This window comes from Enterococcus rivorum, assembly GCF_001742285.1.
Lineage (GTDB): Bacteria > Bacillota > Bacilli > Lactobacillales > Enterococcaceae > Enterococcus_L > Enterococcus_L rivorum.
In genome coordinates this window covers 1-43,906 of the sequence record NZ_MIEK01000028.1, presented here as the reverse complement: position 1 = coordinate 43,906, position 43,906 = coordinate 1, and the positions used below count along the sequence as shown (strand labels likewise).

At 35.2% G+C, this 43,906-nt stretch carries 38 protein-coding genes, 1 CRISPR repeat array and 1 other annotated feature; of the genes, 35 read left to right on the top strand and 3 right to left on the bottom strand.

What is annotated here, in order from left to right:
* From BCR26_RS18770 to BCR26_RS10330, 17 genes are all read left to right on the top strand, one after another.
* Positions 1-295 (top strand): hypothetical protein (locus tag BCR26_RS18770; protein ID WP_211272301.1); only part of this gene is annotated, 295 nt, incomplete at its 5' end.
* A 53-nt stretch (positions 296-348) separates the two neighbouring features.
* The gene (locus BCR26_RS10405) at positions 349-2,562 is read left to right on the top strand and encodes a RelA/SpoT family protein (protein WP_069698924.1); all 2,214 of its coding nucleotides are present in this window, start codon (positions 349-351) and stop codon (positions 2,560-2,562) included.
* Between the two features lie 15 nt (positions 2,563-2,577).
* Entirely contained in the window at positions 2,578-3,024 is a 447-nt protein-coding gene (gene dtd / locus BCR26_RS10400; protein ID WP_069698923.1) for a D-aminoacyl-tRNA deacylase, read from the top strand.
* Between the two features lie 265 nt (positions 3,025-3,289).
* A complete protein-coding gene (locus tag BCR26_RS10395; protein WP_069698922.1) occupies positions 3,290-3,997 on the top strand; it encodes a ZinT/AdcA family metal-binding protein in 708 nt (235 codons plus the stop codon).
* A gap of 101 nt (positions 3,998-4,098) precedes the next feature.
* Positions 4,099-4,306: a binding site (T-box leader), on the top strand.
* 131 nt (positions 4,307-4,437) lie between these two features.
* Positions 4,438-5,736, top strand: coding sequence for a histidine--tRNA ligase (hisS, locus tag BCR26_RS10390; RefSeq protein WP_069698921.1), 1,299 nt, complete (start codon positions 4,438-4,440; stop codon positions 5,734-5,736).
* Between the two features lie 37 nt (positions 5,737-5,773).
* A complete protein-coding gene (aspS, locus tag BCR26_RS10385) occupies positions 5,774-7,543 on the top strand; it encodes an aspartate--tRNA ligase (protein ID WP_069698920.1) in 1,770 nt (589 codons plus the stop codon).
* Between the two features lie 183 nt (positions 7,544-7,726).
* Positions 7,727-8,602 carry a YitT family protein gene (locus tag BCR26_RS10380; protein ID WP_069698919.1) on the top strand — a complete coding sequence of 292 codons (876 nt, stop codon included), beginning with the start codon at positions 7,727-7,729 and terminating at the stop codon, positions 8,600-8,602.
* A 440-nt stretch (positions 8,603-9,042) separates the two neighbouring features.
* Entirely contained in the window at positions 9,043-10,080 is a 1,038-nt protein-coding gene (locus BCR26_RS10375) for a sugar-binding transcriptional regulator (RefSeq protein WP_069698918.1), read from the top strand.
* Between the two features lie 39 nt (positions 10,081-10,119).
* On the top strand, positions 10,120-11,121 hold the full coding sequence (gap, locus tag BCR26_RS10370) for a type I glyceraldehyde-3-phosphate dehydrogenase (RefSeq protein WP_069698917.1): 1,002 nt from the start codon (positions 10,120-10,122) through the stop codon (positions 11,119-11,121).
* Positions 11,122-11,253: 132 nt separating this feature from the next.
* The gene (locus tag BCR26_RS10365) at positions 11,254-12,447 is read left to right on the top strand and encodes a phosphoglycerate kinase (protein WP_069698916.1); all 1,194 of its coding nucleotides are present in this window, start codon (positions 11,254-11,256) and stop codon (positions 12,445-12,447) included.
* A 156-nt stretch (positions 12,448-12,603) separates the two neighbouring features.
* Positions 12,604-13,359, top strand: a complete 756-nt coding sequence (gene tpiA / locus BCR26_RS10360) for a triose-phosphate isomerase (protein WP_069698915.1) — start codon at positions 12,604-12,606, stop codon at positions 13,357-13,359.
* 204 nt (positions 13,360-13,563) lie between these two features.
* Entirely contained in the window at positions 13,564-14,862 is a 1,299-nt protein-coding gene (gene eno, locus BCR26_RS10355) for a phosphopyruvate hydratase (RefSeq protein WP_069698914.1), read from the top strand.
* A 199-nt stretch (positions 14,863-15,061) separates the two neighbouring features.
* Positions 15,062-15,412 (top strand): hypothetical protein, encoded by a 351-nt coding sequence (locus tag BCR26_RS10350; RefSeq protein WP_069698913.1) that lies wholly within the window; start codon positions 15,062-15,064, stop codon positions 15,410-15,412.
* A gap of 57 nt (positions 15,413-15,469) precedes the next feature.
* On the top strand, positions 15,470-16,870 hold the full coding sequence (locus BCR26_RS10345; RefSeq protein WP_069698912.1) for a restriction endonuclease subunit S domain-containing protein: 1,401 nt from the start codon (positions 15,470-15,472) through the stop codon (positions 16,868-16,870).
* Positions 16,871-16,934: 64 nt separating this feature from the next.
* Positions 16,935-18,404, top strand: a complete 1,470-nt coding sequence (locus tag BCR26_RS10340; protein WP_069698911.1) for a type I restriction-modification system subunit M — start codon at positions 16,935-16,937, stop codon at positions 18,402-18,404.
* Positions 18,404-19,576, top strand: a complete 1,173-nt coding sequence (locus BCR26_RS10335) for a restriction endonuclease subunit S (protein ID WP_069698910.1) — start codon at positions 18,404-18,406, stop codon at positions 19,574-19,576. The genes BCR26_RS10340 and BCR26_RS10335 overlap by 1 nt, the downstream gene beginning before the upstream one ends.
* Positions 19,577-19,606: 30 nt before the next feature.
* Positions 19,607-22,963, top strand: a complete 3,357-nt coding sequence (locus tag BCR26_RS10330) for a DEAD/DEAH box helicase family protein (RefSeq protein WP_069698909.1) — start codon at positions 19,607-19,609, stop codon at positions 22,961-22,963.
* Positions 22,964-23,014: 51 nt separating this feature from the next.
* Here the strand turns inward: BCR26_RS10330 and BCR26_RS10325 are convergent, their stop codons facing one another.
* Together BCR26_RS10325 and BCR26_RS18545 are read right to left on the bottom strand one after the other, a co-directional pair.
* Positions 23,015-23,308 (bottom strand): hypothetical protein, encoded by a 294-nt coding sequence (locus BCR26_RS10325; RefSeq protein WP_069698908.1) that lies wholly within the window; start codon positions 23,306-23,308, stop codon positions 23,015-23,017.
* 335 nt (positions 23,309-23,643) lie between these two features.
* Positions 23,644-23,781: a hypothetical protein gene (locus tag BCR26_RS18545; protein WP_169818885.1), complete on the bottom strand. Its 138-nt coding sequence runs from the start codon at positions 23,779-23,781 to the stop codon at positions 23,644-23,646.
* 895 nt (positions 23,782-24,676) lie between these two features.
* Here BCR26_RS18545 and BCR26_RS10320 point away from each other — a divergent pair.
* The 18 genes from BCR26_RS10320 to BCR26_RS10235 all read left to right on the top strand — a co-directional run bounded on the left by BCR26_RS10320 (position 24,677) and on the right by BCR26_RS10235 (position 42,820).
* Positions 24,677-26,023, top strand: a complete 1,347-nt coding sequence (locus BCR26_RS10320) for an energy-coupling factor transporter transmembrane component T family protein (protein WP_139124929.1) — start codon at positions 24,677-24,679, stop codon at positions 26,021-26,023.
* A 415-nt stretch (positions 26,024-26,438) separates the two neighbouring features.
* The gene (locus tag BCR26_RS10315) at positions 26,439-26,837 is read left to right on the top strand and encodes a hypothetical protein (protein ID WP_069698906.1); all 399 of its coding nucleotides are present in this window, start codon (positions 26,439-26,441) and stop codon (positions 26,835-26,837) included.
* An 80-nt stretch (positions 26,838-26,917) separates the two neighbouring features.
* Complete coding sequence (locus tag BCR26_RS10310) at positions 26,918-28,075, top strand: alpha/beta hydrolase family protein (RefSeq protein ID WP_245341946.1); 1,158 nt, start codon at positions 26,918-26,920, stop codon at positions 28,073-28,075.
* A 14-nt stretch (positions 28,076-28,089) separates the two neighbouring features.
* Positions 28,090-28,404 carry a hypothetical protein gene (locus BCR26_RS10305; protein ID WP_084387113.1) on the top strand — a complete coding sequence of 105 codons (315 nt, stop codon included), beginning with the start codon at positions 28,090-28,092 and terminating at the stop codon, positions 28,402-28,404.
* 16 nt (positions 28,405-28,420) lie between these two features.
* Entirely contained in the window at positions 28,421-28,684 is a 264-nt protein-coding gene (locus tag BCR26_RS10300; RefSeq protein ID WP_069698905.1) for a hypothetical protein, read from the top strand.
* Positions 28,685-28,737: 53 nt separating this feature from the next.
* Positions 28,738-29,007, top strand: a complete 270-nt coding sequence (locus BCR26_RS10295) for a hypothetical protein (protein ID WP_069698904.1) — start codon at positions 28,738-28,740, stop codon at positions 29,005-29,007.
* A gap of 357 nt (positions 29,008-29,364) precedes the next feature.
* The gene (dgt, locus tag BCR26_RS10290) at positions 29,365-30,690 is read left to right on the top strand and encodes a dGTP triphosphohydrolase (RefSeq protein WP_069698903.1); all 1,326 of its coding nucleotides are present in this window, start codon (positions 29,365-29,367) and stop codon (positions 30,688-30,690) included.
* Positions 30,691-30,707: 17 nt separating this feature from the next.
* The gene (locus BCR26_RS10285) at positions 30,708-31,862 is read left to right on the top strand and encodes a hypothetical protein (protein WP_069698902.1); all 1,155 of its coding nucleotides are present in this window, start codon (positions 30,708-30,710) and stop codon (positions 31,860-31,862) included.
* A gap of 248 nt (positions 31,863-32,110) precedes the next feature.
* Positions 32,111-33,365: direct repeats of the CRISPR family, unit length 33 nt; unit sequence GTCTAGCTCTGTTTAGAGCTAGGGGATTGAAAT.
* 597 nt (positions 33,366-33,962) lie between these two features.
* The gene (locus BCR26_RS10280; RefSeq protein WP_069697204.1) at positions 33,963-34,256 is read left to right on the top strand and encodes a WXG100 family type VII secretion target; all 294 of its coding nucleotides are present in this window, start codon (positions 33,963-33,965) and stop codon (positions 34,254-34,256) included.
* Between the two features lie 198 nt (positions 34,257-34,454).
* Complete coding sequence (locus BCR26_RS10275; protein ID WP_069698901.1) at positions 34,455-34,706, top strand: hypothetical protein; 252 nt, start codon at positions 34,455-34,457, stop codon at positions 34,704-34,706.
* 11 nt (positions 34,707-34,717) lie between these two features.
* The gene (locus BCR26_RS10270; RefSeq protein WP_069698900.1) at positions 34,718-35,080 is read left to right on the top strand and encodes a hypothetical protein; all 363 of its coding nucleotides are present in this window, start codon (positions 34,718-34,720) and stop codon (positions 35,078-35,080) included.
* Positions 35,071-36,537, top strand: coding sequence for a T7SS effector LXG polymorphic toxin (locus BCR26_RS10265; protein ID WP_069698899.1), 1,467 nt, complete (start codon positions 35,071-35,073; stop codon positions 36,535-36,537). Before BCR26_RS10270 ends, BCR26_RS10265 begins: the two co-directional genes overlap by 10 nt.
* Positions 36,538-36,539: 2 nt before the next feature.
* On the top strand, positions 36,540-37,013 hold the full coding sequence (locus tag BCR26_RS10260) for a DUF2247 family protein (protein WP_084387112.1): 474 nt from the start codon (positions 36,540-36,542) through the stop codon (positions 37,011-37,013).
* Positions 37,014-37,430: 417 nt separating this feature from the next.
* Complete coding sequence (locus tag BCR26_RS10255; RefSeq protein ID WP_069698898.1) at positions 37,431-37,733, top strand: hypothetical protein; 303 nt, start codon at positions 37,431-37,433, stop codon at positions 37,731-37,733.
* A 255-nt stretch (positions 37,734-37,988) separates the two neighbouring features.
* Complete coding sequence (locus tag BCR26_RS10250) at positions 37,989-38,327, top strand: nucleotide pyrophosphohydrolase (protein WP_069698897.1); 339 nt, start codon at positions 37,989-37,991, stop codon at positions 38,325-38,327.
* A gap of 289 nt (positions 38,328-38,616) precedes the next feature.
* Positions 38,617-39,120: an NADH-quinone oxidoreductase subunit NuoE family protein gene (locus BCR26_RS10245; RefSeq protein ID WP_069698896.1), complete on the top strand. Its 504-nt coding sequence runs from the start codon at positions 38,617-38,619 to the stop codon at positions 39,118-39,120.
* Positions 39,121-39,188: 68 nt separating this feature from the next.
* Positions 39,189-41,066, top strand: a complete 1,878-nt coding sequence (locus BCR26_RS10240; protein WP_069698895.1) for an NADH-quinone oxidoreductase subunit NuoF — start codon at positions 39,189-39,191, stop codon at positions 41,064-41,066.
* An 11-nt stretch (positions 41,067-41,077) separates the two neighbouring features.
* The gene (locus BCR26_RS10235; protein ID WP_069698894.1) at positions 41,078-42,820 is read left to right on the top strand and encodes an NADH-dependent [FeFe] hydrogenase, group A6; all 1,743 of its coding nucleotides are present in this window, start codon (positions 41,078-41,080) and stop codon (positions 42,818-42,820) included.
* A gap of 249 nt (positions 42,821-43,069) precedes the next feature.
* Here BCR26_RS10235 and BCR26_RS10230 read toward each other — a convergent pair whose 3' ends face one another.
* Entirely contained in the window at positions 43,070-43,606 is a 537-nt protein-coding gene (locus tag BCR26_RS10230) for an ECF transporter S component (protein WP_069698893.1), read from the bottom strand.
* Positions 43,607-43,906: the final 300 nt, after the last annotated feature.

Sequence of the window (43,906 nt, the reverse complement as noted above, 5' to 3'; positions counted from 1 at the left end):
AAGAAAAAGGAGAGCCACTATTCTAGGAAGCAAAGCTGACGTAGAGATAGCGGACATCGGACCACTAAGAAAAAGGAGAGCCACTATTCTAGGAAGCAAAGCTGACGTAGAGATAGCGGACATCGGACCACTAAGAAAAAGGAGAGCCACTATTCTAGGAAGCAAAGCTGACGTAGAGATAAAGGACATCGGACCACCAAGGAGAAGGAGAGCCACTATCCTTCGAGCGAAGCGAGTTAGGAATAGCGGACATCGGACCACCAAGAAAAAGGAGTGCCATTATTCTAGGAAGTAAAGCTGACGTAGAGATAATGGACATCGGACCACCAAGAAAAAGGAGTGACACATATGCCAAAGGAAGAAATAATGACAGGCCCAGGAGTAATAAAAATTGTCTCAACATATATGGCTCCTCCACATGTTACTTTTGTTCAAAAAGCTTATAAATATGCGGAAGAAGCACATGAGGGGCAAGTCAGAAAATCAGGGGAACCCTATATTATTCATCCCATTCAAGTAGCAGGTATTCTAGCCGAGCTACATATGGATCCTCATACGGTAGCAACAGGTTTTTTACATGATGTAGTAGAAGATACAGATGTTACATTAGAGGATTTGAAAAAAGAATTTGGTGCAGACGTTGCGATGCTTGTGGATGGTGTAACCAAGTTAGGGAAGATTAAATATAAATCCCATGAGGAACAATTGGCAGAAAATCACCGTAAAATGCTTTTAGCTATGGCACAGGATTTACGTGTCATTATGGTTAAATTGGCTGACCGATTACACAACATGAGAACGTTGAAGCACTTACGTGATGATAAACAAAGAAGAATTGCGCAAGAAACCTTGGAAATTTATGCACCACTTGCTCATCGTTTAGGGATTAGTCGGATTAAGTGGGAGCTAGAAGATACCGCTTTAAGATATATCAATCCTAATCAATATTACCGTATAGTTAATTTGATGCAAAGTAAACGCGAAGAACGTGAAGATTACGTTGAACAAGCAGTGGAAGATATTCGTTTAGCTACAGAAGATTTAGAGATTTATGCAGAAATTTATGGAAGACCAAAGCATATTTATTCTATTTATAGAAAAATGAAAGATCAGAAAAAGCAGTTCAATGAAATCTATGATTTGTTAGCGATTCGTGTAATTGTTGATTCAATCAAAGACTGCTATGCTGTTTTAGGTGCGATCCATACTAAGTGGACACCAATGCCAGGTCGGTTTAAAGATTATATTGCCATGCCAAAAGCAAATATGTATCAGTCCATCCATACAACTGTGATTGGTCCTAAAGGAAATCCAGTTGAAGTTCAAATTAGAACGCATGAAATGCACCAGATTGCTGAATTTGGGGTAGCGGCTCATTGGGCTTATAAAGAAGGTAAGACGGATAAAGTAGAAGAAGATACAGATGGTAAACAATTAAGTTGGTTCCGTGAAATTTTAGAATTGCAAGATGAGAGCTATGATGCTTCTGATTTTATGGAAAGTGTTAAAGGAGATATTTTTAGCGATAAAGTCTACGTATTCACCCCAAATGGAGACGTAACAGAGTTGCCTAAAGGTTCAGGTCCCCTTGATTTTGCTTACAGTGTGCATACTGAAATAGGGAATAAAACCACCGGTGCAAAAGTAAATGGAAAAATGGTGCAATTAGATTATACCTTAAAAAATGGAGATATTATTGAAGTTCTGACTTCTCCAAATTCATTTGGACCAAGCCGAGATTGGTTGAAAATGGTTGCTACTAGTAAGGCGAGAAATAAAATTAAACGATTCTTTAAAACACAAGATCGCGAAGTGAATATCATCAAAGGACGCGATATTCTTAGCAAATACCTTTTAGAGCATGGTTTCACACCGAAAGATTTTTTGAATAAACATAAAATGGCAGAAGCATTGGATCGCTTTAATTTTCAAACGGACGATGATTTATATGCAGCTGTTGGTTATGGTGAAATTAGTGCTCAAGTAGTCACAAATCGTTTAACTGAAAAGGAACGAAAAGTGCAAGAACAAGAGCGACAAAAACAAGAAGCCGAAGAGCTAATGAATCAACCGGTGAAAAAAGAACCTGAGAAAATGAAGGTACGTCATGAAGGCGGTATTGTGATTCAAGGTGTTGAGAATTTATTGATTCGTATTAGTCGTTGTTGTAACCCAGTTCCTGGAGATGAAATTGTTGGCTATATAACAAAAGGGCGCGGAATCTCGATTCATCGGGCAGACTGTCCTAATGTTCAACACCAAGAAGAATTAGCTGAACGCTTGATTGAAGTAGAGTGGGAAGATTCTAACAATCTTAAAAAAGAATACGCTGCGGATTTAGAAATATACGGCTACAATCGTAGTGGCTTGCTTAATGATGTATTACAAGTCATTAGCGCTATGACCAAAAACTTAGTCAGTGTAGAAGCGAAACCAACGAAAAATAAAATGGCCATGATTCATGTGACCTTAAAAATACAGAATTTAGCCCATTTAAAAACAATTGTCGATAAAATTAAGAGCGTTCCAGACATTTATAATGTTCGTCGAACCAACGGCTAAGGAGGCAAGTGAAACATGAAGGCAGTTATCCAACGAGTGAGTCAAGCAAAAGTGACAATTGATCAAACAACTGTCGGAGAAATTACACATGGATTTATGATTCTTTTAGGTATTCATCAAGAAGATAATGAATCAGATGTGGAGTATTTAGTTCGTAAAATTAGTAAGCTACGAGTGTTTGAAGATCATGAAGGAAAAATGAATCAAAGCATTCAAGAAGTGGCAGGGAGTATTTTAAGTATATCTCAGTTCACCCTCTATGCTGAGACTAAAAAAGGGAATCGTCCAAGTTTTATTGAAGCTGCCAGACCAGAAGTTGCGATTCCGTTATATGAATTGTTTAATGAAAAGCTGAAGTCTGAAAACATCCCTGTAGAAACTGGAGAATTTGGAGCAGACATGCAAGTAGCATTAACCAATGACGGTCCAGTAACAATTATTATTGATACACGTCAAAGGTAAAAAAGAGAAGCTGAAAGAGGTATTTCTTTTCAATAGAGTTGTCTCTGTAGCTGCTATTTATTAATATTTTAAGAGATTAGAACAAAACTCATCGAAGTTTTTTGTTCTAATCTTTTTTTGCTATTGCTTTTTTTAATTCAATAATATAGAATGAAGCGATTAAATCGTAATCGTTACGTTTTGTATCGAGTAAAACTGAAAGGAGTCGTCTATTTTTTGTTTAGTATAGCAGTAAAAAAATGATTGAATGGGAGAGGGATTTTAAGTGAAAAAGCTCAGAAAGAGAAGAATTTCAAAAATTTTATTGGTAGGTACTTTGGTTATTCTATTGATTAGTGGTTGTAAAGGAACAGAAAATTCAGAAGTAAAGGAGTCTTCTTATAAAGATTCATCAAATAAAACAGAAGAATCAATAGATAAACACCAGCATAAGCATAATCATGAGGAAGGATTTACAGATGATGAAGTGAAAGATCGTAGCTTAGCAGATTGGGAAGGTCAGTGGCAATCCGCTTATCCCTATGTTCTTGATGGCACATTAGATGAAGTTTTTAAAAACAAAGAAAAAGAAAATAATGAGAAAACTTTTTCGGAATATAAAGAATACTATGCAAAAGGATTTCAAACAGAAGTAGAGAAGATAGACATAAAAGAAAATACAGTTGCTTTTCATCAAAAAGACAAATCACATGTAGGCGAGTATAAATACGAAGGTTATGAAATTCTAACCTATGAATCAGGAAAAAGAGGCGTCCGCTATTTATTTAGTAAAGAAGCTGGGGATGAAGAAGCACCAAAAAGTATTCAATTTAGCGATCATGAAATAGAACCAACGAAAGTAAGCCATTTTCATTTATATTTTGGAAACGAGAGTCACGAAACTCTTTTAAAAGAATTAGGAAATTGGCCAACTTATTATCCAGAACAAATGACAGGTGCGGATATTGCGCACGAAATGATGCACAAGCATTAAAACATTGCAAATAGAACCTAAGATGAAAGGTAGCAAAAAAATAGAATTCTCCATTTTCTCTTGACTTCTAGCATATTTTTTAGTAGTTTATATATAATACTGGAAAATCGATGAAAGAACGAGTAAATTTCTATAAGCAAGAAAAGAGAAAGTTATCTAGGCTGAAAGTAACTTCACAAAAGAAATTGAAAGACATTCTGGAGATGAATGGAAGAAAAGCCATTCCGTTACGAGCGTTAATCGTTAGAGGAAAGAGAAATCTTTCAAATTTTAGGTGGTACCGTGTATGACTATTCATGCGCCCTTGTATTGTAACAATACGAGGGCGTATTTTCTTTTTTTAACATAGCGTGTATAACAAATGAATCTGTTTATCCATCTTAAATTTGTAGAAAATACTATTTTTTTACCGAATAAAAACTATCCAAGGAGAGGTTAAAATGAGTTACCAAAGACCAAAAGGAACGAATGACTTATTACCAGGGGTGTCAGAAAAATGGCAGTTTGTTGAAGAAACTGCTCGGTTGATTTTCCGTGACTATCAATACCAAGAAATTCGTACGCCCATTTTTGAACATTATGAAGTGATTTCACGTAGTGTTGGAGATACAACGGATATCGTGTCAAAAGAAATGTATGATTTTTATGATAAAGGAGATCGACATGTCACGCTACGTCCAGAGGGAACAGCACCGATTGTCCGTTCTTTTGTGGAAAACAAACTGTTTGGACCAGAATTTTCGAAACCTTATAAAACATACTATATGGGACCGATGTTCCGTTATGAACGTCCTCAAGCAGGCCGCTTACGTCAGTTTCACCAAATTGGTGCAGAAGCATTTGGCAGTGAAAACCCAGCCGTTGACGTGGAGAGCATGGCAATGGCGTTAGACTTTTTCAATCAATTAGGAATTAAACAAATCAAATTAGTGATTAATTCTTTAGGAGACAAAGAAACGCGTGCTACTTATCGCCAAGCGTTAATTGATTATTTAGAACCAAAAATGGCAGAATTAAGTGATGATTCTAAACGACGCTTACATGAAAATCCATTACGTGTTTTAGATAGTAAAGATAAAAAAGATAAAGCAATTGTAACAGAAGCACCGTCTATTTTGGATTACTTAAGTGACGCATCGAAGGAACACTTTGAAACAGTTAAGACGATGTTAACGGACTTGAATATTCCTTATGAAATTGATAGCAACATGGTTCGTGGTTTAGATTACTACACAAATACGATTTTCGAAATTATGAGCGAAGCACCAGGAATGGGTGCTCAATCAACTATTTGTGCCGGTGGACGCTATGATGGGTTAGTGGAAGAGCTTGGCGGACCATCGACTCCAGGTTTTGGGTTTGCTCTAGGGATTGAAAGAGTTCTGATTACAATGGATGCTGAGAATGTTGAAGTTCCAGTTATTAACGAAATTGACGCGTATATTGTCGGACTTGGAACAGAAACAAATATTGAATCATTAAAATTAGTTCAAGCCATCCGAAATTTTGGTTTTTCAGCAGATCGCGATTTTATGAATCGTAAAGCGAAAGCTCAATTTAAAACAGCTGGAAAATTAAATGCAAAATTAGTTTTAACTTTAGGCGAAAATGAGTTAAGTGAAGGCATTGTTAATGTGAAATCGATGGAAAATAGAAATGAAAAAGCTTTTCCATTAACAGATATTTATGAAAAATTTGATGAAGTTTATGATGAGATGACGGCAAATACGCCAGTATAACAGGCTCATCAATTGGAAAATAGGAGGAATAGATGAAATGGCTGAAAGAACAGTATACTGTGGAAAAGTTTCTGCAGATTTAGTTGGAAAAGAAATTGTCTTAAAAGGATGGGTACAGAAACGTCGTGATTTAGGTGGTGTTATCTTTATCGATTTAAGAGACCGTGAAGGAATTGCTCAAGTTGTTTTTAATCCTGAACATTCAAAAGAAGCTTGGGAAATTGCCGATAAATGCCGTAGTGAATACGTGATTGAAATTAAAGGAGAGCTAGTTTATCGCGATAAAGAAGCGATTAACCCTAAAATGGTTACGGGAGAATTTGAAGTGATGGCAACCGAGATTACGATTTTAAACGTAGCTAAAACTCCTCCATTCTTAATTGAAGATGAAAATAATGTTGGTGATGATATTCGTATGAAGTATCGTTACCTTGACTTAAGAAGACCAGAAATGACAGCTAATCTGAAACTACGTCATGAAGTGACAAAAACAATTCGTCACTATTTAGATGATACTGACTTTATGGATATTGAAACACCATACTTAGGAAAATCAACACCAGAAGGCGCGCGGGACTACTTGGTTCCCTCTCGTGTACATGCAGGACATTTCTATGCATTGCCACAATCACCGCAAATTTTTAAACAGTTGCTAATGGGCGCTGGCTTTGATCGTTACTATCAAATCGTTCGTTGCTTCCGTGATGAAGATTTACGTGGAGACCGTCAACCAGAATTTACCCAAGTGGATATTGAGACAACCTTCTTAACTCCAGAAGAGATTCAAACGATGACAGAAGAAATGTTGGCAAAAGTTATGCGTGAGACGAAAGGAATTGAAGTAACCTTACCGTTTCCTCGTATTAGCTATGATGATGCAATGGCTCGTTATGGAAGTGACAAACCAGATACACGTTTTGACATGGAATTAATTGATATTGTAGACGTTGTAAAAGATGTTGATTTCAAAGTTTTCCAAATGGCTTTAGAAAATGGCGGACAAGTAAAAGCATTAAATGCTAAAGGTGCTGCTGATAAGTATTCAAGAAAAGATATGGACAACTTAGGTCAATACGTTAGCCAATTCGGAGCCAAAGGGTTGGCTTGGTTAAAAGTAGAAGCAGACGGTTTGAAAGGACCGATTGCCAAATTCTTGACTGAAGTTTCAGATGAATTGATTCAAGCGACAAATGCTGAGGTTGGGGACATTTTAATGTTTGCTGCAGATAAACCTTCAGTTGTTGCAGCATCATTAGGCGCTATTCGCTCTCGCTTAGGAAAAGAGTTAGGCCTAATTGATGAGTCTAAATTTAATTTCTTGTGGGTCATTGATTGGCCACTATTTGAATATGATGAAGAAGCAAGACGTTACGTGTCAGCACATCATCCATTTACGAAACCAAAAGATGAAGATATCGAATTACTTGCTACAGAGCCTTCAAAAGTTTATGCAGATGCTTATGATATCGTCTTAAACGGCTATGAATTAGGCGGTGGTTCGACCCGTATTCATACACGTGAATTACAAGAAAAAATGTTTGAAACACTTGGCTTTACTAAAGAGACTGCTCAAGAGCAATTTGGTTTCTTGTTAGATGCATTAACTTATGGATTCCCGCCACACGGTGGTATTGCTTTAGGCTTGGATCGTTTAGTGATGTTATTAGCGGGAGAAGAAAATATTCGTGAAGTGATTGCCTTCCCTAAAAACGGAAAAGCAGCAGATCCAATGACAAGTGCACCAAGTACAGTTGCGCCATTACAACTATTTGAGTTGAATATTGATGTAACAGCAATGGACGAGTAATAAATAAAGATGGGACTGACTTTTAAACAAAGAGTCCCATCTTTTTTTCATTTGAATGTAAGTTTCTATTCTTTAGACTTTTATTAATTATCGTCGATTATTAGGAAATACCCCTTTTTTTATCATAGTGAAAACCGTATAATGGAATCAGTACGTAAATTAAAAAAGTGAGGCTATTTTCCAATGAAGAAATTGTTTGAAAGTTTGCCGATAACAGACTATACAACAAAGCTTTCAGTTTCAATTGTTTATGCTATTTTGGCATCCGTTGCGATGAATTTTTTTTATCAACCGGGAAATATTTACTCTAGCGGAATTACTGGTTTGGCACAAATTTTGACGACTCTTTCTACTAAAGTGGTTGGATTTAATATTCCAGTGTCAATTACCTTATATGGGCTAAATATCCCATTGTTTTTCATTGCATGGCACAAAATAGGGAAGAAATTTACAATATTCACTATTATCACAGTAACGTTGACCTCTATTTTTATGCAAATTGTCCCGACAACCACTCTTTCCAATGATCCAATCATTTGTGCGATTTTTGGTGGAGGTGTCATGGGAGCTGGCATAGGATTTGCCTTGAAAAATGGGTTGTCTTCTGGTGGTTTAGATATTTTTAGTATTACGATTCGGAAAAAAACAGGACGCTCAGTGGGGTCTATTTCCATTTATTTTAATGCGCTGATTATTTTTGTTGCAGGTTACTTATTTGGTTGGCAATACATGTTTTATAGTGCCTTGTCGATTTTTGTAAGTGGGAAAGTTACGGACGCTGTCTTTACCAAGCAGAAGAAGATGCAGGTCATGATTATTACTGCCCATCCAGAAGAAGTGATTGCTGAAATCCAAAATAAAATGCGTCGAGGAATTACCATTATTAACGAAGCTGAGGGCGCATATAAGCACGATAAGCAAAAAATATTAATTACTGTCGTGACAAGATTTGAATTGCCAGCTTTGGAAGATGCCATGAAAGAATCTGATCCATCGGCTTTTGTTAGTATCTCAGATAACGTAAAAATATTAGGCCGCTTTTATGAGGAAGATTTGTAAGAACCTTCAATTATAAATTTCAAAATAGCTTCTTGGTTGTTTTTCTAAGAGGCTATTTTTTTGTTTTTTTATTGATCGTTGTTTCGTCCTATAATTTAATCTGAGTTTAGTATAGAAGGAATATGTGAGTGAATTGACGAAAGTAAGAAGAAAGTCAAAAAATAGATATTTTGAAGATGGTAAAGTAGGCGACTGATTGCCAGATCTTAAAAAACAGTAGAAAATCATTCAGTAAATTATTTAATATAGAAAAAATGAGACATTTTTATTGATAAACAGTAGAAAAACTGTTACACTTATTTTGTTGGATTGAGGGGCACTTTTGAAGCTGTTAATAAGTATTAACATATGGAGAAAGAGAACATCAATTTATTTTTTTAAAGTTCATAGGTCGTTTTAAGTCTTACTTGGACATATTAAGGCCAACGGAGGAGCAAATCATGCTGGATGAATTGAAAATGATTGAGGCAGTGGCTCCAGATATGCTTGACGTAATACAAGAAAGATTCCATATCTTACGAAATATTTACTGGATGCAGCCTATTGGACGAAGAAGCCTATCTGATAGTATGGGGATTACTGAAAGAGTTTTGAGAACAGAAACAGACTTTTTAAAAAATCTTCAACTAATTGATACGTCAAAAAGCGGGATGACCTTAACTGAAAAAGGGCTGACCGTTTACCAAGGATTAGAGACTGTGATGAATCAATTACTTGGTATGCATCAAATAGAAAAGAAAATATCACAGTACTTTAATATCAAACGATGTATTGTTGTCGCGGGCAACAGCGATGTACAAAAAAAAGTACTTTATGAGTTTGGGGATATCTTAACGGATTCGTTAGATTTGCTTTTACCGGATGGAAATAATATCATTGCAGTAATGGGTGGTACCACGATGGCGATGGCAGCTGAACACATGACTACCTTGGAAAGTGAACAAAGACATAACTTGTTTGTTCCCGCAAGAGGTGGGATTGGTGAAGCAGTTACTGTTCAAGCCAATACGGTTAGTGCTGTTATGTCAAACAAAGCAGGTGGACACCACCGTGCCTTATATGTTCCAGAGCAGCTAAGCAAGGAAACCTATGATTCTTTATTACTAGAACCATCCATTCAAGAAGTCTTGAATTTGATTGGCCAATCTAATTGTGTTATTCACAGTATTGGACGAGCGCTGCACATGGCTGCCAGACGTAAAATGTCCGATGATGAATTGGTGATGCTAAAACAGCAAAATGCTGTAGCAGAATCCTTTGGTTACTTCTTTAATGAAGAAGGGAAAGTCGTGTACAAAATACCTCGGATTGGTCTTCAATTGAGGGACGTACAAAAAATCCCATATGTCGTAGCAATTGCTGGCGGAAAGTCAAAAGCAAAAGCGATTAAGGCATATATGAAAAATGCACCACAACAAACGTGGCTCATCACAGATGAAGCTGCTGCAAACGAGATTTTAAAAGGGGAATCCCTTTAAAATAAAAAATTTTTGATTTTCATAAGGAGGAAATCTTTAATGACAGTTAAAGTAGGTATTAATGGATTTGGACGTATCGGACGCTTAGCATTCCGTCGTATCCAAGATGTAGCAGGAATCGAAGTAGTTGCTATCAATGATTTAACAGATGCTAAAATGTTAGCACACTTGTTAAAATATGATACAACACAAGGACGTTTCAATGGTACAGTAGAAGTTCACGAAGGATCATTCAATGTAAACGGTAAAGAAGTAAAAGTTCTTGCTAACCGCAACCCAGAAGAATTACCATGGGGCGAATTAGGCGTAGACATCGTTTTAGAATGTACTGGCTTCTTCACTTCAAAAGAAAAAGCTGAATTACACTTGAAAGCTGGCGCGAAACGTGTTGTTATTTCTGCTCCTGGTGGAAATGACGTTCCAACAATCGTTTATAACACAAACCACGATATCTTAACTGGTAAAGAAACAGTTATCTCTGGTGCTTCATGTACAACTAACTGTTTAGCTCCTATGGCTAAAGCTTTACAAGATAACTTTGGCGTAGTTGAAGGACTAATGACAACTATCCATGCTTACACAGGTGACCAAATGACTCTTGATGGACCTCACCCAGGTGGAGACTTCCGTCGTGCTCGTGCGGCTGCTGAAAACATCGTTCCTAACACAACAGGTGCTGCTAAAGCAATCGGTTTAGTTATCCCAGAATTGAACGGTAAATTAGATGGAGCTGCTCAACGTGTTCCTGTAGCAACTGGTTCATTAACTGAATTAGTAACTGTTCTTGACAAACAAGTAACTGTTGAAGAAGTAAACGAAGTAATGGCAAAAGCAGCGAACGAATCTTACGGATATAATACTGACGAAATCGTTTCTTCTGATATCGTTGGCATGACTTTCGGTTCATTATTCGATGCGACTCAAACAAAAGTAATGACAGTTGGCGACAAACAATTAGTGAAAACTGTTGCTTGGTATGACAATGAAATGTCATATACTGCACAATTAGTTCGTACTTTAGAGTACTTCGCTAACCTATAAGCCTAAAAAGACTTATTAGCGAAATTTGAACAGCTGTGAAATAATAAGCGGGGAAGCAACGCGCTTCTCCGCTATTCTTATTTTTATGTCGAAATAATAAATGACTTTAAATTTAGATAGGGGTACTTCTTAATGGCTAAAAAAACAATCAAAGATGTAGACTTAAAAGATAAAAAAGTTCTTGTCCGTGTTGACTTTAACGTTCCTTTGAAAGAAGGCGTTATTACAAATGACAACCGTATTGTTGCAGCATTGCCAACAATTAATTATGTCATTGAAAATGGTGGAAAAGCGATTCTTTTCTCTCATTTAGGTCGTGTGAAAACGGAAGAAGACAAAGCGGGTAAATCATTAAAACCTGTTGCAGAACGTTTATCTGAATTGCTAGGTAAACCAGTGACATTTGTTCCTGAAACTCGTGGAGCAGCATTAGAAACAGCTGTTAACAATATGAAAGATGGCGACGTGTTAGTTTTTGAAAACACTCGTTTTGAAGATGTTGATGGCAAAAAAGAAAGTGGTAACGACGCTGAATTAGGTAAATACTGGGCTTCTTTAGGAGACGTATTTGTTAATGATGCATTCGGAACGGCTCATCGTGCTCATGCTTCTAACGTTGGCATTGCATCAACAGGTATTCCTACTGTGGCTGGTTTCTTGATGGACAAAGAAATTCAATTTATTGGTGAAGCTGTAGAGTCGCCAAAACGTCCTTTTGTTGCTATCTTAGGTGGCGCAAAAGTATCTGACAAAATTGGTGTTATCGAAAACTTAATCTCCAAAGCAGATAAAATTCTAATCGGTGGCGGAATGACTTATACATTCTACAAAGCGCAAGGACATGAAATTGGTAATTCTTTAGTAGAAGAAGATAAAGTTGCTTTGGCTAAAGAATTAATTGAAAAAGCTGGAGATAAACTTATTTTACCGATTGATTCTGTTTGTTCAAAAGAGTTCAGTAATGATGCTGAAACTCTAATTACAGACGGTGCAGCTGTTCCAGAAGGCTACATGGGCTTAGATATCGGACCAAAATCTATTGAATTATTTACAAATGAATTAGCTGGTGCAAAAACAGTTGTTTGGAATGGTCCAATGGGTGTGTTTGAAATGAGTAATTTTGCAAAAGGAACAATCGGCGTTTGTGAAGCGATTGCGAACTTAAACGATGCAACAACAATCATCGGTGGTGGTGATTCTGCTGCAGCAGCAATTCAATTAGGATTTGCTGATAAATTTACACATATTTCAACAGGTGGCGGCGCAAGCTTAGAATTATTAGAAGGTAAAACATTACCTGGCTTGGCAGCAATCAACGATAAATAAATAGGTTGTGAAAAAAACGTTTAAACGTGAGTAATGGGGCTGAACTTGTTGGACTTCAAGCATTGACGTTCAGCAGGTGAAGGAAATTACCGCTAAAATGTCTTTTGACAACCGTTTAACCAATCCTACCATACTAAGAAAAGGAAGTGTCTTCCCATGCGTAAACCAATCATCGCTGGTAACTGGAAAATGAATAAAACTGCTTCAGAAGCAAAAGCTTTTGCAGAAGCAGTAAAAACTAAAATTCCTGCAAACGATAAAGTGGATTCAGTTATTGGATCTCCTGCTTTATTCTTACAAGAATTAATGAATTCTGCTGAAGGAACTGAATTGAAAATTTCAGCTCAAAACTGCTACTGGGAAAATTCAGGAGCTTTCACTGGCGAAACTTCACCAGCGGCTTTGGCTGATTTAGGAGTTCAATATGTGATTATTGGTCACTCTGAACGTCGTGAATATTTCCATGAAACAGATGCAGACATAAACAAAAAAGCAAAAGCTATTTTTGCTAACAACATGACACCAATCTTCTGTTGTGGTGAATCTTTAGAAACTTATGAAGCTGGCAAAACAGCTGAGTGGATCGAAGGACAAATCACTGCTGGATTAGTTGATCTATCAAATGAACAAGTGTCTTCTATGGTTATCGCTTATGAGCCAATCTGGGCAATTGGAACAGGTAAATCTGCTGATGCAAACATTGCAGATGAAATCTGTGGTGTTGTTCGTGGAACAGTTGAAAAATTATACGGCAAAGAAGTATCAGAAAGCGTTCGTATTCAATACGGCGGTTCTGTAAAACCTGAAAACATTGCTGAATACATGGCAAAAGAAAACGTTGATGGTGCTTTAGTCGGTGGCGCAAGCTTAGAAGCTGATTCATTCCTAGCACTATTAGACGCTGTAAAATAAGTAAGAGCAATAAAAGCTGTTGCTTTTCACTAGTAATTAGTCAATTTTAGTGTGGTTATAATAAAACTACGCAAATTCATTTCAATCCAACGAATTCTTTTTGCCAATTTGTAAAAAATATTTGCATACTGACTGAGAATTCACTACAATCATAATTAAGGGAATCCCCTTAGTATAAAAACAAACTCAAAGGAGAGACAAAACATGTCAATTATTACTGATATTTATGCTCGCGAAGTCCTTGACTCACGCGGTAACCCAACAATCGAAGTGGAAGTTTACACTGAAAGTGGTGCTTTTGGCCGCGGAATGGTTCCTTCTGGTGCTTCAACTGGTGAATATGAAGCAGTTGAATTACGTGATGGCGATAAAACTCGTTACTTAGGTAAAGGGGTTTCTAAAGCAGTTGACAACGTAAATAACGTTATTGCTGAAGCGTTAATCGGTTATGATGTACGCGACCAAATGGCTCTTGATAAAGCAATGATCGAATTAGATGGAACTCCTAACAAAGGTAAATTAGGTGCCAACGCTATTCTTGGTGTTTCTATCGCTGCTGCTCGTGCTGCTGCTGATTACCTAGAAGTGCCTTTATATCATTACTTAGGCGGATTCAATACAAAAGTTTTACCAACTCCAATGATGAACATCATCAACGGTGGATCTCATGCTGACAACAGTATCGACTTCCAAGAATTTATGATTATGCCTGTAGGAGCTCCTACATTTAAAGAAGCTTTACGTATGGGTGCTGAAATTTTCCACGCTTTAGCATCAATCTTAAAAGCAAAAGGTTTAGCAACTTCAGTAGGTGACGAAGGTGGTTTCGCTCCTAACTTAGGTTCTAACGAAGAAGGTTTCGAAGTAATTATCGAAGCAATCGAAAAAGCTGGCTATGTACCTGGTAAAGACGTTGTTCTTGCGATGGATGCTGCTGCTTCAGAATTCTACGATAAAGAAAAAGGCGTTTACGTATTAGCTGATTCAGGCGAAGGCGAAAAAACAACTGACGAAATGATTGCTTTCTACGAAGCATTATGTGCGAAATACCCAATCATCTCTATCGAAGATGGATTAGACGAAAACGACTGGGATGGCTTCAAAAAATTAACTGTTGCTTTAGGCGACAAAGTACAATTAGTTGGTGACGATTTATTCGTAACAAACACAACTAAATTAGCTGAAGGAATTGAAAAAGGCATCGCTAACTCAATCCTAATCAAAGTAAACCAAATCGGTACTTTAACTGAAACATTTGAAGCAATCGAAATGGCGAAAGAAGCTGGCTACACTGCAGTAGTATCTCACCGTTCTGGTGAAACAGAAGATTCAACAATCTCTGATATCGCTGTAGCAACTAACGCTGGTCAAATCAAAACTGGTTCATTAAGCCGTACTGACCGTATCGCTAAATACAACCAATTATTAAGAATTGAAGACCAATTAGGCGAATGTGCTGAATACAAAGGAATCAAATCTTTCTACAACTTAAAAAATAAATAATTTACTGAAATAAATGTTTTACCTATACCCGGACGTAAGACCTTCTCTATACTTTATGGAGAGGGTCTTTTTTTGTATAAAATAATTGCCTTGAGGTTCCATGAAACGAATAAATTATGGTAAGATATAAGTACAAAAAAGAAAAAAATATAATTTTAAGCAGGAATAACAACCGAAGTCAAAAGGGGTGAGTGGAAAAATGAACAATCGTGAACATCAAAAGAAATTTGCAGATCAATCCAATATCAGGAATAGTGAGTTTGATCGGATAAATACCAATGCAACGAGATATAGTAACCCTCTAATGAGAGGGAAAAATCCACTTCCACCAGACACAGAAAGACGAGAAAAGGTTTATCTAAAAGAACAGCTTTTAAAAATCGTCAGTGCAGGAATGGGTGTGTTATTTTTTATTTTCATCGTACCACTTGCACGTTTTTTTGTGAGTGAAGCTTTTTATAGTGGAATAATATTCTTGTTTGGGGCGTTAATGGTTACCGTTTTAGTAGCAGTCGGGAGTTATTATTTAGGGAAGAAACTATTTAATTAGTATATTTACCACTATCCTTAAACAGGGGATTAATTTTCTTATAAAGGAGTTTTTTCATTGATAGATATTATTAGTCTGATTAGAGATAGAGAAAATGCTGGAGTAGTAAAAAAGGAATCTGATCCTTTGCTAAAGAAGATTATAGATAATTCCCCAGAGGAGTTTCCCATTGTCTTTTTTCAAAATCAATTATCTGAAAAAAAAAATAAGGAATTAATATCTGATTATTACATTACAGGAATGTTTGATTTAAGTACTTGTCTGGTTAGTACGGGAGCTGTCCTGACATTATTTTTATGCTCAAAGAAAAAAAGTCAAAAAGTGAAAGTTAGTGTATTTCTGGATAGTAAATCATATAAAAAAGAGCCTATTTGTTTAGTTAATAAAAATGAAGAAGCATACTCAAATTATAGTGATGATTACTTAATGTATTTGAGGGCTATTGAAAAATGGATCAAAACAAAGCAAATTCCCAAATGTTGTAGTGATAAGTTCGAGCTTAAAGAAGTAGCATCAAATGATTTTGATGAAGAATATATGCATTCTGATTTTTATTTAGATCGTTATATGAAAGTACGTAAGCTATTAAAACAGGAAGAAATAACAATATTAGGAGAAGTTGCTGAAATCTATACTACAAGGCCTAATAATCACATAGAAATTCAGGAAGGAGATATTATCATTCCTTCTGCTGGTCTAAAGGATATACAGCTTGTAAGAAAAGAAACTCGTGATAAAATGCAGGTAAATTCATTTAACTATATAGTAAGGCCTAAAAAAATATCTCCTAATTATCTTTTTTTCTATTTTAAAACTCAGACAGGAAAGATTATCATGGAGATGAGTTATTCAGGAACAATTGTTGCTAGACTCACACGAATCAACTTAAATAAATTACCAATATTAATACAAAAAAACAGCAATAATTATTATCATACAATAATAAATCAGTTTTTTGATAATGAGAAATTCATGAGAGAATATGACTACTTTGAAGACTTGAAAAAAATAGGCTATATTTATAATGGTGCAACAGAAATTTTAGAGGAAGAGATAGTTGAAAAAAATATACTTTACTATAAGAATTTAAAAAAAGAAGTTTTAGATATCGATTTAGCCGAGATAAAATCTTGTTATTCAATAGGGGCCTATAAAGCAAGTACTATTCTAGTAGGTTCTGTGGTAGAAGCTTTTCTTCTAGACTGGCTATCTGAAATAGATCAAGTCAATTATTTAGATCAGAATATAAAGGATGTTCAATTTTGTGCTTGTATCAATAAACTAGAGCGAAAAATAGGAGTATCTTGGAAAGATATGGCGAAAAAAGCTCATATCATTAGAAAAGCAAGAAATTTAGTGCATCCAAAACTATTTTTGAATAGAAATGAAATAAATAGACAGACAACACAGGAATTGGTGAATAATTTAGAAGAAATTGTTGCTAGTAGAGGAAACTAAATCTTTGGTCACCTCTTGTTATAATGTATAATAAAGAAAGAGACATTTAGATTGGAGAAAAATAATGATTACAGGTGAAATAAAGAGTAAAATTGATAATATTTGGACAATACTTTGGACGGAGGGAAGCACGAATCCTTTAACCAACATTGAACAATTAACTTATCTTTTATTTATGAAAGATTTAGATAAAGCAGAATTAATGAAAGAAAAAGATGCTATTGCACTTGGGCTACCTTACGAAAGCTTATTTCCAGAGGATAAACAAAACTATCGCTGGAATCAATTGAAACAACTTGGAAGTGCCGATGAAATGTTTACTTTGGTACAACAAGAAGTTTTTCCTTTTATCATAAATTTAAAAGGAAACGATGAAGAAACAGCCTTTTCTCGTTACATGAAAGATGCAAACTTCCTAATCAATAAACCGTCAACGTTGCAAAGAGTCATTGATATTATTGATGAACTACCAACAGATGATAAAGATATGCAAGGGGATATTTATGAGTATTTATTATCAAAATTACAACAAGCTGGCACTAACGGTCAATTTAGAACCCCTCGTCATATTATCAAAATGATTGTTGCTTTGATGCAACCAACGCCAGAAGATTCAATCATTGATCCTGCTATGGGATCAGCAGGTTTTTTAGTATCTGCTAGTGAATATATGAGAGCCAATCATAATGAGCTATTCCTCGATGAAAAGCTAGCTGAGCATTACCATACAGAAATGTTTCATGGCAATGATATGGACAGTACCATGTTACGAATTGGTGCCATGAATATGATGTTGCATGGAGTAGATAATCCTAAAATTGCCTATCGTGATTCATTATCACAAGACAATTTAGAGACCGATAAATATTCACTAGTTTTAGCAAATCCACCTTTTAAAGGCTCTTTAGATTATGATTCGGTAGCGAATGATTTATTGACGACCGTTAGGACGAAAAAGACAGAGTTGCTCTTTTTAGCTTTGTTTTTACGAATTTTAAAACCAGGAGGTCGTGCAGCCGTTATTGTCCCTGATGGCGTGTTATTCGGTTCTTCTAAAGCTCATAAGGAGCTTCGTAAAAAGTTATTGGAAGAGAACCAATTAAATGCGGTGGTCTCAATGCCAAGTGGTGTATTTAAACCCTATGCAGGGGTTTCAACGGCCATCTTGATTTTTACAAAAACCAGTTCCGCTAGTAAGACTGAAAAAGTATGGTTTTATGATATGCAGGCAGATGGCTATAGTTTAGACGATAAAAGAACAGTGGTTGAGGACAATGATCTTCCTGATATTATCCAACGCTTTACTCATTTGGAAGAGGAAACAGAGAGGAAGCGGACTGATAAATCCTTCTTTGTTCCTTTAGCAGAAATTCAAGAAAATGATTATGACTTGAGTATTAATAAATACAAAGAGATTGAGTATGAAGAAGTAGAGTATGAGAAGCCAGAAGTAATTTTAGAAAAAATATCCATATTAGAAGATGAAATATTAAAAAATATAGCTGACTTGAATTTAAAGATAGGTGAGAAATAATGAGAAAAGCTTATTTGTATGAGCTAGGTTCAGTTATTACTGGAAATACTCCTCCAAAGAAGAAAAAAGAGTATTATATGAATTCTGATATTTCGTTTGTAAAACCAGATGATCTACCTTATCGACAATCAATAAATTTTTTGAATAATTCAAAATGTTATATTTCATTTTGTGCTAAAGATAAAGCTAGGATAGCTCCCAAAAAAAGCATTTTAGTAACTTGTATAGGAATAATTGGAAAGATAGCAATTGTAAATAAGAATGAGGTCGCATTTAATCAACAAATAAATGCAATTATTCCTAATGAAAAAGTTATTGATCATAGATATTTAGCTTATTTGTTACTTTTCAATAGAAAAAAGTTGAATTTTATAGCAAATGCTCCAATAGTACCAATTATAAATAAATCAGATTTTTCAAATTTTAAAGTAAAAATCCATGATGATATAATGTCGCAACAAAAAATAGCAGACTCACTCGATTTAGCCAGTTCATTAATCGAAAAGCGAAAAGAGCAACTGGAAGCCATGGATCAGTTGATTCAAAGTGTTTTTTATGAAATGTTTGGAGATCCTGTGGTTAATGATAAAAATTGGGAGATGTTTAATCTGTCAAATTTAGGGGAGTTGGGTAGGGGTGTTTCAAAGCATCGTCCAAGGAATGATGAAAAATTACTTGGAGGCGAATATCCACTTATTCAAACAGGAGATATTGCTAATTCGTATATTTATATATATGATTATAAATCAACATATTCAAAATTGGGATTAGAACAAAGTAAGTTATGGAGAAAAGGAACATTATGTATTACAATAGCTGCTAATATTGCTAAAACAGGGATATTAACTTTTAATTCTTGTTTCCCTGATAGCGTAGTGGGATTTATAGCTAATGAAAAAACAAATTCAATCTTTATAAATGTATGGTTTTCATTTTTTCAGGAAATTATAGAAAATTCTGCTCCTGAATCAGCTCAAAAAAATATTAATTTAAAGATTTTATCTAATTTATCTGTTATAGCTCCGCCAATCGATCTTCAAAATAAATTCGCTTCAATTGTGGAAGAAATTGAAGCTCAAAAGAAAGTGATGGAGGAAAGTTTACAAGAAATGGAGAATAATTTTAATGCTTTGATGCAGAAAGCTTTTAAAGGAGAATTATTTCCAGAATAGGATCTTAAAACGAAAAGTGGAGGGTTGGGAATGTCAAATTTTAGTTTTTTGAAAAAAGACAAAGATTTTGCGGACTTCGCTGATGCATGTATAGAAGCAGAAGAATTGATTGGAACTAATACAGTTTTTTGTGCAGTCGGGGCACGAAGAGCTTTAGAATTAGCTGTCAGGTGGGTTTACCAGTTTGATAATGACATGGTTATTCCATTTAAAGATGACTTATACCATCTAATAGCTGCTCCAAACTTTAGAAAAATTATGACACCAGGATTATATCCTTTGATCAATTTCATTCGAAAATTGGGGAATACTTCTATTCACAGCAGCAAACCTGTAAAACGGGATGAAGCAGTAGTTGTTTTACGAAATTTGTTTGAATTTGTCAATTGGATTGATTATACCTATGGTGACTTTTATCAAAAGCGAACATTTAACGAAGCTTTGTTGTCTAGTAACCAGAAAATAAAAACAAAAGAAAACGCTAAAACAGTAGAACGCTATCAAGAAGAATTAACATTAAATGACTTACCGTTAAAAGAATTAAGGTTACAATCCCAAGAAAAACGCAAAGAGATAACAGAAAAAAGATTGGTAGGTCAGCGATTCGAAGAAATTTATGAAGTAGGCAAGCTCTCGGAAGCAGAGACTAGAAAATACTACATTGATCTGGAATTAAAGCGAGCTGGTTGGAAACTTGGTGAAAATGTTCAAGAAGAACGTTCTGTCTCTCATTTAGAAACAACTAAGTCACACACAGGTAAAATAGACTATGTATTATTGGGAGAAAATGGTAAACCTCTAGCGATCATTGAGGCAAAGAAAACAGCGATAGATAATGAAGCAGGACGTAAACAAGCGATGGACTATGCACAGGGGCTAGAGAAAGAAACAGGCGTCTACCCGATTATTTTTTGTAGCAATGGCTTCGAGCTAACGATGATTGAAAAGCCATATCCTGCAAGAATCGTCTCGAGTTTTTACACACAAGATCAGTTGGAATTGATGGTTGGTCGTAGAAATAACAAGAAGCAGTTTCATTCTGAAATGATTAATGATGATATAACTAACCGACCGTATCAAAAACAAGCGATTGCCAACACTTGTTCTGATTTTGAAGATAATCGGCGGAAAGCATTGTTAGTAATGGCGACAGGTTCAGGAAAAACTAGAACTGCTATTTCTTTAGTAGATATCCTAACAAAAAATAATTGGGTCAAAAATTGTCTATTTCTTGCAGATCGGACAGCTTTAGTGAATCAAGCTTACAGTAACTTCAAAAAATTACTACCTTCTTTAACCATTTGTAAATTAACAGAAACAACTCAACCAGCAATCTTAGAAAGTAGTCGCATGGTTTTTTCAACCTATCCATCTATAGTTAATGCCATAAATAAGTATGCCTTAAAAGAAGAAAAGCCACTTTTTAATACAGGCTATTTCGATTTAATTATTCTTGACGAGTCTCATCGCAGTATTTATAAAAAATATGGGGATTTATTTGTTCATTTTGATGCGTTACTTATTGGCTTAACGGCAACACCTAGAAGTGATTTTGATAAAAATACGTATGAATTTTTTGATCTAATTGATGGTGTTCCAACGTTTGCCTATGAACTAGATGAGGCAATTGAGGACGGTTATTTAGTTCCGTATCGTACCATCGAAACAGTCCTAAAGATTCCCGAACGTGGGGTTCATTACGATGAGTTGCCAGAGGAAGAAAGAAATCATTTTGAGGAAGTTTTTGAAGATGAAGCAGAGGAGTTAAAAGATATTGATGGTAGTGCAGTGAACAATTGGTTATTTAATCGCCATACGATTGATATCGTGTTAGATGAGTTGATGAACAAAGGGATTAGGGATTCTAGTGGAGATGAGATAGGGAAAACGATTATTTTTGCTACTAATCATAAACACGCTGAAGAAATAAGAAGTCGATTCCGTTTATTGTTCCCTAGCAAAGGTGAGGAATATGTTGAAGTGATTGATAATTACCAAACCAAATCACAATCCTTAATTGACTCATTTTCAATAAAAAACAAGTATCCTCAAATTGCAATTTCAGTTGATATGCTGGATACTGGAATTGATGTTCCTGAGATTGTTAATCTAGTATTCTTTAAAAAGGTTCGTTCTAAAGTGAAGTTTCATCAAATGATTGGTAGAGGAACCAGACTTTGCCCAGATTTATTTGGACCCTATCAAGACAAGTCTGAGTTTCTAATTTTTGACTATGGCGGTAATTTTGATTTCTTCCGATTAGATAAGCAAGTGTCTGAGACTGGAAATACTTTTTCCATAACAGAGAGAATCTGGAGAGTAAAAGCAGAAATAATTCGTGAATTGGAACATTTAAATTACCAGACTGAAGAGTTGATTAGTTATCGAAATCAGTTGGTCGAAGAATTTCACAAAGAGATAAGTACTTTAGACGATCATAATTTTCAAGTAAAACTAAGATTAAGATATGTTCACAAATTTAGAAATATGAAACTATGGAAATCTTTAACGGCTATCTCAATTGAAGAATTGAAAGAAAATGTTATACCACTTATTCCTGCTGAAGAAGGCAATGAATTAGCAAAACGCTTTGATTATTCTATTTTAATGATTGAATGTGGTTCTTTAGCAGATAAGCATCCAACTAGAATGGTTGATACAGTTCGAGAAACAATGAAAAATTTAGCGAAAAAAGGAACAATTGATGCGGTTTGTGAGAAAGAAGAATTAATTAAAAAGGCACAAGAAAAAGAATTTTGGCAGGAAGCTACGATGGCAGAAATGGAAGAAATTCGTGTAGAGTTACGAGAGTTAATTCAATTTATTGATAAAGAAACTCAGAAAAATTATTTTAGTAATTTTACGGATGAAGTTATTGATGTGAAAGAAGATGCCTCCCTTTTACTAAGTGCCAATCAACTAGATGATTATCGAGAAAGAGTAAATCATTTTCTAAAGGAAGCTAACATTATGGCTATTCAAAAATTACGATTTAATCGCCCTTTAACCACACAAGATGTTGCTGTGTTAGAAAAAGTTTTTTGGGAAGATCTTGGTAGTAGGGAGCAATATGAAAAAGAATTTGGCAATCAACCTTTAACTATCTTCATAAGAAGAATGGTAGGATTAGAAAGACAGGAAGTCATCTTTCTATTTTCGGAGTTCTTATCTAATAAACAATTGAATGCAAAACAAATTCAATTTATCAATAAAATTATCGAATATGTAACTAAAAATGGTTATCTTGAGAAAGAAAAATTCACGCAAGAACCATTTAAAACAGTAGGAAGCATTACTGAGTTGTTTGATGACAGTTACAAAGAAATTCGTGAAAAGTTACTTGCAACTGTCCATCAAATTAATTACAATGCTGAAAATATTATTTAATTAAAGCTAAACAGGTCTGTTACTAAGAACTTCTTGGTAACAGGCTTATTTCTACTTCCTAATCAATCTTGGATCTACTTTCCGTCCTTGCCAGATCTTCTCCATCGTCTTTTCCTCACACTCCATCAAGCGATTAAACTCCATATAAAAAGCATGAAACAAATGAGCAGAGGCGTAATATTCCTTCACAATCTGTTTTTTATTAATATTCCCTGTTCGGTACATAAAGAAATTGTCTAGAACGGCCAAAGGTTGTTGCCAGGAGTGCAGGCGCTCCACACTGTTTTGTAAATCTAAAAGATCTTGATAGGGAATGGCTTTTAAATGCTGTGAGACTTTTTCCATTAATTTGACTCCTTTTCTTTTTTATTCATGTGTACAAAGTAATAAATGTTACGGGTAAAACCACTAATACCGCTGACAAATTCCTAGTAAGAGGAGCGTAACTGCTATTAAAGCCAATTTCACCTATAAAAAATGATCATTCCTCTAGAAATTTATAGGAAAATTGAGTACAATAAAGAAGCTAGTGCTCTTGTACTAGTATTTGGCAACTTGTTTGGATAGTTGATGCTGTCTGTGCAAGGCTTCGTCGTTTGGTTGGTGCCAAGCGATGAAGTGCCTTTTTTTTATTTTCATTTGATAGTCAGGAATTTTTACCTCCTTCCAATAAGTAAAAGTTATAAAACAGGATAGAAAAAAACGGTATCAGGAAAGCTCCCAATACCGTTAACAATAGCACCATGCTCTTTTTCGTTGAAATCGAAAAGAGAGCAGAACTCACCTTCATTTTTAACCTCTTTATCTCCGTTTTTCATTCCTTTTGTTTCAGAATAAATAAAACGCTACAAAGAACGATTTCCAAGAAAAACAAGCCTCAACTACAAAAATCTTCTAAGAACACAACTAAAAATAAAATCCAAAGAAGAGTGTACCTAGTAAGAAATTCAATGAATCGAAGTGCAACAAAGAAGCTAGCTTGTCTGAACTAGCGCTATTGGCAACTTGTTGGGCAGTTGATGCTGTCTCGACAAGCCTTCAAACAATCGGTTGGTGCCAATTGTTGAAGTGCCAATAATTTATATTCAATTTTATCGTTAAAGAATTTGCCGTTTTTATTTCTCTATCCTATTTGTCTAGTATAAACGATGAGGAAGGGAACAGGCAATAGCCTTTTGACCGTCATTTTCATTAAATAACACAGAAAACTATTCCCTTATATATAAGGAAAAATAACAGAAAAATGTTTGTTGCTGAAAAGAAATAAGGAGAGTTGATTGGACTTAAAAAAATGATTGTGACATACTAACATCATTGATATAATTAATTAAGAATTATTTTTAGGTAATATTTATTGTAATCTATTCTTAGATGAATGTAATGAGAAATGAAACATAATGGATTATGGAGGGAAAGTATATAAGGTAAGCGCGAGGAAAAAAGACAACAAAATTTAATTGTAGTAGAGAAATAATTAGTTAAGGGATTGAGTAAATTTTTGTAGATAGTTTAAAAATGGAATTTGAAAAGTCTGGTCGTAATAATAAAACTGGTTCCTATACTCTGCTTGTAAATATGATAAATCTGGAAGGAAAGTTACTAAGTTATTCCTTTAGTTTTTTGGGAAGAAGCAAATAGATTAGAAGAAAGAATAAATTAGACTTATAAATGGACACAAATAGTGAATAAAATACTTTAAAAGGATGTTTTATGGTGAAAATAATTAGAAAAGCGTACTTTAACCCACTTATTGTTTTTCTTTTGACATTAGGTTATGGATTACTTGAAATAGATTTTGGAGATACGGAAGGTCGAACAGCGTATGGCTGGCTATATATATTAATCATAATGTGGATTTTTGTGCTTTTATATCTTATTGCGTATATCCGTTTGGTTCGTTACATAGTAAGAATTGTAAAAAACAATCAAAGTCCGCTAGTTTATTTGATTAAGCCGCTGGTAATATTTTCGTTTGCTAGTGCTATTTCATTTTTTTCTGCTCCTTTTGAAATAATGTTTAGTTTATATGGTATAACGACATATAGTGGTGTCATTTTCGCTATTTCTGTTGTTGGGATAGCAATAACCGGGTATTTATTAGACAATGAAAAAGATATTTTTCACTTCAAAAATGATAAAAGCGTGACTAAATTTCTCCCAAGCTTAATAGCATTAGGAATAATCACAGCTCCTGTCTTAACGTGGTGGTCAATTAATGAAATAAATGAAACAAGGCAAGAAAAAGATTATCAACAAATTTTAGAAAAGGGTTATCAAGCTAAAGGAAAAAATTATGCTATTGAGATGATAAGTCAGTATAAACTTGGAAATGGAGACATACGTGTTGAGTATAAATTAAAGGACGGTGATTATGAAATTCCTGCTGGTGCAGAACTAAGAGTAAATCAGCAAGATTCATTTGACATAATTCAGAGTACTTTTGTTAGCCTTGAAATGGATTATACAAAACTTATGACTATTCAAGCTAATGATCAAGCTGGCCAAAATCTATTAAAAGCTTATGTTACCGAGATTGAAGCTGGTCTGAAGAAATTAGGAATCAGTAATGAATTTCAAGTTGAGAATAATTCAAACTCTATTTTTGAACATCCACATTTTTCTGCTATTTATTTAAATTGGGAGGAAGAAGCTTCTGCTGAATTAAAGCAATCTGTAGCTAAAGCAAAAAAATCTCATCAAATGAATCAACATGAATTTGGCGGTTGGGTCAGTTTAACAGCAGAGGACTTAATGCGATCAGGAATGTTAATACCAGAAATTACCGTTAAATATAATTGGGAATTAAACTCAGATTCTGAGGATTTAAGCTGGAGTGAAAGAGATACCTTACTTGAAAAAGTAGATACAAAGTTGATTTCTACAATTAATTATACAAATTTGAAGGATGGCAGTTACTTGTTGTCAGGATCAGAAGTGTATTTATTAATAGTTAAGGAAGGCAAGTTAGAAGGTGTGGGAGAAATACCTTCAAGGATTACTATTAGAGATAGTAAAGATACTAATTTTTCATCTTCCAGTGATTATACTAAATGGGAATAAGAAAAAAATTTTACAAAATATCTTAAATGGATAGTTATTTAATGACGACCGAATAAAGAAAAAAACTGTTCTTTTAGCTTTATAGAAAAAATTAAAGTAATGGATTCTAATGGCAAAGGGGAAAAGACACTGATTTTGCATACGAAACCAAAGAAAACCCATCCACAGATGTTTTTCAATCCATGGCAGTCGCTCCCATAGACCAAGAAGGAAATGACGATACATCAAAATACCTCTTCTCATCCTTTATAAAAGCTATTCATAAAACCATTGAATCATTGTTATAATTAAATTTCCTGTGGTTGAAAGTATCTAACTGCTTCTTTCATATATTTTACAAGGAAACAAGTACATAAAACAAATGATTGCATAGACAATAGAAATAGTAGGAATAAAAAAAACAGGTGGTGATCTATTGAAAAAGAAAAAATGGTGGTTAATAGAAGTTGCTGTGATTATTTTAAGCTTAGGGATTGGAGGGAAGTTTTATATGGATAAACGAGAAGAAGAAAAAAAGAAGGAGCAAATTAAGGTAGAACGTATGGCTTCTTTAGCACTAAAAAACACTTTTGAAAATGTGGAAAAAATAGAATTTGATGAAAATCAAGGGAAAAATAGCATGACAGGATCATATCGCTTTATCTTAACCATAACAAATATGCAAAAAGAAACATGTAGCTTCGATATTATTTATGTTGCAGGAGAGAAAAAATTAGAAAATTATGGTGTTGAAGATAGAAATGTTCAAAAAAAAGGTAGTACTCTTGAGTCAGTAAATGTAATTTATTCAAATGGCGAGGAAGATGTCTTATGATTATTAACGATAAAGATTTTAATAAACTTAGTGATGCTGCTTACTGGGTTGACCCAAACCATAAAGAATACTAAATAAATTTGGAAGAAGGTGCCGTTCGAGAGATTGGAGAAAAAGAATACAAAATCCTAAAAATCCTAAAAATCCAAGAAAACTCATCCACAGATGGTCTCCAAGCCATGGCGGTTGCTCCAATAAACAAACAAGGAACGGTTGATACTTCCAATATAATCATCGCCTACGCAGGCACCAATTCTTCTGATTTCAATGATTTAGAAACCGATCTCCGCACAGTTGGCGGCTTTTTTGATAAAACAGTTAGTCCGGGATTTTCTGTAGATTGCAGTCCTCAATGTATAGCGGGACAAGCAGAATCGGCTCTGGCCTTTGCAACTGAAATTCAAGGAACATATGATAACGCAACCATCACTACCACAGGACATTCTTTAGGTGAATATCTGGCTTTGCTAGTGGCGGCGGAAAATAAATTGCGCAATGTTGGTTTCAATGGGCCTGATCCTTACGATATTTTAAGTGTTGAAGCGAAAGATTGGTTAAAACGCAACCCAGGCATGTTGACGAATTATCGGAACCGTGGAGATGCTATCGGAAATTTAATGGGCAATGGCACAGGAGCCGAAATTAAAATTAGTTTGAGTTTAGGTTTGAATCCATTTCAAGGTGCGTTCCACAGCTTAGCTACTTGGAAATTTGATGCAAATGGAAAGCTTCTGATTCCCCAAAATGACTATAATCAACAAGCAGAGCTTTATATTTTGACAACTTTTGCGGCTAGTATGTCTGCGTTAGAAACGATAAAAGCAAAGTTCAAGGCAAGTGGTGGTGGCATTTCAGGAAATGAACAGATTTACTTAGATGATAGTCAAGCACGAATGGTTGTGAACACGGCTTCTCAAGCTATGAATGTGGTGCTGACAACTGTTCTTAAAATTTACAATGATGGCATGACAGAAGCGGAAGAATTGTGGCAAATGTGTTTAAGCCTAGCTAGAGGCTCTTCGTCAGACTTAAGTGATGGAGAAATGCGTAAAGCGTTGGATAGTGTAAGCTGTACTCAAAATCGAACAGTTCGTGAACCGACAGAAAAGTACCAACAAAAAATAATGAAAGCCCGCAAGTTAGCTGATAAATTTGAAAAACTAGCTAAAGAAATCAGCAATAAAATAGATGAATTAGTTCAAAGAGACCGAGAGTTAGCAAGACAATTATCGTTTTAAAGGAGAGAATCCATTTGTCTACAAGTGAAGAACAACTGATGGCTGATTACCGCCGAACCAGACAAGAACTGGAAGAACAAGAAGAAACTATTCAAAGTTTTAAAAGAAAAGGACGTCACTATATTGAAGAAAGCCAACAAAATCTGTGGCACCTTTTACAAAGAATAGCATTAGATAACGAATCTCTGAATGAGGCGCAAAGAGAATATCATTATTTAGAAGAATCTTATCTTGAAGTTTTAGACAAAGAAAGACGAAAAATTACACAAAAACAAGACGACGCAGAACAGGCTTACCGAAAAGCGTTGCGGAATCTAGACGAAAAATAATTATAGGAGAAAAAATATGTTTGACACCTTGGATAAACTTTGGAAAGAACTTCAAAAGAATGTACAAAAAGCAAATGTTCGAGCAATCGGGCGAGCAATCAATCAAAATACAGTTGCCAACAAAAATAAAGTCGAGAAAGCTGTGGGAGAAGCACTTAAAATAGCTAATGGCTCTCTTAAAAACACCCGTGTTAGTTTACAGCAATCTGTAAAAGGCCAGTTTGGCAAAAAAGTCACAGAAGTTTTTGAGCAACAGCAACAAACCTTGGATGATTTTTAGAGAATATTTTTCTAAATGTGGAGACGTTAACTTGTTACAGTAAGGAGAGTTATATGGAGCAAGATGAATTGGAACGAGCAAAAGAAAGACAAATAGAGCAAATCCGACAGTTAGCGCAAGAGACTGTTGCTAAAACTAAACAAAATAAAGAAAATGTAGAGAACGAATCAACTAAAATACTAAATAGAATGGAAGAGACATTATTAGACATGCAAAAATTAGTTCAGCAGTGGGATAGACAACAGTATCAACCCTCTGATAAAGAACAGCAACCTAATTTGCGATTAGCTCCAGATGAAAGAAAGCAAATTAAAAAAGAATAAACTTAGATACGATGGAGTTAAAAGGAACAACGACTAATAAAGTTTTTGAAATCGTATTAGGAAAATAATCTGTTTGAGAAATGAACTGACCTAAAACGGTATCAGCTAGCAATGGCTGATATCGCTATTTAGTTTGTCAAGATGAGGAAGTAGCAATGTTTTTATGTATAAAGATATTGTTTCAAAATAGAATTATTGATATAATTCATTTGTAAATGTTAAAAATAATATATAATTTCCTTATTAATCGGTATTAGAAAAGAGTTGTAGTGCTCCAAAATAATAAGGTGAACTCATTATGAGAATCAGAGCATTGGTATCAGTTTTAGAAGTAGTTATTTAACCCAAAAAGAGGAGATGAGAAGAAGTATGGAGTGGAATCAGTTGGTCAGTAATACTAGGGTACCTTCTTTTGGTACTAGTAAAGAAACGCTAGAAAATGTTTTTTCCAGTGATTATCGTCGAGTGGTTAAAAGTGATTCTTTTCGACGTTTGCAGGACAAGACACAAGTATTTCCTTTAGAAAGAAATGATTTTGTTCGAACGCGTTTAACCCATAGTTTGGAAGTTGCGATGCATGCGAGAGATTTATTGTCGGCAGTCATTAAAGGGTTGGGAAGAAAAGGGATCAAAATTAGCGAGCTAGACGAAAGTTTTCGACTTTTAGAAACAGCTGCACTCATTCACGATATTGGAAACCCACCGTTCGGTCATTTTGGAGAAGAAGCGATTCGGATTTGGTTTATTCAGAATGGTTCAGCCTTGCCTTGTTGGTCGGTGTTAACACCGCAACAACAAGCAGATTTTATTCATTTTGAAGGAAATGCTCAAACGATCAGGCTATTGACCAAAATACATGACGATAATGGTGCCTCTAGGCATGGGATGAAACTGGCGGCTTCAACAATGGATGCGGTTATCAAGTACACGGCTAATTCTATTGAGTTGGATAAAACGAACTTATTAACTAAAAAAGTTGGTTATTTTTATTCAGAGACAAAGGAATATAAACTTATTAAAGAAGCGACAGGAAGTATCGGAAAGAGACATCCACTTGTTTACATATTAGAAGCAGCAGATGACTTAGCTTACACCTTTTCAGATATCGAAGATGCCTATAATTATGGGTTTTATAGCTACAACGAGTTGGTTGCGTTTGTTAAAAAGACTGCTGAAATTGACCATTTGATAAAAGAAACGGAAACAGAAGCTGCTGAAATTCAACATTTTTTAAGAGAAGCTCAAAAGAAAGTTTACCAAAGTGCCAGTGCTATTTTTGTTGAAAACTACGCTGAAATTATGCAAGGGAATTTTGACAAAGAGCTGATTATTGAGAATTGTGAAGAAGTAAAATTATTTGAAGCGTTGAAAGCCTTTGCAATTGATAATATTTTTTCTGCAAAAGAGATTTTAGACCAAGAAGTACTAGGATTTAATATTATGAGTCGTTTACTGGATGAACTGGTACCTGTTGTGTTGAAATATGAAAAAGAAGAAATGAATCAATATGAAAAACGTTTGTTTAATAATATCCCTGAAAGTGCTGAAAAATTATTCAGTAAAGAGACACGTTTTTGTAGTGAAGACAAAAAAGACTACTATCGTTTAAAAATGGCTGTGGATTTTGTTTGTAACATGACGGATGGTTATGCGAAGAAATTACATGATCGTTTGTTTAGTTAGAGAGGAGTTGAAAAAACGTGACAGAAATTCTGATATATGTGATACCGGTATTGACAGTACTTATCAGCATGGCAGGGACTGTGTTCATTAATCATCGTAATATTCAAAACTCCAATATTTCAAATAGTCGCATTGAATGGTTGGCGGGATTGAAAGGTGAATTTGCTAGTTATAATGAAGTACTTTCTGAAATAAGAGAATGGATGAATGAAGGAAATGAGCAGAATATAGAGTCGATAAAAGAGTACCGGAAAAGATTGGAAAAATGTCGAATTAATATTTTGATGCGTTTCAAAGCGAGTGATTTTGAAGCGTATGCAATGGATCAAAAAGTAGCCGAATGCTTGAATCAATTTTATACAAAGCAATCTGTTTTGAAGAACGCTGATGATTGTGAAGCTTATCTATTTATCTTTATGAATGCGGTCAATCGCTATATTATTTCTGAAGTGAATAAGAATCAAAAAAAGCTATTAGAGCCGTCCAAACAAGAACAGGAAAATTTCATTATCAATGAAGTTACGATTAATATCTTAGCTGAAATCGTTGAGCAGTTTCAATTGTGCCTTGCTAAGTTAGAATGGATCAAAATAAAAAATGAATCACACTCTTTTTCATGGAGAAAAGAAAAATTTTCAAGTCAAGAAACACTGACTATTTTAAATAAAAATATCTATGAGCTAATTCAAGCCTACAAGAAAGAGCAAGAGCCAGAGAAGGAAGAAGAGGTTGAACTAGAAAAGAAAGAAGACGACGAAAATGAAGAGCTGTTGGAGAAGGCGAAAGAAATATTGGCGCAACATTCAACTGTTCCTAGTAAATTAACTCATATTTTAGCATTTTTAGATGAGCATTTTGAATTACCTACAAGTTTATTAACTTCCACAGAGAAAAGATACATTTATTCCATGGTTGAACCTGTCCACCCAAGTGGGAAGCCATTTTTTAACAAAAGTGAAGTAGATTTACAGAATGCAAAGAAAAAAGTTTATTTAGAAACTAATTTTAGTCAAGATTATGGCGATCGCATTGCTATGAGAATGGTCAAAAAGACAGAAGAGTTAGGAAAAAGAAGAGAATCTAGCCGAATTAAGCAGGAGATTAGCCAGTTAGGGAAGGAACAAATGGGCGCGAAACCGATTGCTAAATCATTGGAAACCATGATAAAATGAAATAGAAAGAGCTTTTCAGATTGAAGATTTGTTGAAAAAGGGTCAAGAGATTTTTAAGTATGAAATAAGTAGAATGAATCTAGAAAAATAAGTGCGAACCCCAAGTGCCCATAAAATCCCCAGGAGATTCGCACCAAAAATTCAAGAGAAACGATGGGAAAACAGTCTGTTTTCTCATTAAAATCTAATTTATTGATAATCAAAATGATAAAAAAGGAAAAAGGTTAAGGAAATAGACCTTTTTCACTGTCTAGCTCTGTTTAGAGCTAGGGGATTGAAATCCACAAGTCGCCTCTGGGGCTATCTGCGTCTAGGGTCTAGCTCTGTTTAGAGCTAGGGGATTGAAATCCATTTCTCGGGAGCATGTTCAGGGAGGTTTCTTGTCTAGCTCTGTTTAGAGCTAGGGGATTGAAATTATAACAGCTTTGTGTTTGTCCACGAATAATTTTAGTCTAGCTCTGTTTAGAGCTAGGGGATTGAAATATTTCTAGTTCGGGTTTCATTTTTCCCCTCCTTAATGTCTAGCTCTGTTTAGAGCTAGGGGATTGAAATCCCTCACACGTATATATGACGTGTACAGGCAGGCGTCTAGCTCTGTTTAGAGCTAGGGGATTGAAATATTCCAAGTGTCTGAAGGTTTTTTTAATACTTTGTCTAGCTCTGTTTAGAGCTAGGGGATTGAAATGTCAGCTCTAGCTTCGTCTACTAGAGCTGGGCTAGGGGTCTAGCTCTGTTTAGAGCTAGGGGATTGAAATTCACTAGCTTTTATGATTTGTTCTTTCATCCACTCTGTCTAGCTCTGTTTAGAGCTAGGGGATTGAAATTGCTTCGATAACGTCAGTTGAGCCGTCATTATGTTGTCTAGCTCTGTTTAGAGCTAGGGGATTGAAATACCTACAACAAGCTCTACGATTTAATGTATCAATGTCTAGCTCTGTTTAGAGCTAGGGGATTGAAATATACTCTGGCGGTGCTGTGTCGTCTCTGACAGTGGTCTAGCTCTGTTTAGAGCTAGGGGATTGAAATAGATTGTGAGCGTCTTAAATAAGTAAATTGTTCTTGTCTAGCTCTGTTTAGAGCTAGGGGATTGAAATTCAACGTATTCCTGTATTGTGTTGTAAAAAATAGTCTAGCTCTGTTTAGAGCTAGTGGATTGAAATTATCAACAAGCAATTGTTTTTTGACTATAATCGTGTCTAGCTCTGTTTAGAGCTAGGGGATTGAAATTAAATGGGATACTCTTTTTTCTAGTTCTGCGTATGTCTAGCTCTGTTTAGAGCTAGGGGATTGAAATATCTATGCGTTACTATTTAAATATACTTAATTCACCATGTCTAGCTCTGTTTAGAGCTAGGGGATTGAAATTTGGCATGAGTCTACAAGCAAATACGAATGCAAACAAAGTCTAGCTCTGTTTAGAGCTAGTGGATTGAAATTACTATTTGAAAATCTGTAGAATAAAAATCTAGGGTCTAGCTCTGTTTAGAGCTAGTGGATTGAAATTTATTATACGGTGGAAAGTCAAAAAATTCTTTGAGTCTAGTTCTGTTTAGAGCTAGTAAATTACTTTCTATATTTCCAATACCTATTGAATATAGCTAGTACTTAGAATACAGAAAAAATGTTTAAAAATGATTGGAGATTGAATTCTTCATCTCTAGATTAAAAAAAATTTATTAGATATATCTATTGATTTTGAAGAATAATGATAGGATAAAGGTGTTTAAAAAAATCAATGAAATGTTAAGAGGAAAATCAAATAATAAATGACGAAGGGATAGTATTAGCGAAAAAGCTTGATGCTGTTCTGTTTTTTTAGTTACCCAAGACAGATGCGTTGCTATATTTATAAAAAATAAAATGTTATTAATGTAAAAAATTCAGAAAAGATGTTGTTTAAAAAAGGCCGATTGGCTTTAGTCTAGGTACTCTTAATTTAAAGTGATTTTTTACAAATTTTAAATAAATATTATTTTAAGTAAAAAAAGAAAATAAATAATTTTATAATTAACGTTGTGCATCTATGTAATTATTGATATGATTAAATCAGAATCATTTTCAATGTTACATAGTTTTTATTTTATTATTGGAGGAAAAAGAATGGCACAAATTAAATTATCACCAGAAGAATTAGAAACATCTGCTACAAAATACACGCAAGGGTCAGAAGAAATTTTAACAGTATTATCTAACCTTGAGAGAGAACAAGAGGCTATCCGTTCCAACTGGGAAGGAAGCGGGTTTGAAAGCTTTGATAACCAATTTGTAGAATTACAACCTAAGATTCGTGAGTTTGGTGAATTATTAGAACAAATCAACCAACAGTTACGTTCTGTGGCGCAAATTATGCGTGATACGGATAACGATATTTCACAAGCGATTAATAATCGTTAATTCTTTGTGAAGATTGTAGGCGAAGAAAAAGCAACGTTCTTCGCCTTTTTCGCTTATTTCTACAGGGGATAACTTAAAAGTAGGTTAGAAATACATAGAATATAGAATTAGTAGAGTGATGAAGTGGAGTAAATGATTGGAATAACTAGTTGTTTTGATTAGCACCAAAAAAGGAATGGTAAGGAGTGAAAACACTGTATGGGAACTATTGCTTCAGATATAGGAACTGCTACAGCAGCAGTTGGCGGCCTTCAATCTGTTTCAGTGAACAAAGGGCAACAAGTAACGTTAGGAACAAGTACTGTCGCGAGTATGAAAGCAGGGGCTGAATTAAGTAATCAACTATTATCCAACCTGTCTGATTTAGTGGAATGTGTAAAAGAGCAAAGTCAAAGTTTTCCTAAAATTGCTGAAATGATTGCGATTGAAGATAGTAAAATCAATTTCTAAGGAGTATTGTCATGGGTAAGAATAGTAATGATTTGGAAAGGGCTAAATATGACCGCTTAATACTGGAAAAAGAGACGGTGGCAGATGACTTAAAAGATGAGAGCCGAAAAATGCAAGAATGTCTATCTGATTTGAGGGAAGACCTGCAAAGGGGATACAGGGAATTACGCATGTTACTTGAAGAGGAGAGCTATGAAGGAGATCGTGAAAGTCTTCGGCTACAAAGAGAAAATGACGCGCAAGAGCAACTGTTTCGGCATCGTTTAGAAGAAATGGACGAGCAAATCTCAGAAGAATATCAGTCAGAAGCCAGAAAAATAGAGAATGAAAAAGAAGAATTATACAGAAAAAGGGGTGATATTCCTTGGGATTGATCTATTCGAGTTCCGATTCCAGTAGCCTAATCAATGGGCTAAAAGCAAATCTGAACAGCGGGAAAGAGGTAACGGAACAATTAAAGTCAGGCAGTCAAAAAGTGATTGCTGCTGTCGATGGAAAAACGTTATCAGGAGCAGCTTATACGGCTGGAAAAGGATTATTTAGTGAATTAATTCTTCCTACTATCAGTAAGGTGACTACAGCAATTGATAATGTAGAGCAAGAATTACAGCAGTATACAACTGCTAACGGTAAGATAGCTGGCGAAGGAAATTTAGATGAAGATAAGCTAAACCAACAAATAACAATCAAAAAATCAATGAAAGCTTCTGTGGAAGCATCAGCAGTAGTCGCAAGAGCGTTGTCACGAATGAATCCAGTGGCTAACATTCTAGATTCATTGTTAAACATTCAGAAAAATTTGAATCAGATGGCGGAGAGTTTAGAAGAGGACATTCGAGAATTAGAGGATAAGCTAGAAAAGTTAAGAGAATTTTCAGCAGAAACAAGTGGTCTATTTACGAATAGCTTAAGTGATATGAAGTTAGCAATGCAAGGCATTCTTGTCTTGAATAACACAATCGTAAATAAAGATGGAACGTATCAATTACCAGTGGGTACAGATATTCATTGGTTTAAACAATTAAAAAAACAGAGTGAGCTTGATCGAATCATTGGTAAGGAGAGACCGCCGAATGTGGGGAATCGAGAATACAAACTAATTGATTTAGGATATGGTAAAATATGGTGTTGGGTTGAAAAAGGGAAAAATGTTGCGACAGCAGAAGATGTTAGAGTGACACTAGCTTATAATGAATGGCTAAGCCGAATGGTGGATAAATATGGATTGAGTTTCATTCAAGGTGAACGTCCAAAAGGCATAGATGAATTATTCTATGAACAAAACGCTACCTTAATAAAGGAGTTAGCAACAGGGATTGATAGTGTAACCGGAAAGAAATTAAGCACTGTCGAAAAACTTGAGAAAGCATCCTTATTAGCAAATGGAATGATTACAATCGGCGTAATGGTAAAAGGTGTTCTCAATGTAGGAAAAACACAAAATCCTAAGTCTGTTAAACCCAATAAGAAAGCCAGTGGGGCTGATACAACTGCTAAAGACTTGTCTCAATTTGAAAAGCTAAAAGGAGAATATGCTTCTAAAGAAATACCTAATGCTGATAGAATTGGTAGTGGGTTAAAGGATGACCCAAGCCATAGAGCTGCAAGTTTTATAACAGAAGAACAACTTGCAAAAGGAAGAGTTACAAGTTTTACTGGTAGTGATAATAAATCTTACTCTATGCTTCAAACAAAAGGAAATCTTAATGGACTAGATGGCATATATGAGTATATTTTAGATTCAACTGGAAAAATAACTCATCAAAGATTTATTGAAGGTGGCAGAATCACAGGTTTTCCAAATCAAAAAGTTCCTAAAGGAGGATATTAAATATGAGCAACAATTATGATTTTTTTAGTTTTTCTCAAACAAAAACTAGCTGGAGCTGGCAAGAAATACTATATGGAATGGAGAACAAAATAATTACTCGAAGTGAGGTTATAAATTTTGCTACACATATTCTTGATGAAGGCATATTAGGGTTTGATTGGGTACTAAAAATAGCGATAGCTGATGAATATGAAGATATTTTACCGTATATCCATGAATTGATTAATTTAGAAGATAGTGAAGATAATAGCATGATACAAGACAAATGGAGATACGTTATTTTGAAAGAATTATATTCTAAGAAATCTACTTACGAAGATTTTAACGAAAAAGTTGAAGAAGTCTATGCTGATTTTGATTATCCAGAAGACATGGCTGGATTTATTGGATATATGCCTTCGGTAGCTGGAAAAAGTATGGAAGAATCTTGGCAAGAATATTTAACTAGTTCTGAGGAAAAATTTGAAAATAAATAGAAAAAGGCACTCTACTTCTCAATTGGTGTTGAGAAAGCAGAGCCTTGAATAGTAAGTCCAATCTCACCAATCAGGTTGCCAATAGCTAACAAAAAGCTAACTGTATTTATTGTACAAAAATTTAAAGAACTTCTCTTTTTCCGTATGTATATTCAGTATGCAGTAATTTTAGTTAAAAAATGCAAAACTATAGAAATGGTATAAGTGAATAAGCAATCACCTATGATGAACATTTATCTATCAATCTTCTTTCAGGAACTAGTGGCAGCTCAAGAGATATTCAATATTAAACTGGCGGTGAGTCGGATTGGAGATTTACCATACCATATTATAGATTGTCTTCTTCAAGATGTGTAAATTGAAAGAAGTGTTGAGTGAATTTAGTAAATATTTTATCTAATTAATAGGAGTTGAATGATGGATCATCTGACAATAGAAACACTTTATTTGGAATTAAAAGAAAGAAAACCAGACTACGTTATTACTGGTAAGATTGTTACTAGAATTTCTGAACTAATCAAGTATTGTCCTTCCAACCAAGAAACGTTTATTTGGTTTTTAGGAGGGCCTATATTTTGGCTGATTAGCTGGAATGTGAACAGAAAATTATATAAAGCAAACAATATATCAACACTTGAAAAGAGAATAATAGCGATTTTAGCTAATTATGAAGTAACATTTAAAAACGGTTATTGTGTCATGATAAAAAAAGAAATATAAACAAGTAAATGAAGTTTGCTTCAAAAAAGTAAAATTTGACGAATAAATAGTGTTAGTGACGGAGCAACTACAAAAATATAGGGCTATCTTGCCAGACTCAAAGAAGTGAAGCGGAAATTTCCTAGACGCAAATAAAACAGCAATTGATTTTATGTAGAGAAAGACCACTTTTTCGAAAAAAGTGATAAAATAAAAGTACATTGTGTTTTGGGTTAAATAGTCAGTAACATGTAACAAATAAAGGGAGTGACGAAAATGAGCAATTCAAGTAGCAGTATGGAGAAAGTAAATCAATTTCGAGACGATCGTGAGTGGCGGCAGTTTCACAATGAAAAAGATTTAGCCATTTCTATTTCTCTTGAAGCGTCTGAATTATTGGAATTATTTCAATGGAAAAATCCAGAGGAGGTAACAGCTACCAAACTTGAACGAATTAAGGAAGAGCTTGCGGACGTCCTAATTTATTCATATATGTTAGCAGACAATCTGAATCTTAATATTGATGAGATAATTGAAGCTAAATTAGTTAAAAATAATGAGAAATATCCAGTTAGTAAAAGTAAAGGAAACAATGAAAAGTATACAGAATATTAAAGAATTTAAATCGTAAAACTAGGTGCATGAGATAGGTGTGCTTAGTTTTTTCGTTATTGATTTTATCTTATAAAAAAGTTGGCTCGATTCTAACAAAAATTATTTTGTGAAAAAGATTTTTTTTGTTATCCGAATTTCAACTAAAAGAAGTTATTTTTGTTATAATTTGAATTAGAAAGAATGTAAGCGGTATCTTTTTTATTTGATTTTTATTGTGAAAAAATGAGCAAGAAGGATTTTTTTACAAAAAAGATAGAAGCTCAATTGAGGAAGGAGGGTGTGAAAATACATGAGTGTAGCAGAAACAGTATTTGAATTTATTGAGACTGAGAGTCAAGCGGAGGAATTTCAAGAGAGTTTACGACATTTAGTTGGACAGCAAGGGGCACAAATGCCTGCATTACAAGAAGCACAGAGAATCTATGGGTATTTACCGCTGGAGGTTCTTGAACGGATTTCAAGGGCTTTGCAGCTACCGTTAGAACAGCTTTATAGTACGGCGACTTTTTACACGCAGTTTTCGTTTGTGACAAAGGGGAAATATACGATTAGTGTTTGCATGGGAACGGCTTGTTATGTCAAGGGAGCAGGGGATATTTTGGATTCTTATGCAACGGAATTGAAGATTAAACCAGGAGAAACGACCTCAGATCGGAAATTTACGTTAGAGTCTTGTCGGTGTATTGGGGCTTGTGGCTTAGCGCCGGTGCTTACGGTGAATGAAGAGGTATATGGTCGTTTAACGAAGAAAAAAGCGGACAAAGTGCTGGTAACTTATCAAAAAAATGAATAGATAAAAAGATTTTCAGAAGTAATTGTTGTTGTGGCGAAAGGGTTTGAAAGAGTCAGGAGCAAAAACTTATGGAAAATTGGAATCAATTAAAAGAATTGAGAGACGTTTATCGTCAAAATGTTAAGATGCGGTTAGAAGAGGGAGCAGCAATTGACCCGCCTTTTGAAAAAGAAATGATGATTTGTGCGGGAACAGGTTGTATTTCTTCTAAAAGTGATGCTTTTATTCAATCGTTAAAAGAAGAATTGGCTAAAAATGAATTGTCGGAGAAAGTGAACTTGGTTTCTACAGGTTGCTTTGGTTTGTGTGCCCAAGGTCCGATTGTCATTATTTATCCAGAAGGTGTTTTTTACCATCAAGTGAAACCGAAAGATGCCAAGAAGATTGTGGAACAGCATCTAATGAAGGGAGAGTTGGTAGAGAAGCTTCTTTATCATGACCATGAAACGCAAGAAATCATCAATAAATTAATGGACACACCGTTTTATCATAAGCAAAAACGAGTAGCCTTGCGAAATTGTGGTCGAATTGATCCGGAAAAAATTGAAGAGTATATTGCTTTCGATGGGTATCAAGCTTTGTCTGAAGTTATCAATAATTGTTCTAGAGAAGATGTATTAGAAATTTTAAAAGCCTCAGGCATACGTGGTCGTGGCGGTGCTGGCTTTCCGACGTTTATGAAGTGGTCGTTTGCAAAAGAAAGTCCTTCCGATCAAAAGTATGTGATTTGTAATGCAGATGAAGGAGATCCGGGGGCTTTTATGGATCGTTCTGTTTTGGAAGGAGATCCTCATGCTGTGATTGAAGCAATGGCGATTGCCGGGTATACGATTGGCGCGACGCAAGGATATGTATACGTTCGAGCAGAATATCCGATTGCGGTGAAGCGATTGCGGATTGCCATGGAACAAGCTCAGAAGGTGGGGTTGTTAGGGGAAAATATTTTAGGTAGTGACTTTTCGTTTCATTTGGATTTACGTTTAGGTTCAGGAGCTTTTGTTTGTGGGGAAGAAACTGCGTTGCTTGAAAGTATTGAAGGGCATCGAGGGGAACCACGACCACGACCGCCGTTTCCAGCAGTGAAAGGTCTTTTTGGCAAGCCTACGATTGTCAATAATGTAGAAACTTACGCGAATATTCCGCAAATTATTTTGAAAGGACCGGATTGGTTCGCTAATATCGGAACGGAAAAATCAAAAGGTACGAAAGTCTTTGCTTTGGGTGGAAAAATACAAAATACTGGGTTAGTAGAGATTCCAATGGGGACAACGCTTAGAGAAGTTGTCGAAGAAATCGGCGGTGGGATTCCAGATGGTAAAGAATTTAAAGCCGCTCAAACAGGTGGGCCTTCTGGTGGTTGCATTCCAATTGAACATTATGACATCCCGATTGATTATGATAACTTGTTAGAGATTGGCTCAATGATGGGTTCTGGCGGACTAATCGTGATGGATGAAGACAACTGTATGGTTGATATTGCAAAATTCTTTTTAGAGTTTACTGTCGAAGAAAGCTGTGGTAAATGTGTTCCTTGTCGAATTGGGACAAAGCGTTTATTAGAGATTTTGGAAAAAATTACTCTTGGTAAAGCAACGATGGAAGATTTGGATAAAATGGAAGCTCTTTGTTTCCATGTAAAAGAGAATTCTCTTTGTGGGTTAGGACAGACAGCACCGAATCCAATTCTTTCAACCTATCACTATTTTAAAGAAGAGTATATCGCCCATGTTGTCGAAAAACGATGTCCAGCTGGCGTTTGTAAAAATCTAATTTCTTATGAGATTTTAGAAGAAGAATGTATCGGTTGTACGGCATGTGCTAAGAAATGTCCAGTTGCTGCAATCAGTGGTGAAATCAAGAAGCCTCATCAAATCGATCAGGCTATTTGCATTAAATGTGGTGTTTGTCTGGATACTTGTCGCTTCCATGCGATAAGCGTAGGGTAGGAGGTGGAGAGATGAAAGAAGTTATGATTACAATCAATGGGAAAAGTTGTACAGCACCTGAAGGATCGACCATTTTAGAAGCGGCACGAGTGAATAATATTGAGATTCCAACGCTCTGCTTTTTAAAAGAAATTAATGAAATCGGTGCTTGTCGGATGTGTGTTGTAGAAGTAGAAGGAGCAAAAAATCTTGTGACATCCTGCGTCTATCCTATCAAAGAAGGCATGGAGATTGTGACGAATTCAGAAAGAGTTTTCCATTCAAGGAAAATAAATCTAGAATTAATCCTCTCGACACATGAACGTAAGTGTCTTTCTTGTATCCGTAGTGGAAATTGTGAACTGCAGAAGCTCTGTAAAGAGTTTAACGTGGATGATGAAGATTACTATAATGGGGAAAATTGTACGTATGAATTTGATGATACTTCTGTCCATATGTATCGAAATAATAATAAGTGTATTTTATGTAAACGGTGTGTGGCGGCTTGTTCAAAATGGCAAGCAGTCGGAGTGATTGGCGCAAATAATCGGGGCTTTAAAACCCATATTGGGAGTGCCTATGAACAAAGCTTAGGCGACGTGCCATGTATTTCTTGCGGTCAGTGTATTGTGGTTTGCCCAACAGGTGCGATTGCGGAAAAAGATCAAACCAAAGAAGTTTGGTCAGCATTGGAAGACCCAACGAAACATGTAATCGTACAAACAGCGCCGTCTACTCGAGTCACTTTAGGCGAAGCGTTTAATCTTCCGATTGGAACTAACGTTGAAGGGAAAATGGTTGCATCTTTACGTCGTTTAGGTTTTAATCAAGTCTTTGATACAAATGTAGCGGTTGATTTTACAATTATGGAAGAAGCCAATGAGTTTTTAGAACGAGTTAAGAACGATGGACCGTTTCCAATGTTTACGTCTTGTTCGCCTGGTTGGGTAAAATATTGTGAAGCCTATCATCCAGAACTAATCCCAAATCTCTCCAGTTGTAAATCGCCGCAACAGATGTTTGGCGCTTTAGCAAAAACATGGTATGCAGATAAGATGAAATTAGATCCTAAAGATATTTTTGTCGTAGGTATTATGCCTTGCACTGCGAAGAAGTTTGAAGTTACTCGAGATGATGAAGCTGCAGCAGGTGTTTCGGACGTCGATGTTGCGTTAACGACAAGGGAATTAGCGCGGATGATTGAAAAAGCTGGGATTCGTTTCACCGAGTTAGCAGATGAAACATTTGATGATCCATTGGGAGCAGCAACAGGTGCAGGCTATATTTTTGGAGCGTCAGGGGGTGTGATGGAAGCGGCATTAAGAACGGCTAGTGAGGTGTTAGCAGGGCATGAAACAGAAGCTATAGAGTTTGATGAAGTCCGTGGTATGGAAGGAATTAAAGAAGCTTCCTATGAAATGAGCGGTGTTATGATTAAAGTAGCTGTTGCTTCTGGAATTGCTAATGCTAAAAAGCTGATTGAAAAGATTGAATCAGGCGAGGAAAAGTATCATTTTGTTGAAATAATGGGCTGTCCAGGTGGTTGCATTAATGGTGGCGGGCAACCCGTACAACCAGCTTCCATACGAAATTTTGTGGATTTGAAAGCGAAGCGGGCAGCGGCTCTTTATAAAGAAGATAAAGGTAAAGGTTTGCGAAAATCCAATAATAGTCCGATTGTGAAGACCGTCTATCAAGAATTTTTAGGACAACCTGGTGGTGAAAAAGCTCATCAAATTCTACACACAAGCTATCATAGTCGTTCGCAGTTTTAGTAAGTGATAGGGGAAAAAAACTGGTTAAGATACTCATTCTTTAAGAATGACATCCTGGCCAGTTTTTTCTTGAGAAAGAGGAGTATGTTTAAAGGGTGTTTAAAAACTTCAGCGATGAATCATTTCACGAATTGTCTGCAATTCATTGTCATAAAACCATTCTTATACATCTCTTAAGCTGTATTTTTCACTAGATTTAAACACAATTCCTTGAAATATTTGGATTTTACTATTGTTTTCAGACATACCCTAGTTTCTTTTTAATGCTTTTGTCAACATCGGTAAAATCATAGTGGCAAGGATTCCACCAATGACAGCGGTAATGAGCTGTGGATAAGAAAAGGCGGCAGAAACTATCTTTGCTTGTGGTTCAGGCATTTGTAGAACGACCGGAACGACGAATTTTACAATAGCAAAGTATAAGAAGGTAAATTTGAACAAAGCGGCTACGATCGTTGCTACTAAATAAATAGATAGACTATTTTCTCGTTTTTTTCCGACAATAAATGACCAACAAAAGACTAGTAACGCATTTCCGATGGCAATGCAGACAACGATTTGCCAAAAAATAGGTCCAATCCCAAAGAAATAAGCAAAAAGTGGCGATAAGAGTGCGACAGCTAATCCACTAGATAAGCCAGCGATTACAACAGAGACAATCAAAATTAAATTTACTAAAGAGCCTGTAATAAAAGTATTACCGAAGCCGGCTGTCACTGCTTGTACAGCAATTAATAAAGTCAGTAAAATAGCCGTTTGAGTAATCCAAAGCGCTTTTCGATTCATAGAAACCCTTCTTTCTTAAAAATAAGTTTTGATTTTCTGGAACAAAAGGTAGTAACAATTAAATTGCTCAATAGATCACAATTTGATTCGGGGATTGATTTTGATTCCGCTTACAAACTATTATACGTCAGTTATTCTCTAATTTAAATAACTTATTTTAAGAAAATAAGTTATTTAAATTAGATGGAAATTTTGTTGAAACTGAGAGTGGGACAATAGTCAGAAATACATCTGATTGTTGCCTCACTTTTTTGATTTCTAAAAAAAGAGAATGTTCCGTTTAAAAAACAAGAGGGATCA

Excerpts from the sequence above, each read along its gene's own strand:
- BCR26_RS10405 (WP_069698924.1), top strand. The coding sequence starts at position 349 with ATGCCAAAGGAAGAAATAATGACAGGCCCAGGAGTAATAAAAATTGTC.
- dtd (WP_069698923.1), top strand. The coding sequence starts at position 2,578 with ATGAAGGCAGTTATCCAACGAGTGAGTCAAGCAAAAGTGACAATTGAT.
- hisS (WP_069698921.1), top strand. The coding sequence starts at position 4,438 with ATGAGTTACCAAAGACCAAAAGGAACGAATGACTTATTACCAGGGGTG.
- aspS (WP_069698920.1), top strand. The coding sequence starts at position 5,774 with ATGGCTGAAAGAACAGTATACTGTGGAAAAGTTTCTGCAGATTTAGTT.
- BCR26_RS10380 (WP_069698919.1), top strand. The coding sequence starts at position 7,727 with ATGAAGAAATTGTTTGAAAGTTTGCCGATAACAGACTATACAACAAAG.
- BCR26_RS10375 (WP_069698918.1), top strand. The coding sequence starts at position 9,043 with ATGCTGGATGAATTGAAAATGATTGAGGCAGTGGCTCCAGATATGCTT.
- gap (WP_069698917.1), top strand. The coding sequence starts at position 10,120 with ATGACAGTTAAAGTAGGTATTAATGGATTTGGACGTATCGGACGCTTA.
- BCR26_RS10365 (WP_069698916.1), top strand. The coding sequence starts at position 11,254 with ATGGCTAAAAAAACAATCAAAGATGTAGACTTAAAAGATAAAAAAGTT.
- tpiA (WP_069698915.1), top strand. The coding sequence starts at position 12,604 with ATGCGTAAACCAATCATCGCTGGTAACTGGAAAATGAATAAAACTGCT.
- eno (WP_069698914.1), top strand. The coding sequence starts at position 13,564 with ATGTCAATTATTACTGATATTTATGCTCGCGAAGTCCTTGACTCACGC.
- BCR26_RS10350 (WP_069698913.1), top strand. The coding sequence starts at position 15,062 with ATGAACAATCGTGAACATCAAAAGAAATTTGCAGATCAATCCAATATC.
- BCR26_RS10340 (WP_069698911.1), top strand. The coding sequence starts at position 16,935 with ATGATTACAGGTGAAATAAAGAGTAAAATTGATAATATTTGGACAATA.
- BCR26_RS10335 (WP_069698910.1), top strand. The coding sequence starts at position 18,404 with ATGAGAAAAGCTTATTTGTATGAGCTAGGTTCAGTTATTACTGGAAAT.
- BCR26_RS10330 (WP_069698909.1), top strand. The coding sequence starts at position 19,607 with ATGTCAAATTTTAGTTTTTTGAAAAAAGACAAAGATTTTGCGGACTTC.
- BCR26_RS10325 (WP_069698908.1), bottom strand. The coding sequence starts at position 23,308 with ATGGAAAAAGTCTCACAGCATTTAAAAGCCATTCCCTATCAAGATCTT.
- BCR26_RS18545 (WP_169818885.1), bottom strand. The coding sequence starts at position 23,781 with ATGAAAAACGGAGATAAAGAGGTTAAAAATGAAGGTGAGTTCTGCTCT.
- BCR26_RS10300 (WP_069698905.1), top strand. The coding sequence starts at position 28,421 with ATGTTTGACACCTTGGATAAACTTTGGAAAGAACTTCAAAAGAATGTA.
- BCR26_RS10295 (WP_069698904.1), top strand. The coding sequence starts at position 28,738 with ATGGAGCAAGATGAATTGGAACGAGCAAAAGAAAGACAAATAGAGCAA.
- dgt (WP_069698903.1), top strand. The coding sequence starts at position 29,365 with ATGAGAAGAAGTATGGAGTGGAATCAGTTGGTCAGTAATACTAGGGTA.
- BCR26_RS10280 (WP_069697204.1), top strand. The coding sequence starts at position 33,963 with ATGGCACAAATTAAATTATCACCAGAAGAATTAGAAACATCTGCTACA.
- BCR26_RS10275 (WP_069698901.1), top strand. The coding sequence starts at position 34,455 with ATGGGAACTATTGCTTCAGATATAGGAACTGCTACAGCAGCAGTTGGC.
- BCR26_RS10270 (WP_069698900.1), top strand. The coding sequence starts at position 34,718 with ATGGGTAAGAATAGTAATGATTTGGAAAGGGCTAAATATGACCGCTTA.
- BCR26_RS10260 (WP_084387112.1), top strand. The coding sequence starts at position 36,540 with ATGAGCAACAATTATGATTTTTTTAGTTTTTCTCAAACAAAAACTAGC.
- BCR26_RS10255 (WP_069698898.1), top strand. The coding sequence starts at position 37,431 with ATGGATCATCTGACAATAGAAACACTTTATTTGGAATTAAAAGAAAGA.
- BCR26_RS10250 (WP_069698897.1), top strand. The coding sequence starts at position 37,989 with ATGAGCAATTCAAGTAGCAGTATGGAGAAAGTAAATCAATTTCGAGAC.
- BCR26_RS10245 (WP_069698896.1), top strand. The coding sequence starts at position 38,617 with ATGAGTGTAGCAGAAACAGTATTTGAATTTATTGAGACTGAGAGTCAA.
- BCR26_RS10240 (WP_069698895.1), top strand. The coding sequence starts at position 39,189 with ATGGAAAATTGGAATCAATTAAAAGAATTGAGAGACGTTTATCGTCAA.
- BCR26_RS10235 (WP_069698894.1), top strand. The coding sequence starts at position 41,078 with ATGAAAGAAGTTATGATTACAATCAATGGGAAAAGTTGTACAGCACCT.
- BCR26_RS10230 (WP_069698893.1), bottom strand. The coding sequence starts at position 43,606 with ATGAATCGAAAAGCGCTTTGGATTACTCAAACGGCTATTTTACTGACT.